The organism is Mycoplana sp. 10N416 (assembly GCF_056394765.1).
Window position 1 is genome coordinate 339660 of record NZ_JBFTIM010000001.1, and the last position, 56196, is coordinate 395855.

Here is a 56196-nt window from a genome sequence, read left to right on the forward strand (position 1 = left end):
TTGGATGCTTGCCCCTCACCCTGGCCCTCTCCCAGCGAGCGGGGAGAGGGGATCAACCCGCGGCGAACCGCAAAACCCTGAGAAAACTAAGACCTCGCGGCACGCTTCCTTCTCCCCGCCTGCGGGGAGAAGGTGCCGGCAGGCGGATGAGGGGCAACCACGATCTCAGAAACAGCCAAGGGGCGACGACCCGACTGGCTGCCACCGGCCGTCCCGCCGACCACTGATTTGCCTACTGCCGCATCCTTTCCGCCGCGCGCATCAGCACGCCGAGCCCCCACCAGGCCGTCAGGCTGGCGGCGGCGGAGCCGGCAAGCGTCACCTCATGGCGAGAGAGGAAGGCGGCGATGTCGAGCTTGGCGGCGATCCACACCCCCGTCGGCCCGCCGAAGATCATTCCGCACGCGACCCCGGTGAAGAAGCGCGAGGCCGCCTCGCGGCGCCCCTTAGGCAGCATGTAGACGAGCGACACGGCCGCCCCTGCAGCCGAGCCGACCCATCGCGCCGCCCAGAGCGGCGCGTCGTTTCCGAAGTCAGCCATTCGTTAAGCCTTTCAGATTATTCTGAAATTCGACTGAAAGCGGTAGTGGGTACCCGCCCTCGTGGCGGCGGCCAGGTCTCAGTCTGCGTCAATCTGAGAAATGCGGAGTCTTTTGAATCGCTTGCCTGCGTCTCTTCAGAGGTCGATTCAGCAATTGCACAGGACGATTCAACTGTCGCCCAATTCGATTCAGGGACCACCTTCAACTCGTTGTTTCCGCTATGTAAATTTTCCGATCAGCGGCGAAGAGCACCGCGTGTGAAGCAGGCTGACCGCTCGTGACGAAAGCCCGTGGCAGCCGTGATCAATACCCCACCGCCTGCCGCTTCTCTTCGTCGCTCAGAAAGCTCGCCGCCTCCACCCGCGCCCACAACTCGCCACGCTCGGCAGAAAGTCCCGACACCTGGTCGAGGTCGGGCGCAAGCCGCACCGCCGTCCCCCGCCCTTCCGACAGCCAGGCCGACAGCGCCGAAGCGGTGCGAAAAATCAGCGGCAGCACGGTCAGCCGCCAGAAGGCGCGGTTAGCCTCCTGGTAGTTGGCATAGGTCGCATCGCCCGGAATGCCGATCAGCATCGGCGGCACGCCGAAGGCGAGCGCGATATCGCGCGCTGCCCCGTTCTTCGCCTCGATGAAATCCATCTCGCGCGGGCTCATCCCCATCGCCTTCCAGTCGAGCCCGCCTTCCAGCAGCATCGGCCGGCCGGCCCGCGCCGGTCCGGAATAGCCGTCCTCCAGTTCCGCCTTCAGCCGATCATACTGGTCGGATGAAAGGTTGCCGCCGTCCTTCGGCTGGTAGACGAGCGCGCCGGAGGGCCGTGCCGAATTGTCGAGCAACGCCTTGTTCCAATGCGCCGCGGCATTGGAGAGGTCGAGCGCCACCGAAGCCGCCTCCAGCGGGGCGAAGCCGAGATGGTCGTCGAGCGGGTGGAACAGCCGCAGGTGCAGAACGCTGTCGCCCTCGCCCCCCGCCGCATCGCCGGCCGGATAGCGCCGCACCTGGGCGCCGACGCGATATTCGTAGCCCTCGGGCCAGCCATCGCGCCCCTCGATCACCCGCATCCGGTCAGGACGCAGCAGGTGCAGTTCGCGCAAGCCCGTCCCGATGCGGACGCCCTCGACGAAGGCATTGCCGGAAAGCACGAGGTGTCCGTAGAGCGCCTCGAAGAACTCGTTGCCGCCCATCCGGCCGTTCGGCCGCGCCAGCAGCGCTCCGAGCGGATCGTCCGCCAGTTCCTCATCACCCTGGTAGGTCAGCCAGGGCACGGAGGCCGCGGCTTCCGCGATCATCCGCACCGCCCGGTGCGCCACCGGATTTTTCATGAACCCTTCGCGGGCCAGCGAGGCGTAGCTGCGGCTGGACCACCGTGCCCGCCCCTCGGCGGTCAGGGTCACGAACCCGGTCGCCTTGGTCTCGGGAACGCCAACGCGGTTCGCCCCGGCGCGCCGCCAGGGCAGAAAGAACGGAAGTTTCATCGGAATGTCCTCGTTGATGGGCATATGCCGGCTCGCGGTCGCGACTACGAGCGTCGCGCGTACAGCCGCGGCAAGTGGGTATGCCGTCAGACCTGACCCGTCGGCGCAAGCCTCGCCCACAAGGCCCACGTCAGGACCGCGCCAAGGGCTGCGGAAGAGAGCATTTCACGCTTCAGGCGCGGCCAGCCGGCTCGATCAAGAGCCCGTCGTGTAGCAGATCGCCGAATAGTAGTGGCGGGCGTAGTCGGCAATCTCCTGCGCCCGATCGAACCCGTTGATGATCTGTCGCGCCTCGACCCATTCTTCCTTGCGTCCCTCGAAGAAATCTTTCAGCGCGTACCCGGTGTAGACGCCCTTGATCATGCCCTCGAACAGCATCGCCAGGGCCTCATCGAGTTTGAGCGCGTCATCCGGGGAACCGGCGATCTTGAACTTGGCGTAGTTCACCTTGCCGGTGATCTGCACCAGCCCGCGGCCGCGATAGCGCCAGCCGTCGCCACTCTTCTCGTCCCCGTTGCCGAGCCTGTTAGCGTAGACACGGTTGGCGATCTTGTCCGGCTTGCCGGCATAGCTCGCGGCTTCCTCGGCAGTTCGGAAATACTTCGGAAAGACCTCGAGCAGACGCTTGGCGGAGTAATTCAGGTCCTCCTCCACCGGCTGCATTCTCCGCCCGGTTTCATGGTAGACGGTCGCCAGCATGTAGGCGAGCCAGCGGTCGTCTTCCTTGGGAAGGCTCTTCTCCCAACGATCGAGGATTGCCGTGTGGCCGTCGACGGCCTCCTGGTCGAGGCCATGCTTGTAAAGGTGCATCCGCACCCGGTTGAAGAAGAACTTCCTGTTGATCGGCATTCTTCCCTCCATCCCCATCAATCCAAGGCGTAAAGGCGCGTGCAGCACGGTCGAGAATTGCTCCACCGCTCCGGTTGCGATCAATCGATGTCCAGTTGGCGAAGATTAAATCACGATCCGCGCAAATTTGCACGCATTAACTGTATTAATATAACAAAACATCTTATGATTGCATTACACGCCGCGGATCTTCGGCTCGCCCCGTCGGTCGAGCACCAGCGCCGTCAACACCCAGACAAGCGCGTCCAGCCGGTCGGGTGACCGACCGGAGGATAAGCCGTCCGGCCCGAAGTCGCACATCTGGTCCTCCAGCTCGGGAAAACTGCCCGCATGCACGACCCGGCCCTGCTCGTAGAGGGCTGCGACCGGCTCAGCCCGCAGGAACTTGCCGCGCGTCGCGCGCACCATCGTCACCGGCAGAACCGCATCGATGCTCCGCAACATGGCCGGCACCATGTCGCCGCCCTGGTTCACTTCGGCGACGACCCGGTCAGCGTCGAAGTGCCGGAAGGCGCGCACCACCGCGTTCGCCCAGCCAGCCGGGCTCGCCCCGGTCACCGAGGCATCCGCCAGCACGACCGCCCTGCCCGTTCCGTCCAGTCCGGCGACGACGATGCCGCAGCAGGATTGGTTCGATGCCGTCGCCGGCGGGTCGACCGCCACGACGATCCGGGAGAGCGGTCCCGGCAGACGCTGGCGCACCGCTTCGATCTGCGCCCGGCTCCACAGCGCGTCCTGGCGATCAGCGATCATCTCGCCGTCGAGTTCCTGGCGGCCCAGCCGCGTTCCGCCATAGCGCTCCGCCATCGCTTCGAGGAAGCCCGTGGCAAGGTTCCTGGCATTGTCGCCCGTTCGGATCCGCCGCAGCACGGTTCCCCGATCGGCCATCATCGCCCTCAGCAACGGGATCGGCCTGGGGGTCGTCGTCACCAGCGCCTGCGGCCGTTCGCCGACCCGGAGGGCAAATTGCAGCATGTCCCAGGTCTCCTGCGCGTGGCGCCACTTTCCCAGTTCGTCGCACCAGGCAAGATGGAATTGCGGCCCGCGCAGGCTTTCGGGATCCTCGGACGAGAAAATTTGCGCGATCGAACCGTTCGGCCAGACCAGCCGCCGGCGCGAGGCTTCGAACTCCGGGCGCTGTCCGCGCGCGATCCGGCAAATGCCCGATACGCCGTCGACCATCACCTCGCGCGCGTCACCCAGCGTTTCCGCCACCAGCGCGATCCTCAGTTTCGGCTCTCGCAGCGCGCTCTCGTGCACCCACTCGGCGCCGGCGCGCGTCTTGCCCGATCCGCGGCCGCCCATCAACAGCCACACCCGCCAGTCCCCCTCGGGCTCCTCCTGCGCCGGATGCCGCTCCATCGGCCAAAGCCGCATCGCCCGGCTGAGGACCTGTGCGGTGGAGGACGGGTCTCCAAAATCGAGTGGGCGGTTCTCCGGCGGGGCGTGCCCATCAGCGTCGAGCGGTCCCGGGCGAATGGAGGCAGCAGCGTCCGCATCGTACCCGTCAGCCACGGGGGCCGTTACAGCGCCGCCTTCGTGGCTGCCCCGCTCCAGGCGGTCGACCTGTTCGAGGACGCCCATTCGGAGCATCTCATGCCGTTCGCCGATCCGCTCCACCTCTGTTGCCATGCGGCCCGCCATGTCCTGGAGTGCGTTGCGAATGTTCCTTGCGAGCCGGCGCCGCTCACGGGCCGTTCGCTCCGTCTTCGCCAGCCCCCTTTGCCGGCCCCCTTTGCCGGCCCCATTCCCGGATCGGCGGCCGACCCCGTTCCGCATCGCTCATGATCGGCCTTCCATTGCTCGATGTAGGCTTGCACCTTCGCATTGACCCGGCGGTCGAACTCGGCGACCACCGCATCGTAGTCGGCAACCTCGCCGCGACGCTCGTCGGCATCGCGCCGCTCGCTTAGGATTGCGCGCTGCAGGCTGTCGATCTTTTCCAGCGTTCGCACGATCAGCGAAACGGCCTCGATCGCCGCCTTCGCGTCCGCCTGGGCAAGCTTGCGGTCTGCTTCGCCTTCGGCCGCATCCGCAACGTGCTCCGCCGTGCGGCGCTGGCTCTGGAACCGCTGGAAGCGCTCGCGCAGCTCCTTCGTCATTTCGGAGAGCATCGTCTGCATCTCATCGAGCGGGTCGCCACCGCTGTCCGCTTTCATGTCGAGGAGTACGGTCGCCGTTTCGACGCGGCCTTCTTCCCAGCGGTCCGGCCGTGTGCCGCCATCATAAGCAAGGTCTGTTGCGGGCACGCCGAAAAGGTCGGCATCGATGTCATCGAAGGTGTGCATGACCATTGCTCCGGAAATGAAAAAAGCGCCGCATTCCGGTGAGAATGGGCGCTTCTGCCTCAGCTCTGTGCCAGCCAGCCGGCGGGCGGATATCACCTTGGTGGAAACCGGTCGCTGTTGGGCTCCGGACTGGCCGAAAGCCTCCCGGCAAATCTGGCCGATACCAACGTTTGCGTCGTCGACGCGTTTCCCCGGTAGCGATCTCTTCTTCTTCCGGGACCTCGCCGCGACTTCCGGTCGTCGGGCGATCTCTCCGCCCGCACTTTTCCGACTGTAACCGAACACTAGCAAACCGCCGTCACGCTGTCAAGGATTTTTTTCCTATTTTGCGAGAAGCCCTTCTCGCGGCCGCACCTTGCTCCCTAAGCTGTTGCCTTCCGGGCGGACCAGATCCGTGCTACTTTTTTGCATGACGTCCGAGGATCTTGTTCAGATGGCGCTGGCCCTGCCCGGCACCGAGGAGAATGCCCATTTCGGCAAGCGCGACTTCCGGGTGGCAGGCCGCATCTTCCTGACCCTGCCGGAGGCCGGTCGCGCCGTTTGCAAGCTGACGCGCCACCAGCAGGCCATGCTGGTTGAAACGCAACCCGGCCTGTGCGCCGCCGTTCCCGGCGGCTGGGGCCACAGGGGCTGGACCTCTCTCTACTTCGACAGCGCCGAGGTCGACACCGTCCACCACATCGTCCAGACGGCCTGGCGCAATGTTGCACCCGTGGCCACCGCCGGCGAAAATGACGGTGCCACTAGGCACTGAGACGTCCGTTTGAAGCCACTTTCCACACCGAGGACAACGCGGCTGAAATTTGTGATTTCCTTTCTTTACCCGGGTGAATAAGAGTCGCGCTGGATCGCCGGGCCCTCGGCGATCCTCCATATTGAGACGAAAAGAGTCCTTTCACACGACTCAACCCAGGCAATCGAAAGCGAGCCTATGAAAATTGCGATGATTGGCGCCGGCTATGTCGGTCTTGTTTCCGGCGTCTGCTTTGCCGATTTCGGCCATGAGGTCGTCTGCGTGGACAATGTCGCCGAGAAAATCGAGGCGCTGCGCAAGGGCGAGATTCCTATCTACGAACCGGGCTTGCAGGAACTGGCCGCATCGAACAGTGAATCCGGCCGCCTGAATTTCGCCACGGACCTGGACGCGGCTGTAGCCTGGGCCGACGTCGTGTTCATCGCCGTTGGAACGCCCTCGCGCCGCGGCGACGGTCATGCGGACCTCACCTATGTCTACGCGGCAGCGCGCCAGATCGCCAAGGCCGTCGACGGCTACACCGTGGTCGTTACCAAGTCGACCGTCCCGGTCGGCACCGGCGACGAGGTCGAGCGCATCATCCGGGAGACCAATCCCGAGGCCGACGTGTCGGTCGTGTCGAACCCGGAGTTCCTGCGCGAGGGTGCCGCAATCGGCGACTTCAAGCGCCCTGACCGCATCGTCGTCGGCACCGAGGACCCGCGCGCCATCGCGGTGATGACCGAAGTCTACCGGCCGCTTCATCTCAATCAAGGCCCGCTGTTCTTCTGCGAACGCCGCACGTCGGAGCTGATCAAGTACGCCGCCAATGCGTTCCTCGCCATGAAGATCACCTTCATCAACGAGATCGCCGACCTCTGCGAAAGCCTCGGCGCGGACGTGCAGAAGGTCGCCAGAGGCATCGGCTACGACAAGCGCATCGGCGACAAGTTTCTCCATGCCGGCCCGGGCTATGGCGGCTCCTGCTTCCCCAAGGACACGCTCGCGCTCGTCAAGACGGCGTGCGACGCCGAAAGCCCCGTGCGCCTGATCGAGACGACGGTCGCCATCAACGACAACCGCAAGCGCGCCATGGCCCGCAAGGTGATCGCCGCCTGCGGCGGCTCGGTGCGCGACAAGCGGATCGCCGTGCTCGGGCTGACCTTCAAGCCCAACACCGACGACCTGCGCGAGGCACCGTCCCTCACCATCATCCAGGCCCTGCAGGATCACGGCGCCCGCGTCGCCGCCTTCGATCCGGAAGGCATGAAGGGGGCGGAGCAACTGTTGTCGGGGGTCGAGTTCGGCAGCGACCCCTACGCCATCGCCGCCGGGGCGGAGGCGCTGGTGCTTGTCACCGAATGGGACGCGTTTCGCGCGCTTGACTTCCGCCGGCTGCACGCAACGATGGCCTCGCCGATTTTCGTCGACCTGCGCAACGTCTACCCCCAGCAGGAAGTGCGACGGCACGGGTTCGAGTATGTCGGCGTCGGCCGCGGCAGCGACAGGGACTGATCATGCGTTATTTCATCACCGGCACGGCCGGCTTCATCGGCTTTCATCTCGCCCGGCGGCTCTTGGAGGAAGGACACGAAGTCGTCGGCCTGGACGGGATGACGCAGTATTACGACGTCAGCCTCAAGGAAGCGCGCAACGCCGCGCTCGCCCAGTTCCCGACCTACCGCTTCCATCGGCTCATGCTGGAGGAGGCCGGGCCTCTCAAGGAGGTTGTGGAGGCGGCCCAGCCCGACGTCATCGTTCACCTGGCCGCCCAGGCGGGGGTCCGCTACAGCCTGGAAGAGCCGAAGTCCTACGTGGACACCAATATCCTCGGCACATGGAACCTGCTGGAGGCTGCCAGGCTGGTCAGTGTCCGCCATCTGATGCTCGCCTCCACCTCCTCGGTCTACGGCGCCAACGAAACCGTCCCGTTCCGTGAGAGCGACCGGGCGGACGAGCCGCTGACGATCTACGGCGCCAGCAAGAAGGCGATGGAGGTGATGGCGCACAGCTACGCCCACCTCTACCGGCTGCCGACCACCGCGTTCCGCTTCTTCACCGTCTACGGCTCCTGGGGCCGGCCGGACATGGCGCTATTCAAGTTCACCAACGCCATCCTCGCCGGGCGCGAGATCGAACTCTATGGCGAAGGCCGGATGAGCCGCGACTTCACCTATGTCGGCGATCTGGTCGAGGGCATGCTGCGCCTGTCCGCCGTCATCCCGTCGGAGGAGAACCGCGTCCACGCTCCGGCAACGCTCGACACCCTGTCGCGCCAGGCGCCGTTCCGTATCGTCAATATCGGCGGCGGCCGGCCGGTCGGGCTGATGGATTTCGTCGCGACGCTCGAGGAAGCGCTCGGCCGGCCGGCGCGTCGCAAGTTCCTGCCGATGCAGCTAGGCGATCCGCCGCGCACCTTTGCGAGCCCCGACCTTTTGTTCGCGCTCACCGGCTACAAGCCGGCGACCACGCTCGCCGAAGGCGTGAAGGACTTCGTCGATTGGTATCGGGACCATTACGCCAGCCAGCCGGCGGCCCGCAGCTGACCACCAGCCTGAAGCCCACGTCGCCGCCGTACCGGCCGCGCCGCAGGGATGCTCGATCCGCGGCAATCGCTGGATGGTCGACGCTGCGTCAACGAACCGGCACCTTTTACCGAGGCTGACGTCGGACTATCTCGTTGTTATCCTAGCTTTGATCCAAGGCTCGGCCGGACTCGGCCGGCTGGCCAGCATTGAAACCGTCCAGGACCGATCATGACAAAGGCCATCGTGGCGCTGATTTCCTCCGAACGGTTCATGCAGAAACTGCGCCTCGGTTCCGGCCTCGTCATGCTCAGCTTCGTGGCGATGCACTTTGCCAACCACGCGACCCTGCTCATATCGCTCAACACCGCCGACCGGGTGCTGAAGGCGTTCTCCGCGATCTGGCGCAACCCGGTCGGCACGACCCTGCTCTACGGCGCCGTCGTCACGCACGTTCTCCTCGTGTTGCGATCGGTCTATCTGCGCCGCACGCTTCGCATGCCGCCGCGCGAGGCCGCCCAGATCGTGCTTGGCCTGCTGATCCCATTCCTGATCATCGAGCACGCCGTCCCCGCCCGTCTGTCGCAGCCGCTGTACGGAATCGTTGTCGACTATCGAACGGTCGTCCGCAGCCTGTGGGTGGTCAATCCGCTGCAGGGTGCCCGCCAGGTCATTGCCCTCCTGGTGATCTGGGCGCATGCCTGCATCGGCGTCTATTTCTGGCTGCGCTTTCGCAGTTGGTACCGGACCGCTTCGCCCTACCTTCTGACCGCCGCGATCCTCGTTCCCGCGCTGGCGCTTCTCGGCTTTGCCGAGGCCGGCCGCACGCTCGCCCACCTGGCGCGAAGCGCCCCGCAGCTTCTCGACCCCACCTATCCGCGCAGCCTTACGGCGCACGCTCCGCTGGTCGACCCGGCCATCGTCGCCGAGGGGCTCGGCCGCATCAAGGCCGGGCTCTACCTTGTCTTCCTCGGCGCGATCGCCCTGGTCCTCTTCCTCAGAAGACTGCGGATGCTGGCCGAGCGCGCCTCGCAGATCACAATCCGCTACTCGAACGGCGCGCTCGTGCGTGCGCCGCGCGGCCTGAGCCTGCTCGAGGGCAGCCGCTATGGTGATGTGCCGCATTACTCGGTCTGCGGCGGCAAGGGCCGTTGCTCGACCTGCCGCGTCCGTGTCCTCGAAAGTGATGCCCCGTTGCCGCCGCCGGGGCCGATCGAGGTCGCGACCCTCGCCCGCATCCATGCTGATCCCGGTGTCCGGCTCGGCTGCCAGCTTCACCCCACCGCCGATCTCAGCGTCGCCTTGCTGATGGCTCCCAACGCCGACGACGGCCTTCCCGCACCCATTGAACCGGTCCGCCCGGGCCGCGAGGAAGACATCGTCGTGCTGTTCTGCGACCTCAGGGACTTCACCGACCTGTCGGAAGCGCGCCTTCCCTATGACGTCGTCTTCCTGCTGAACCGCTATTTCGCCGTCGTCGGCCAGGCCGTCGAACAGGCCGGCGGCCGGCTGGACAAGTTCATCGGTGACGGCGCCATGGCCCTGTTCGGCCTTGGCGGCAAACGGGAGAACGCCAGCCGCCAGGCGCTGTCGGCGGCGGCTGCGATCGTGCGTGATCTCGGCCAGCTGAACGAAGAATTGTCACGCGACTTTGCCGTGCAACTGCGGATCGCGATCGGCATCCACACCGGCCCCGGCGTCGTCGGCGTCATGGGCTACGGGGCGACAAAAAGCCTGACGGCGATCGGCGACACCGTCAATGTTGCAAGCCGTCTCGAGACGACGGCCAAGGAGAACGACATCGCGATCGTCGTCTCCGAGCCCGCCCTGCTGCAGTCCGGCATGGCGGTCGACGGGCTGGAAAGCAGCGAGGTTGCCATTCGCGGCCGCAGCGCCTCGATGCGGGTCTACCTGATTTCCGAGGAACAGAGCCGGCGCTTCGCGACCTGACACGCTACGGGTCAGGAGATCTTGCGGTAGAGGAAATACCGGTTTGCCGGAACGCTTTCGGGCACCGTCAGAGATTGCAACGCCGGGTGCTCGAGCGGCAGGCCGCTCGCGGCAATCCCGCCGGTCGCCAGCATGCCGGCCACCATCTGCGGCAGCCAGGTCAGCGTCATGGCGTCCCTGTCGGCATAGCCCGTGCCGATGTCGGCATGGACGAGTGCTGCCGTTCCCGTCTCGAATACTTTGCCGGTCTCGTTGATCTCGCCCAGCACGAGGTTCTCTGCTTCCGGAACGGAGGACGCATGCGCCCGGCAGTCGCGATCGAAGGCGACGATCCGGCGGTCGGCAAAGCATTCGCGCAGGTGGTCGAATGTCCGCCCGTTGCCGAGGCCGATTTCCATGACCGCGCCGACGGGCGGCAGATCCAGATCGCAGCGGATATGATTGAGGATATCGCGCTGTGCCGTCAGGCGGCGGATGAAACTGTCGAGACGGCTCATTGCCCGTAAACTCTCCTATGCCTCATGCCTTGACGATGTTGTCGCCGTCGATCCCGCGCCGGGCGAAGGCGTTGCGGGTGTCGATGACCAGCGGTGACCAGCGCGCCAGCGCGGCGTAATCGATCGCGTCGTGATCCGTCGCGATCAGCACGGCGTCGTAGCCCGCGACCGTCGCCTCGTCCAGCGCCACCGATTGCCGTCCCTTCAGCGCCATGTATTCACGGGTTTTCGGGATCTCCGCCACGAACGGATCGTGATAGTCGGCCTCGCCCTTGCGCTCCTCGATCAGTTCGATCAGCTTCAACGAGGGACTTTCGCGAATGTCGGGAACGTTCTTCTTGTAGGCGAGCCCGATGACGAGGACGCGCGAGCGGCTGAGCGCCATGCCGCGCCGGATGTCCAGCGCCTCTGCAAGGCGGCCGACGACATGGCGCGGCATGCCCGAATTGATCTCGCCGGCGAGCTCGATGAAACGGGTGGGCAGCTCGAACTCGCGCGACTTCCACGTCAGGTAGAACGGGTCGATCGGGATGCAATGACCGCCCAGGCCCGGTCCCGGATAGAACGGCATGTAGCCGAACGGCTTCGTCTTCGCCGCGTCGACCACCTCCCAGATGTCGATGCCCATCGCCTCGTAGAGCACCTTCATCTCGTTGACGAGGGCGATGTTGACGGCGCGGAAGATGTTCTCGGTCAGCTTCACCGCCTCGGCGGTGGCGTTGGAGGACACCGGCACGATCGCCTTCACCACGGCGCCGTAGAAAGCCTGCATCAGCGCAGAGGCCGCCGGGCCGTCGCCGGCGACGATCTTCGGGATCGTCGCGGTGTCGAAGTCGCGGTTTCCAGGATCCTCGCGCTCCGGCGAAAACCCGAGGAAGAAGTCTGTCCCCGAACGAAGCCCGCCGGCCTCCAGGATCGGCCGCACCAGCTCGTCCGTCGTGCCCGGATAGGTGGTCGATTCCAGAACGACCAACTGGCCGGGGCGCAATGTCTGCGCCACCGCCTCGGCGGTTTTGATGACATAGGACATGTCCGGCTCGCGATGCTTCGTCAGCGGCGTCGGCACGCAGATGACGATCACGTCGCAGGCCGAGAGCTGCGAAAAATCGGTCGTCGAGCGGAACCGGCCCGCTTCGCTTTCAGCGTTCAAGGCTGCGTCCGGCACTGCTTCGATGTAGGATCGGCCGGCGTCAAGCGCGACGATCTTTGCCGGGTCGATGTCGAATCCGGTGAGGGAAAAGCCGTTTCGCGCAATCGTCATCGCAAGCGGCAGGCCCACGTAGCCAAGCCCGATGACGCCGGCGCGCGCGCTTTTCCGCGCAATGGCCTGCAGGAGATGTTCGGCGGAAGAAGGCAGCGAGGTCAAGCGTGCACCCGTTCAATCGTGAGCTATCCATTGCGGACAAATCCATTCGGCGTCAAGCACGCCGCGAATGACGGAAAATTGAAGCGAGAAACGGGAAACAGTTTTCTTTCTCCTCCTTCTGGTTTTGGGATGGCCCCTCACTTATATCATTCGGACGCGTCGCCCCGTCGGGCAATGATCGGGCGACGTGTTTTCGAGCGAAGCGGGCGGGCTCCACACCGACACAGGGACAAGCGATGAACACGCGCGTGGCCGACGTCTCAAGCATCCTCCTGGACCGCGTTTCGGCGTGGCTGAAAACCACCGCCCTGAGCGGCGAAAGCCTGGAATATCTGATCACAGGCTTCTGCGAACGGCTTGCCGCGGCGGGCCTGCCTCTGTTGCGTGTCCACCTGAGCTTTTCGATGCTGCATCCGCTCTACGACGCGCTGGGCTTCACCTGGATGCGCGGCCAGGGCGTCACCGTCGAAGGTTTCCGGGCGTCCGGTGCGGATACCGAGCCGTCCCGGTTCCTGCTCAGCCCCTATTACTACCTGCTCAACAACAACCTCGACCACCTGCGCCGCCGCATCGATCCGACGGCTCCGTCCGAGTTTCCGGTCTTCGATGACCTCAAGAAGGTCGGCGTGACCGACTACATGGCGTTCGTCCAGTCCTTCGGCGAATCGCCCGGCCAGGGCATGGTCGGCTCCTGGTCGACCGACGCCCCCGAAGGCTTCAACGACAACGTCATCGAGGCGCTTCTGAAAGTCCAGAACAGTCTCGCCGTTGCCGCCAAGATGGCCGTGCTCGGCAAGCTCGCCGACAACATGCTGATGACCTATCTCGGCGGCAATGCCGGCAGGCGCGTGCTCTCCGGCCAGATCCGCCGCGGCGACGGCGAGACCATCCGCGCCGCCCTGGTGATGGCGGACATGCGCCAGTCGACGGTTCTCGCCGAGAAGGAAGGCCGGCAGGCCTATATCGACACCCTCAACCAGTTCTTCGACGCCATCGCGATGCCGTTCAACCGCAACGGCGGCGAGATCCTCAGCTTCATCGGCGACGGGTTCCTGGCGGTCTATCCTTGCGGCCGCCACCGTGAACCCTCGCAGGTCGCGGCGCGGGCGGCGATGTCGGCCGTCCGCCTTGCGACGATGCGCATGAACGAACTCAACGCCAGGCGCCGCAAGGATGGGCTGGCGGACATTCGCTACGGGGTCGGCCTGCATGTCGGCAACGTCATGTTCGGCAATGTCGGGCTGAAGGACCGCCTCACCTTCTCCGCCTTTGGCTCGGCCGTGAACGAGGTGCAGCGGCTCCAGGGGCTGACGAAAAAGTATTCGCAGTCGATCGTCGCAAGCCAGACCTTCGCCACCTACTGCGGCGGAGAATGGGTCACGCTCGGCCAGGAGAAGCTGCGCGGCGTGCGCCAGAAGCTCACCGTGCTGTTGCCCGGCCAGACCAACCTCAAGCTCGACCGCGCCGAGGCGATGGAAGCCGTGGACCGCGACGGGCGTTCGGAAGCCGAGCAGGTCATGCTGCTCTATCGTGATGCCCGCTCGACGCCCAACGGTGAACAGAAATCGAAAGTGCCGATGATCGCACGCGGGCTCAATTAACGTCAGGCCCGGCACGGAACCCGTTTGCACGGCTCGATGGGGCTGGCGATCAGCCGAACCGGAGGTGGATAAGCGGGGCGAGGCGTCACTCGCGTCAGGCCGCCCGGATTTGAAAAAACGTCCGGGACTGATGCATGTTTGCCTCCCTCAGACAGATATCTCGTCACGAACAGGGATGATCCTGATGGGGCCTGACTCGAATGCGACGGGTGGCGAATCCAACGGGTCCGCCTGGGAGGCGAGACTGATCGATGGCTTCGAGGGCGACGGCTTCTCGCCCGCGGGCGGGCTCTACTATCGCGAAAATGCCGAGCAGAGCGCCGGCACCGTCGAGTTCCAGCGCGAGGTCACCCATGGCAGCGCGGGCGCGCTCAAGCTCAGCGTACGGCCGATCTGGAACGGCAAGCGCCATCGCAGCGAACGGGCGGAGGTGTGGGAACGCACGGCGCTGCGCGTGCCCTATGACAAGGCCGTCTGGTACGGCTTCTCGGTCCGCTTCGCCGACCCCATCCCGCAGGACGACCACCGGCATCTGATTGCCCAGTGGAAGCGCGAAATCGGGCCGGGGGCGAAAGGTGACTTCAGCCCCTTCCTGGCGCTGCGCCTCGTCCGGGGCCGGCTGTTTGCGACCGTCGAAACAACCTATCCGGTCGGTCAGAGCAGCCTTCCCGTTCCCGCCGGCACACCGGCCCTCACGCCGGTCTGGTTGCGGCCGGAAAAGCGGCAGATGCGTGCGCTCGTCGCCACAGACCCGCATTGGGAGCCGCACGACGGACGCCTTTTCAAGGCCCACACCGATCGGATTGCCATGGTCGACCGCGGCAACGGCCTGCCGGCGCCGCAGAGCGGCTGGATCGATTTTGCGGTGATGACCCGACCGGGGCCGGACGGCAGCGGGCACATCGAACTCTTCGCCAACGACCGCTGGGTCGTGACCGTCCGCGGCCATGTCGGCCACGCCGAACAGGGGCTTGGCGCCCGGCAATATTTCAAGTTCGGCCCATACCGCTCAGCCGCGCACGGCGGATGGTCGCTCTACTACGACAATTTTCGCCGCTCCACCCGCAGCGAAGACGTGCTGGGACCTTCCGGCTTGGCGGCGCTACGGGCCGCGACGGCGGCAGAATGAACTTCAAGCCATTGATTTTACGTCGATATAAAACGTCAATGTCAGCACGTGAGACTGTAGGCAAATACGATGGACAGGCCGCAAAGCCTCCGTTACTGTCTTGAATATAGGGCACAAAACGTAACCGAAGGATTTTCCGGGCATGATCTTAGGGGCGGATCTGTTGCGGATCGAAGATCTCAGCATCTCCTTTGCCATGCTCGGTGGGCAGGTCGATGCCGTGAAAAACGCGAGCCTGCGGGTTCTCCCCGGCAAGGTGACCGCGCTTGTCGGCGAGTCGGGTTCGGGCAAGTCCGTCATCAGCCAGTCGGTCATGCGCATCCTGCCACGCATCGCCACGGCCAGCGGCCGTATCCTTTTCAACGATCCGCTCACCGGCGAGCAGACCGATATCCTGCAATTGTCGCAGGATGGACCGGACATCCGCGCTATCCGCGGCCGGCGCATCGGCAAGATCTTCCAGGAACCGATGACCTCGCTGTCGCCGCTGCACACCATCGGCGACCAGGTGAGCGAGGTGCTCACCATCCACGAGGACATGAGCAAGGACGAGCGCTACGAGCGCACGATCGAAATGCTGCGGCTGGTCGGCTTCGCCAAGCCGGAGCGCGCCTTCAACATGTATCCGTTCGAGCTTTCCGGGGGCATGCGCCAGCGCGCCATGATCGCGCTCGCACTGATCTGCCGGCCGGCGCTGCTGATCGCCGACGAGCCGACCACCGCACTCGACGTGACGATCCAGGCGCAGATCCTCAGGCTTCTGAAGGACCTGCAGCAGGAGCTCAACATGGCGATGCTGCTAATCACCCATGATCTCGGTGTCGTCGCCAACGTCGCCGACGAGGTGGTGGTGATCTTCCACGGCGAGGTCATGGAGGCGGGTCCGGTCGAAGCCATCTTCCGCCGCCCCACCCACCCCTACCTCAAGGGCCTGATGGCTGCGGTGCCGCATTTCGACATGAAGCCCGGCGAACGGCTGAAGGCGTTGCGCGAGGTGCCGGTCAACGCCTCGCACCTGCTTGGCACCGCGGGTCCAAGGGAGCCGGCTGGCTCGGAGGTCCTGCTCTCGGTGCGCGACGTCAGCAAGTCGTTCCAGATCCGCAAGGGTGGCTTCTTCCGAAGGTCGGAAGAGGCGCCGGTGCGCGCGGTCGACGGCGTCAGCTTCGACATCCGCCGCGGCGAATGCCTCGGCCTCGTCGGCGAAAGCGGCTGCGGCAAGACGACCGTCAGCAAGATGCTGATGCGTGCCGTGACACCCGATTCCGGCTCGATCACCTTCAACGATCGCGACGGGCCGGTCGACGTGCTCAAGGCCGAGGGCGGCGACCTGCAGAAGCTGCGCGCCAAGATCCAGATGGTGTTCCAGGATCCGGTTTCGTCGCTGTCGCCGCGCATGACCGTGCAGAACATCCTCGCCGAACCGCTGGAGATCCACGACCGTGGCACGGCGAAATCCCGCCTGGAGACGGTCGGCGCGCTGATGGAGGTGATCGGTCTCAACCGGCGCTACCTGAACCGCTATCCGCATTCGTTTTCCGGCGGCCAGCGCCAGAGGATCGGCATCGCACGGGCGCTTGCGCTCGGGCCGGAACTGCTCATCTGCGACGAGCCGGTCTCGGCGCTTGACGTATCGGTGCAGGCACAGATCCTCAACCTCTTGAAGGATCTGCAAAAAGACCTCGGCTTGACCTATCTCTTCATTTCCCACAATCTGGCCGTCGTCGACTACATGGCCGACCGGATTGCGGTGATGTGCGCAGGGCGGATCGTCGAGCTTGCGCCGCGTGAAACGCTCATGCGTGCGCCCGTTCATCCCTATACGAAGTCGCTCCTTGCGGCTGTCCCCTTCCCCGACCTCGACCGGCCGCTGGATTTCTCGGCACTGAAGGCCGCGAATGCCAGCGACATGCGCAACTGGTCCGTCCAGTTCCAGCGGGATTCCGGTGGCGACGGGCTGACAACGGTGGATCTCGGCGACGGCCATCTCGTGCTGGCCCGCCGGACTGCGGATGTGAAGGAGCTGCGCCCGTGATCACGCGTCGAACCCTTCTCGGCCTGCTTGCCTCCACCTGCCTCCCCATATCGCTGGCGCGGGCGGCATCGCCGTCGCGCGAACCCGAATCCTTCAAGGACAAGCTCGCCGACGGCTCCCTGCCGCCGATGGCCGAGCGCATTCCGAAGGCGCCGCGCGTCATCAACCTGGCGGCCATGGGGCGGACCCCCGGCCAATACGGCGGCTCGGCACGCATGATCATCGGCGGCCAGAAGGATATCCGCCTGATGACGATCAACGGCTATGCCCGCCTGATCGGCATCGACGAGCACCTCGTGCTGCAACCGGATATCCTGGAGAGCTTCGAGCAGGTCGAAAACCGCGTCTACACCCTCCGCCTGCGCGACGGACATCGCTGGTCGGACGGCCACCCCTTCACCACCGACGACTTCGTCTACTATTGGGAAGACGTGCTCAACAACAAGGAGATGCGCCCGCGCGGGCTGCCGCTCGACCTGCTTTCGGACGGCCAACCGCCACACTTCGAGGTGGTCGACCGGCTGACCGTCCGCTATTCCTGGGACGTTCCGAACCCCGACTTCCTGCAGCGCCTCGCCTCGCCGCAACCGCTGACGCTGGCGCTGCCGGCCCATTACATGAAGCAGTTCCATCCGAAATATGCCGACCCCGAGACGCTGAAAAAGCTGGTCGAGGAGGAAGGCACCGACGACTGGACCGGGCTGCACATCAACCGCTCGCGCACCTATCGCCCGGAAAACCCCGACCTGCCGACCCTCGACCCGTGGCGCAACCTGACCGCGCCGCCGGCCGAACAGTTCATCTTCGAGCGCAATCCCTATTTCCACCGCGTCGACGAGACCGGCCAGCAACTGCCCTATATCGACCGGGTGCTGCTGAATGTCTCCGCCTCCGGCATCATTCCCGCCAAGGCCGGCGCCGGCGAGACCGACATCCAGGCATACGGCCTCGATTTCGCCGACTACACATTCCTGAAGGACGCGGAGGAACGCTATCCGGTCCGGGTCCGCCTGTGGGAACACACGCAGGGCTCGCGCATCGCGCTGCTGCCGAACCTCAACTGCGGCGACAGGGTCTGGCGCGACCTCTTCCGCGACGTCCGGTTCCGCCGGGCGCTGTCGGTGGCGATCGACAGGGAGGAGGTCAACAAGGCGAGCTTCTTCGGGTTGGCGCGCGAAAGCGCCGACACGATCCTCCCGCAAAGCCCCCTGTTCAAACCCGAGTACCAGCACGCCTGGGCGCAGCACGATCGCGACCTTGCCAACAAGCTGCTCGATGAGATCGGCCTCACCTGGAATGAGAACGAAGACTTGCGTGTGCTGCCGGACGGCCGGGAAGCGAGCCTCATCGTCGAATCGGCCGGCGAGAGCACGCTCGAGACCGACGTGCTGGAACTCGTCACCGACCACTGGCGGCAGATCGGGCTGAAGCTGCACGTGCGCACCTCACAGCGCGACGTGTTCCGCAGTCGTGCGCTTGGCGGCGAAATCATGATCTCGGTGCAGCAGGGCATCGACAACGGCATTCCGACCGCGGACATGTCGCCGTCGGCGCTGGCGCCGACCGGCGACGAGCAACTGCAATGGCCGGTCTGGGGCCTGCATTATCTCTCCAACGAGCAGAAGGGCGAGGCGCCGGACCTTCCCGAGGCAAAGCGGCTGGTGGAACTGATGAAGCAGTGGAAGCGCTCAACCTCGACGGCCGAGCGCGAGACGATCTGGACGGAGATGCTGTCGATCTACACCGACCAGGTCTTCTCGATCGGCATCGTCAATGCCACGCTGCAGCCGGTCCTCACCTCCAGGAAGATGAGGAACGTGCCGGAAAAAGGCCTCTACGGCTTCGACCCGACCGCCTTCATGGGCGTCTACATGCCCGACACGTTCTGGTTCGACGGGAGCGCCTAAGCGATGCTGAGATATATCCTTTGGCGCATCGCCGTGATGGTACCGACGCTCTTTTTGATCTCGGTCCTCGTGTTCACGATCATCGAACTGCCGCCGGGCGACTACTTCGAAAGCTATGTCTCGGAACTCCGGGCCATGGGCGAGGCCGCCGATATGGAGGAGATCGACGCGCTGCGCGAGCGCTACGGCTTCGACCAGCCGGCACCGATCCGCTACTTCCACTGGGTCGGCGGCATGCTCAAGGGTGATTTCGGCTATTCCTTCGAGTACCAGTTGCCGGTTTCCGAGGTGGTCGGCGACCGGCTCTGGCTGACGGTGCTGGTCTCCTTCGTCACCATCCTGTTCACCTGGCTGATCGCCTTTCCGATCGGCATCTACTCCGCCACCCACCAGTACAGCTGGGGCGACTACGGCCTGACCTTCATCGGACTGCTCGGCCTCGCCATTCCCAATTTCATGCTGGCGCTGATCCTGATGTACTTCGCCAACATCTGGTTCGGCACCTCGATCGGGCACCTGATGGACCAGCGGTTCCTGAACGAGCCGATGAGCTGGGATAAGGCGAAGTCGATCCTCGAGCATCTGTGGATCCCGGTCATCATCATCGGCACCGCCGGCACCGCCGGCATGGTACGGCGCCTGCGCGCCAACCTGCTCGACGAACTGCAGAAGCAATACGTGGTGACGGCGCGCGCCAAGGGCATGAACCCGTTCCGCGCGCTGGTCAAATATCCGCTGCGCATGTCGTTGAATTTCTTCATCTCCGACATCGGCTCGATCCTGCCGCAGATCATTTCCGGCGCTGAAATCACCGCCATCGTGCTGTCGCTGGAAACCACCGGACCGATGCTGATCAAGGCGCTGCAGAGCCAGGACATGTACCTCGCCGGCTCGTTCCTGATGTTCCTTGCCTTCCTCACCGTCGTCGGCGTGCTGATCTCCGATATCGCGCTCGCCATTCTCGATCCGCGCATCCGACTCCAAGGCGGGAGCACCAAATGAACTCTCCGCTGCCGCCGTCCGGCTCCCCCCTGCAGCACTACGTTTCCACCGCGCCCTTCGACCCCTACTCGGTCGAGGCGATGACTGCCGGGCAGGCGAAGGTCTTCCAGGCCTCGCAGACGCGGCTGATGTGGTGGAAGTTCAAGAAGCACCGGCTGGCGCTCGCCTCCGGCATCTTCCTGCTGGCGCTGTACCTGATGATCGTCATCGCCGAATTCCTGGCGCCCTACAACCTCCACACGCGCAACATGGATTTCATTCATGCCCCGCCGCAGCGGGTACGCCTCTTCCACGAGGGCCAGCTCGTCGGTCCGTTCGTCTACGGACGCGAGATGAAGCTCGACATGGACACGCTGAGACGTGTCTACAGCGATAATCGGAATGACGTTCAGCCGCTGCGCTTCTTCTGCTCCGGCGATCCCTACCGCTTCTGGGGTCTGTTCGACGCGAGCCTGCATCTGGTCTGCCCGGCCAAGGACGGCGAGATGTTCCTGCTCGGAACCGACCGCCTCGGCCGCGACGTGCTTTCGCGCATCATCTACGGCGCCCGCATCTCGCTGACGATCGGCCTGATCGGCATTGCCATCAGCTTCACGCTCGGCATCGTCATCGGCGGCCTCGCCGGCTACCACGGCGGCTACCTTGACCTTTTCGTGCAGCGTATCATCGAGGTCCTGCAATCGATCCCGAGCATTCCCCTGTGGATGGCGCTGGCGGCGATCATGCCCGTCAGCTGGAGTCCGATCCTGGTCTATCTCGGCATCACCGTCATTCTCGGCCTGCTCGACTGGACCGGGCTGGCGCGGGCGGTGCGGTCAAAACTGCTCGCGCTGCGCGAGGAGGATTATGTCCTGGCGGCCCAACTGATGGGCGCGAAAAGCAGCCGCATCATCGGTCGCCATCTCGTGCCCGGCTTCATGTCGCATCTGATCGCCTCGGCAACCATCACGATTCCCAGCATGATCCTCGGCGAAACCGCCCTCAGCTTCCTCGGCCTCGGCCTGCGCCCGCCGATCACCAGTTGGGGCATCCTGCTCACCGAGGCACGCAGCGTCAGCGTTATCGCCTTCTACCCATGGCTGCTGTTCCCCATGATCCCCGTCATCCTGGTGATTCTCGCTTTCAACTTCCTGGGCGACGGGTTGCGGGATGCAGCCGACCCCTACAAGTAACAAAATTGTGCGGTGCATTATTAGCGAATCCTAGTACGGCCTCTTAGATCTGTCGTTCGACCTGTGTGGGAGTATCCGATGACACGACGCCTGGAAGACGCCCGGATATTGATGTACAGCCACGACACCTTCGGTCTTGGCCATCTCCGGCGCTGTCGCACCATCGCCCATTCGCTGGTGGAGGATTTCCGCGGCCTCAACGTCCTGATCATTTCCGGCTCGCCGATCGCCGGCGCCTTCGACTATCGTGCCCGCGTCGATTTCGTGAAGATCCCGAGCGTCATCAAGCTGCGCAACGGCGAATACACCTCGATGGAGCAGCACATCGACCTGCACGAGACGCTGAAGATGCGGCAATCGATCATCCGGCACACCGCCGAGAGCTTCCAGCCGGACATCTTCATCGTCGACAAGGAACCGATGGGCCTGCGCGGCGAAGTCGAGGACACGCTTGCCTACCTGAAAGCCCGCGGCACGACGCTGGTGCTGGGCCTGCGCGACGTCATGGACGCGCCGCACCTGCTCGACGCCGAATGGAAGCGCCACGATGTCCTGGGCAAGATCGCCAGGTATTACGACAAGGTCTGGGTCTATGGGCCGCCGGATTTCTACGATCCGCTGATCGGTCTCGACGTGCCGCCCGTCGTTCGCGCCCGCATGAACTTCGTCGGCTTCCTGCAGCGCAGCGTCTCGCAGGAGCACGAATCGGGACATCGTCCGAAGGGGGACTACATCCTGGTCACCACCGGCGGCGGCGGCGACGGGGCCTCCCTCATCCATGACGTCGTTCACGCCTACAAGGAAGACCCCGAACTGACGCACAAGGCGCTGATCGTTCTCGGCCCCTACATGCCGGCGGCGCAGCGCCAGAAGCTCGTGCGCAAGGCTTCGAAGATCCCCCACGTCGAGGTGATCGAGTTCGACAACCGCATGGAGGAACTGATCGCCGGCTCGACCGCGGTCGTCGCCATGGGCGGCTACAACACCTACTGCGAGATCCTGTCGTTCGACAAGCCGGCGCTGGTCGTTCCCCGCGTCAACCCGCGCGAGGAGCAGTTGATCCGGGCGCGCCGCGCCTCGGAACTCGGGCTGGTGCAGATGTTGTCGCCGGAGGAATCGCGCCAGCCGAAGGTGCTGGCCGAGGTGCTGAAGGCCCTGCCCGACCGTGCGCCGCCGTCCCAGACCTCACAGGCACTGAGGCTTGAAGGGCTGCCGCACATCTCCCAGATCGTCGGCGACCTGCTCGAGACCCGGGACAACATGCGGCTTGCCGTCGTATAAGGCTGAACAAAGTGACATCACGGAAGAAAATCGCCGTCATCCTGAAGGGCTATCCGCGGCTGTCGGAAACCTTCATCGCCCAGGAACTCCTGGGGCTGGAAAGGGCCGGCTTCGACCTGACGCTCATTTCCATGCGTCATCCGACCGACACCAAGCGCCATCCCGTCCATGACGAGATCCGTGCGCCCGTGCACTATCTGCCGGAGTACCTGTATCAGGAGCCGTTGCGCGTCATTCGCGGGCTCGTCAAAAGCGCCCGCCTGCCCGGCTTCAAGGCCGCCTTCCGCGCCTTCCTCAAGGACCTCCGCCGTGACCTGACGCCGAACCGCTTCCGGCGCTTCGGCCAGGCCGCGGTGCTTTGCGCCGAATGGCCGGCAGGGGTGGACTGGCTGCACGCGCACTTCATCCACACGCCCGCCTCCGTGGCACGCTACACGAGCCTGATAAACGGCATCCCCTGGACCTGCTCGGCGCACGCCAAGGATATCTGGACCTCGCCCGACTGGGAACTCGAAGGCAAGCTTTCCCATACTCGCTGGACGGTGACCTGCAACCAGACCGGTTTCGACCGCCTGCGCGGGCTGGCGAACGGCAAGAACCACGTCCACCTCAGCTATCATGGTCTCGATCTCGACCGCTTCGGCCGCTTCGACGGCGCGCATTCGATGCGCGACGGATCGGATCCCGATGCCCCGGTGACGGTCGTCAGCGTCGGCCGCGCGGTCGACAAGAAGGGCTACGACGTGCTGCTCAAGGCGCTGTCGCTGCTGCCCGCCGATCTCTCCTGGCGCTTCGTCCATATCGGCGGCGGACCGAATCTTGCGGCGATGAAGCAGCTCGCCGAGACGCTCGGCATCGCCGGCCGGATCACCTGGAACGGCGCGCTCGACCAGCAGGAGGTGCTCGACCACTACCGCCGCTCCGACCTGTTCGCGCTCGCCTGCCGCATCACGCCGGACGGCGACCGCGACGGCCTGCCGAACGTGCTGGTGGAGGCATCGAGCCAGCGGCTCGTCTGCGTTTCAACCAACATTTCCGGCATTCCGGAGCTTCTGCAGGACGGCGAGAACGGCTTGGTCGTGCCGCCGGAGGACCCGAAGGCGCTGGCGGCCGCGCTCGAAAGGCTGATCCGCGATCCGGTGTTGCGCAAGCGCCTGGGCGAAGCGGCGGAACAGCGCGTTCGCGCCGAGTTCGACCACCACACCAGCATCCGGCAGCTGAAGACGCTGTTCGAAACCGAATGGCAGGCAGCCTGATGAGCGACTTCGAAAAGTCTGGACCGCGCGTCTTCTTCTACGTCCAGCATCTGCTCGGGATCGGCCACCTCGCCCGCGCCAGCCGCATTGCCCGGGCCCTCGCCGAGGACGGCTTCGACGTGACCATGGTCACGGGCGGAACGCCGGTGCAGAGTTTTCCGGGCCCCGGAATACGGCATGTCGAACTGCCGCCGGTGGCGGCGGGCGATGCCGGGTTCTCGGGCCTCGTCGATCTCGCCGGCCATCCCGTCGACGACGCCTTCCGGGACCATCGCCGCCGCCGCCTGCTGGCCGCTTTCCGCGAAACCAGGCCGGACGTCGTCATCATCGAGGCTTTTCCGTTCGGCCGCCGCCAGGTGCGCTTCGAACTGCTGCCGCTGCTCGACGAGATTGCGGGAATGCAGGAGCGGCCGATCGTGCTCTCGTCGCTGCGTGACATCCTGCAGGAGCGAAGCAAGCCCGGTCGGGACGAGGAAAGCGTCGCGCTTGCGACCAGCCGGTTCGACGGCATCCTCGTACATGGCGATCCCTCCTTCGCAAGGCTGGAGGACAGCTTTTCGCTGGCGGGCGCGATTGCCGATCGGGTCATCTATACCGGCCTCGTCGCCGCTCCGCCGCCCGCCCCGGCGTCGGAGCGCTTCGACATCCTTGTTTCGGCGGGCGGCGGAGCTGTCGGCGCGACGCTGAACGAGGCGGCCATCGCCGCCGCCCGCGCCCTGCCGCAGGCCTTCCGCTGGTGTCTGATCGCCGGGCCCAACCTGCCGCAGGCCGCCTTTGACACCACCGTCGCAACGGCGCCGGACAATGTCCACGTCACGCGCTTCCGTCCCGATTTTCCGAGCCTTCTTGCAGCCGCGCGGCTCTCGGTGTCGCAGTCCGGATACAACACCGTGTGCGACATTCTCCGCGCCGGCTGCCGGGCCGTCTTCGTGCCGTTCACGGCCGGGGGCGAAACCGAGCAGACCGCCCGGGCCTTGCGCCTGGAAAGGCTCGGGCTGGCCACGGTGGTCTCGGAAAGCGCGCTTTCGCCGGAGAGCCTGACGCGGGCGATCGCGACGACGATGGAGCGGCCGATGCCATCCGTGCCGCCGCTCGACCTCGATGGCGCGGCGAAGACATCGACGATTCTGCACCGCCTGCTGGCCGGCTCCCGCGTATCGGACCTCGCGCGCGAGAGCGCCGCGCGCTAGCCACTTCCGGGAGAAAACCGGTTCGGGAACACAGAGGTGCGAGTGAACGAAAGGGAACGTGCGGCAGCTCGATCTGAAGGACCCACGACACATCCTTTACTTGCAAACCGACATTCGCTGCCGTCTGCGGATGGTCAGCACCTTGCAATCAATGCGAAAACGCTTTTCACTGCACGAAGGGAGGCTCATGGCTGCGTTACGTGACGCGCCTTTTCCGGAGCGTTTGAGATGCCTGTATCGCGGTTTGAAATCGTGATGGAGCACCCATCACACCGCGCGGATATCGATGAGGCCAGTTCGCCTTCGTCACGCGCGCAGTACCTCGCTTTCTCCACGGTCTGAACGGTTCATGGAAAAAGGTCTCGCAAGCTACATCTGGTCTCACACGCGCAAGCAGCAACTCTGGATCCTGCTGGTCGTCGCGTTGTCGATGATTCCCTATTTCATGTCGTTTGACCTGCCCAAGCGGATCGTCAACGGGCCGATCCAGGGACAAGGCTTCGAGGGCGAGGCAGCGCGGCAACTCTTCATGCGGATCGAGTACGACCTGCCGCTGTTCGGCAACGTCGTGTTCTTTCCCGGTGTCGAACTGAACCGGCTGCAGATGCTGATGGCGCTCAGCCTGGTCTTCCTCGGCCTGGTCGTCGTCAACGGGGTGTTCAAGCTCTACATCAACACCTACAAGGGCCGCCTCGGCGAGCGGCTGCTGCGCCGCATCCGCTTCGAGTTGATCGATCGCGTGCTGCGCTTTCCCCCCGGCCAGTTCAAGCGGATGAAGGGGGCTGAAATCGCCAGCATGATCAAGGACGAGGTGGAGCCGCTCGGCGGCTTCACCGGCGACGCCTTCGTCGCCCCGGCCCTGCTCGGCGGCCAGGCTGCGACCGCGCTGTTCTTCATCTATGTCCAGAACGTCTGGCTTGGCATGATCGCCGGCATCATCGTCGCCGTGCAGGCCGTGCTGATTCCGCGCATGCGGCGGCGGCTGCTGGTGCTGGGCCGGGAACGGCAACTGACCGCGCGCGAACTGGCCGGCAGGGTCAGCGAAATCGTCGACGGCATCGGCACGATCCGCGCCTTCGACACCTCGAACCTGGAGCGCGCTGACATCGCCGCCCGGCTCGGGCGGATCTTCAAGATCCGCTACGACCTCTACCAGTGGAAGTTCCTGGTCAAGTTCATCAACAATTTCCTCGCCTCCGTCACGCCCTTCCTGTTCTACAGCATCGGCGGCTACCTGGCGCTGCAGGGTCGGCTCGACATCGGCCAGCTGGTGGCTGTTATTGCGGCCTACAAGGATCTGCCCGGTCCGCTGAAGGAACTGATCGACTGGGATCAGGCGCGCCAGGATGTTCAAATCAAGTACACTCAGGTCGTCGAGCAGTTCAAGGTCAACAACCTCATCGATCCCGCCCTGCAAACAGTTGCGATCGACGAGCCGAAACGTCTCGATGGCCCGCTCGCGACCTTCAACCTGACGCTTGCCGACGACAGCGGCGCCCGCACGCTCGAGCACGTGTCGATCCAGTTCGATCCGGGCCAGTTCACAGCGATCATCGGCGGGGCCGCCGCCGGCGGCGAGGCGCTGGCCGAGGCAATCGGCAGGACCGTATGGCCGGAATCGGGGCGTATCACCGTGGGATCGAAAGATCTGCTCGACCTGCCGGAATCGGTCACCGGGCGGCGCATTACCTACGTCACCTCCGACGCCTATTTCTTCTTTGGCTCGCTGCGCGACAACCTGCTCTACGGACTGAAGCACGCGCCGCTCAAGGCTGCCGAATACGACGATGCCCACATCGGCCAGCGCAAATGGGAGATCGCCGAGGCCAGGTTGGCCGGAAACCCCGATCTCGACATCCACAGCGACTGGATCGATTACGAGGCGGCAGGGGCGACCGGGCCGGAAGACCTGTTCGACTCGGTGACCGCGGCGCTCGATTGCGTGTACCTGACCAAAGATATTCTGGAGCTGGCGCTGCGCTCGACCATCAATCCGGCGTTCCACCCGGACCTGACGGCACATATCGTTGAGCTGCGCCAAACCTTCCGCGAGGAACTGGAAAGGGCTGGGTTGGGCAACCTCGTCGTTCCATTCGAGCCGGATCGCTACAATGTCGAGGCCACAGTCGGCGAGAACCTGCTGTTCGGCACCGCCATCGGCGAAGAACTGATGGGCCGCGCCATCGGCCGAAACCGGTATTTCGTCGACGTGGTCACCCGCAACGGCCTCGACCGCATTCTCTACCAGATGGGCTACGAGATCGCCGAGAACGCGGTCGAGCTCTTCGCCGGGCTGCCGCCGGATCATCCGTTCTTCCAGCAGCTCACCTTCATGACGGCGGACGACATCCCGCACTACCAGCAGCTGCTGCAGCGGCTGAAGGGCAAGGACTTCGCCGAGACGACGGACGACGAGAAGCACGACATCATCCGCCTCAGCTTCGCCTATATCGAGCCGCGGCACCGCTTCGGCCTCCTCAGCGACGAGCTGATGGCCAAGATCGTCGACGTGCGCCGCCAGTTCCACGACGGAATGCCGGACGACATGAAGGACGCGATCGATCGCTACGATCCCGACACCTTCACGGCCTCGGCCAGCATCTTGGACAACGTGCTTTTCGGCCGCGTCAGTCACCGCCAGGCGGACGGTCCGGAGCGGGTGCGTGCCATGGTGATCTCGCTGCTCAGCGAGCCGGGATTGTACGACCAGGTGCTGTCGATCGGGCTGGAATTCAATCTCGGTCCGGGCGGCCGCCGCATCACCCAGGTCCAGCGCCAGAAGCTCAATCTCGCCCGCGCACTCCTGCGCCAGTCCGATTTCTATGTCTTCAACCGCCCGCTGCCGGCGCTCGATTCACGCCTGCAGGAGCAGATCTGCAGAAACGCGCTGGCGCTGGTGCGAAACCACAGCCGGGGTTCGGCGGTTGTCTGGGTGCTGTCGAACACGTCGCTGACGGACCTTTTCGATCGGGTATTGATCTTCGACAAAGGCCGGCTGGTGGGAGATGGTAATCATACCGAACTTGCAGACAATGCGACATTCAAGGAATTGGTGTCATAATGGCGCGATAGAAGGCCTTAGGCCACCAGCACCGGGGAACGGACGAGACCATGCTTTTGAAGGATGAGGTACAGATGCTGCGGCGGGTGCCGCTGTTTGCCGGAGTGGAGCCGACGAAGCTGAAGCTTCTGGCCTTCACCTCCGACCGGGTGAGCTATGCGGCCGGCGAAATCCTGTTCAGGCAGGGCGACCGCGGCGACGCCGCCTACGTCATCCTGACCGGCAAGGCCGACATCCTGGTGGAGGCGCCGGGCGGCCAGATCAAGGTGGCCGAGGTCGAGGATAACTCGATCGTCGGCGAGATCGCGATCCTCTGCGATGTCTCGCGCACCGCGACCGTGAAGGCGGCGACCAGCCTCGAGGCACTGCGGATCAGCAAGGAACACTTCCTCAAGCTGCTGACCGACTTCCCTGAGATGACGATCGAAATCATGCGCGAGCTCGCCAGCCGTCTCAGCCGCACCACGGCGGAGCTGACCGAGGCGCGCGCTCGGGCACGCAAGCAGGATTAGCCTGCACACAGGAAAGGAACCAGTTGCGGCATTGAAACGTTGAGACAGGATGGTTTTCGGAGTTCCGGACTTTTGGAGGCTGGCGTTTCCCTCCCAACTTCCTTCTCGCAAAACAGTTTCACATTCGCTACGCTTAAAATACCAATTGTGTCTGGGGCACCGAAAGGAACTGTGGAAGGCTAGAGCCTTCGCCGCCTTCGGCGATCCGGAAGAGGTCAGGCAGAGATGAACATGTTGGGAAGGCCGCCGCATTCGAGGCACGAAACGCAAGGCCCCCGCCGGCTGAAGGAAAGCAACGGCGCGAACGATGTCATGTCCGTGCGCTTCTGGGGTACGCGCGGTAGCATCCCGGTTTCCGGTCCGCAGTTCATCCGCTACGGCGGCAATACCGTTTCCGTCGAGATCCGCTGCGGCGACCAGGTCCTGTTCTTCGATGCCGGTTCCGGTATCCCCCCTGCCGGCCTGGCGCTGAAAGCTGAGGGCGTCGACAAGGTCGATCTCTTCTTCAGCCACTGCCACTACGACCACATCATCGGCCTTCCCTATTTCAAACCGCTGTACAACCCCGATTGCGCCGTGAACATCTGGTCGGGACACCTGGCGGGCATCATGACGACCCGGGAGATCGTCTGCGAGTTCATGCAGCCGCCGTGGTTCCCGGTCGATCCGAAGATCTGCCGCGCCCATCTCGGTTATCATGATTTCCGCGCCGGTGACGTGCTGGAGCCGCGGCCGGACGTGACGGTGCGCACCGGCAACCTCAACCATCCCGGTGGCGCGATCGGCTACCGCGTCGAATGGAATGGGCGATCGGTGGCGATGATCACCGACACCGAACACGTGCCGGGCACGCTCGATCCGGAGGTCCTGAGGCTGATCGAGAACGTCGACCTGTTCATCTACGACTGCTGCTATACCGACGAGGAAATGGAGATCTTCAAGGGCTTCGGCCATTCCACCTGGCAGCAGGCGATCCGCCTGGCCCGGGCAGCCAATGCCAGGGAGATCGCCTTCATCCACCATGCGCCGTGGCGAACCGACGCGGAACTGGAACAGATCGACCGCCTCGCGGCTGCCGAATTCCCCAATTCCTTCTCCGCCCGCGACGGCCAAGTGCTGGAATACGCCACCGTCGGCTGAAGCGTGCTGCCATCTTTCGGATTTACTTGCCCGCTCGCTTCGGCTCGCTGTCTCTCACACGGTGTAGAGACATTTCCCTGCCAGACGTCCAATCTGCACCGGCCACCTACATTCGCTCTCCCGGCAATCGGCTGGCCTGCTCGACCCAGGCAGCGAACTGCGCTTCGTCGAGCATGTCGTCCTCGTGGATGTCGAGATAGCGGACTTCCTTCTGCTTGGAGCCGCCCGGCGGGACGGGACGCAGCGACATCCCGCGAAAGAAGGCCACCTTGATGTACTTCGTGAAGCAATGGTAGCTGAGGAACCAGCCTTGGCCCTCGATGCCGTAGAATGGCGAGTTCCATTTGACGGCTTTGTGTACGCCGGGGATCGTCCGGGCGATGAGCGCGTCGAGGCGGCGCCCGACATCGCTTTTCCAGCCCGGCATGGCCGCGATATAGGCCTGCACCGGAGCATCTCCGTCACCCTTTGCGATCTGCGGATTGCCGCCCGAAAGCAGGCGCGGCTCGCCACCAGCCGAGGGCATCGCGCGCTCGGTTGCAGCCAATCGGCTGCTCGTCTTATCTTTCGCGCGCTTGGCGTCGCTATTGGCCGGCACTGCCGCTGCCGGTGTCTTGCTCGTCCGTCCCGACATTGCATTCACCACAGTTGATGGACTGGAATGTAAACACAGCACAGAACGTCCATTCCGGCGAGTCGGTTTCAGACAAGCTGAACGGGCGGCATGCGAATGAAGATCCGCGTCTTCTCGGACGTGCCGGCTATGTTGCGGTTCAGGCAAGTCGATGGACCAAATTCCGGCGCCGTCCCGACTATTGCCTCAGATCATCAACCAACGTCGATAGCCCGGTCCAGGTGCAGCCGGGGTGGCGGACCGTCCGCTCGAACAGCGTTTCCAGGAAAGTCCATACCGCATCGTCGTGGACGAGATGGTGGGTGAGCAGACCGAGCGTCCCGCCGTCCGCTTCCATCGCCCGCAACCGCACCGCCATCTCCTTGATCAGCACGCCGGCATCGCGTCCGCCACGCGTTCCGCGCCAGTCCATCACGTCGACATGGCTGTTGATCGCCCGCAGCCCCAAGTCCTTTTCCGGGCCGAAGACCGAGAGCGCGCGGTAGCCGATCCCGCTGAGCTCCGGGATCAGCTTCGCATCGATCCGGTTCCAGGGCGGCACGAGCACCGGCACGAAACGGGACCGATGGAGGCGTGTAAGCTGCGCCAGCCCCTTTTCCAGCGATGCGAGGACGACAACGGCCGGCCGATGGCCACCGAGCTCCTGCTTCTTCTCGCCGGCAGGCGCGAAATTGTCGTGCGACCAGCCATGCACCGTGACCTCGACATGCGCCGCCGTCGCCAGCCGATGCGCCAGCGCCTCACCAGTGAAGGCCGGGATGACGGCGAGCGTCGTCGGAACGGCGTAATGGCCCGACAGCGTCAGCAGCCGCTCGAGGGGAACCGTCGGCTCGACCGCGTCGTCGTCGCGCAGCCACAATGTCGCGACCCGCCCCCGCTGCTGCCAGCGATCGAGTTCGTCGAGAAGCGGCTGCCAGACGGCGTCATCGCTCATGCGCGGGCTCCCAGGTGTTGATGCAGGATGTCGTTGAGGCGCTGCGCCGCGCCTTCGATCGAACAGTCCTCGGTCACGAAGCGGCGCGCAGCATCTGCCATGCGATCACGCTCGCCGCTCTCGGTCAAAAGCCGCTCCAGCGCCGCGGCATAGGCGCCGACATCGCCGGCCGGCGTCAGCAGGCCCGTCACGCCGTGCCGCACGACCTCCGGCACGCCGGCGACCGCTTGCGCCGCAACCGGCAGCCCGACCGCCTGCGCCTCGAGATAGGCGAGCCCATAGGCCTCGCCCGTCCCCGGCCAGGCATAGGCCCAGGACTGCCGCAGGATCTCGGCAACCTCCTTCGTGCTGCGCTGCCCATGCCAGGTGATGCGTTCGGACGGAAGCGCCGCGAACAGCGACGTCACCTCTTCGCGCAGCGGCCCGTCACCGACGACCGACAGCGTCCAGGGGACGTGCGGCAGATGAGCCAGGGCGGCCGCCAGCATGCGGTAGCTTTCCATCTTGTCGCCGGCGCGCATCATCGCGACCGTGGCGAACCGGCCCGGCTGTGGACGCGGTTCTTTAGCGAGGAATGGCGCCGGATCGATGAAGGGGCGCAGCAGCACGTATCGCCCGTCCGGAACACCTTCGAGGAGACCGTCGCGGTCGCGGCGGGTGAAGCAGATGTTGACGGCGGCCGCACGCACCGCTTCGATCAGGTGGTCCTGGTTCCGGGCCCATATCCCCTGGTTGCGCCGCCGGGAATAGGACGCCTCGGCGGTGAGGTAGGCGAGCCTGAACCGGCGGGCGAGTTGCGGGCCGATCAGGTCGGGCGCCTTGTAGTAGGGGTGATAGCAGAACCAGGCATCGGGGGTGCCTTCGAGACTCCAGAGCTGCGACAGCCGTTCGACTTCCGCGTCCGCCTCGCGGTCGGTGCGCTCTCTTTCCTTCCCGGCCGGATCGGACGAGAAGCTGCGCAGCTCGGACGCGACCGTCACCGTGTGGCCGCCGCGCTCGAGCGCCTCGATGAGGAGGCGCGCCATCAGGCGATCACCGGAGGGTACCGTGTGGTTCGGCGATTTCAGCGGAGCGTAGAAGGCGATCTTCATCAGGAGAGCGTTCTAGCGCATCAGCGTGCGGTTTGGAAATGGACCCGTCGTTCATGCGTCGCGTAACGCATTGAAAATCGCCACGGATCCTCCGTCAAAATTGATGTACGAAAAGAACAATTCCGCGCTAGTCTCGCGGCGTTATCAAGAGGAGCCTTTCGGATGCCCGCAATGTTGCCATTCGCTCGCACTGCGCTTGCCGCTCTCGTCCTCATGGCTGCTCCAATGCCCGCCTCCGCCGAGGATTCAGCGCAGCGGAAGCTCTATGATGGTTTCAACGCTGCGGATTTCGTCGAGACCGGCGGGCTCTACTACCGTGACAACGCCGAGCAGCAGGCGGGAACAGCAACGTTCCAGCGAGAGGTGAAGCGCGAGGGCGCCGGTGCCTTGAAGCTCAGTGTCCGCCCCCTTTGTGAGTCCGAAAGCGAAGGTTGCAGCGAGCGGGCGGAAATCTGGGAGAAGACGGCACTGCGCGTGCCCTACGACGAGGGTGTATGGTTCGGCTTTTCCGTCCTGTTTGTCGATCCGATCCCGCAGGACGACCACCGCTACCTGATCGCCCAGTGGAAGCGCGAGATCGGGACGGACGCGGAGGGCGACTTCAGCCCCTTCCTCGCCCTGCGGCTCGACAACGGAAAACTCTTCGCCACGATCGAGAGTAATTACCAGGATGGCACGACCGCCGAGATGAAGGACGGCGTGGCGGCATGCCCGACCGGAAGCACGCCGGTGTGGCTGCGGCCCGAGACCAACCAGATGCGCTCGCTCGTCGCCCATGACGCCAACTGGACGGCAGAGGACGCCAAGGTCTTTCCCAGCTGCACCGACAAGCTGGTCGTGACCGGGCGCGGAAATCCGCTGCCGGCCCCCGCCTCCGGCTGGATCGACTTCGCCATCTATACGCGGCCTGGTCCGGACGGCACCGGCCATATCGAGATCTTCGCCAACGGACTATGGATCATGACGGCCAAGGGCTACATCGGCCACAACGACCGCGGGCTCGGCGAGAACCAGTACTTCAAGTTCGGCCCCTACCGCGCCGCCGGCCAAGGCGAGTGGACGCTCTATTACGACGATTTCCGCCGGTCGCCGGACTGCATCGACGTGTTGCGCGACGAGAAGGCCTGCGCTTTGGTGCGTTGACGAGACGTCGCAGCAGAATGGCTGCCAGCTGCGGCAGGGCCTTCCGCGCGGGTCTCAGACAGGATCCATGCTGACGATCTTGCCCGACCCGGTGACCGTGCATTTCGAGATGTAGGCGCCCGTTCCCATGGTCAAGACCCAGTTCGGGCCGGAGCGCTCGGCACCATTCGCCACCGAGGTTCCCGGCGTCGCGTTCTGAAATTCATCGGCACCCCGCATGCAGGCGTCGAGCGCCGCCTGCGGAACCTCGCCAGCAGCCACCCCGGCGGACGTCGATCCGCCACCCTGCTTCCCGCATTGACCAGCCTTCAGGGTGTCGATCCGACTGTAGCGGCCGTTTGAAACATGGACCTTGGCGCAGGTTTTGGTCGCGGCGTTCCACCAGGTGTTGTTGCCGCCCACGTCTTCGTAGCCGCGCGCCTGCATCTCCGATTCTGCACCCGCGGCGCGCGCCCCCACCAGATCGGAAATGTCGGAAGGCGGTTCGGCATACGCCGGGATGACGGACAGCAACAGTCCGGCTGCTATAGTGGGCAAAAATCTCATGTGTGTCCTTCCTCTATCGCAGGCTGGAAACTGCACGTCGAACCTCTGCACTTGCGTGAACCGCCGCTCCAGTCTGCAGCAACGCCGCGGAGCAACCGGGGGCCGCCGTAACGCGAACCGGGCGCAGTGTTTCAGCCTACCACGGCTTCCAGGCGACCAGCAGCCCGCCATCCTCCCGCTCGGCGCGCTCGCACAGGGCAGTCACCTCCTCGATCGGCGCACGGCGGGCAACCTCGCCCGCAACCAGCGCAGCGTCGGTGACGGTCACCGCGCCACCGCGGCAGACCACGGTGAACAGCAGCGGCCCGGTCGACCACCAGGCGGGTGCGTCGGGCAAGGCGGCCGCCGCATCGGGGAGCGCGTCGAGGATGCGCCGGAAGACGGGATGCGCCGCCGGCGCCGCAATGAGGGAGTTGGTCAGGAGCAGGCTGCCCGTCCCCGTATCGCGCGGCGTTTTTTCCGCCAGCGCCGTCAGTCCGACCAGCGGCATGACGTCGTGCAAGGCGACGTCGCGCCGCGCCGGATACCAGTCGCAGTCGAGGTAAATGCCGCCGAAGCGTTCGAGAATGAGGTAACGGGCGACGTCGACCGCCCCCGGCAGATCGCCGGCGTCCCGCATGGCCGCAAGGATCGGATGCCGGTCGAAGCCCGCCGCCTGCAGATCCGCCTCGCGCCACAGCCGATACTCGTAGCCGTGACGGGCAGCATGGTCGGCCCAGGCCTGTGTGGACACCGGCACGTCCGCCGTGCCGATCCAGACCTGATGAATGATGCGCGGCACCGGCTCCCGGCCCGCTTCGGCCAGCGCAGCACGCTCGGCGGAGGAAAACTGCCCGTAGCGCGCCAGAAGCTCCGGCGGCGGGACCAGCGTGTACTGGTAGCCGACGCGACGGATCGGCTCGCCCTGCCGCTTGGCGATCTTCAGATAGGCCGAATGCAGCTTGCGCGGCAGACCGAGCACCGTCAGGGGACCCAGGAGATGGTTGTCGGGGTCGGTCGCGACAGCATCGAGGACCTGAAGGGCATCCTCAAACCGTCCCTCCTCCCGAAGAGCCTCTGCCTGCTTCAGCCGTGCCTTTAAGTCTTCCCTGCTCGCCATCCGCAATCCCGCCGGCAACCCATTCGTCGTTTCTTGGGCTAACGCGGAAGACGGCGCCACGTCAACGGGCGACCGTGCGGTCGGTCGGCTGAAAGGTAGCGCGCCGGAAGGCCCAGCCCACGGGTCAACCTCCGTGAACCGGGCAATGGCGTTGCGTCCCGATCAGTCACGCCCGCCAGAACGGCGCGGTGGCAACAGGAAGCGTTCGAGCACTTCCTTTTGTCCCGGTTCCAGGACTGCCTCCAGCGCGGACTTGGCCGCCTTCAGCTTTTCCGCCTTTTCCGCGCGGGTTTCGGCCCGGGCAATCATCCGGTCAAGGAAGTCGAGGCCGGAAGGCCCGGCGCGACCGGATGCCGTGCCTTCGGCAGGGGGCGTCTGCGCTGCCTGCTGCTCGTCAGTCGGCGCCATGGTCTCGCCCTCCATTGCGCCCTCGTCCCCGGCCTGGTCGCGTGACGCCATGGACGGGCGCTGGGGCGCGGCGAAATCGACGAGAGCCGCGGTGAAGGTCCGCCAGGCGTCCAGCTGCGCCGTCTTGATGCCGGCCGCCGTTTCCGCCGCGGCCAGCCGCGTCGCCAGCCGCTCGGCGAAGTTGGCGCCGTGCCCGCGCCGGGGGCCACGGTCGCGATCACGGCCATGCGCTTCATGCCGGTAGCCGCGCTCCATGCGGTCGCGATCCCCCTGCGATTGTGTTTCTGCGCGCGCCGGCTGGCCGGCATCCTGCGCATGCGCCGGCAGCGCCGGCGCAACCATAAGCGGCAGCGCGGCAGCTAGAGCCAAGGCATTGCGCCGTCGTCTGGTGCGGTTCGGGATATTGCTGGTCATCGTTTTGTTTCTCCTCGGGAAATGTCCCTTGCGAAAACAAAACTAGGCGCCGCTCTTGTCCAGTCTATGGCCCAACTGCGGCGAAGCGTTCAACCACAATGACGTTTGCGTGATTACAACCTGGCGCGGAGCGGTCGCATTGTTACCGGTTGCCGGCCTTGCCCACCTCAAGCGGCCAAGTGACGAGATAGTCCTCGTAGTCCTCGACATCGATCCCCACTTCGCTGACCGTGCGGCCGCGAGCGGAGATGCCGGCCTGGTGGACAGTTTCGGGATCGCCGGAGATAAGGTAATGCCACCAGTAGAGATCCTCGCCATCGCGGACCAGGCGGTAGGCGCAGGTGGGCGGCAGCCAGCTGATCTCGCCGACCGATTTCACCGTCAGGCGAATACAATCCGGCACCGTCGCCTGTCGGTTGTCGTAATCCTTGCAGCGACAGCTATGTTCGTCGAGCAACTGACAGCGGATCGACGTCCAGACGACTTCGCCTGTATCCCAGTCCTCGAGCTTGTTGAGACAGCAAAGCCCGCATCCGTCGCAAAGGCTCTCCCATTCGCTGTCTGTCATTTCAGCCAGCGACTTGGTCTGCCAGAATGGCCGCTCGTTGCCGGCGCTTTCGTCGGCCAGCGGAACCTTCTTCATCTCGTTCGTCGCACCCATGCCTGTCCAGTGGACCCAACCGCCTGAAAGGTCAAGCAAAAGCATCGGTTCGGGCCGCAAACCCGCTTTGCGGCAAGGAAGGATTGCACGCGGCGACGTCGCTTCAGCCAGAACGCGCTCGGGACGATCGGGAAACGAAACGGAAACCATGTTGTTTTATCCGTGACGTTTGCCTGATATCGTAGGCAGGAGCCGGTGGGTTGCGCCGCGCGCATGAGGGATGAAGCCTTGCAGGACCAGGATCCGTCGCCAGACGAAACGCCGGGGGAAAAGCCGCGCCGCCGTAAACGGCATATTCTGCTGCGGATCGATTCCTGGATCGATTCGACCATCTGGAACGCCGGCTTCCGCCTCGCCGAGTGGTGGGAAGAGATCACCATCTTTTTCCGCCGCTTCATCGTGAAGGGCTGGAAACGGGTGCTGTTCGAGCTTGCCGGCGAAGGCATGAATCTCGGCACGGCCGGCTTCATCCTGCTTCTCGCGCTGGCGCTTCCGGCCTTCGAGGAGACCAAGGGCGACTGGCGCAACAAGGGCGATTTCGCCGTCACCTTCCTCGACCGCTACGGCAACGAGATCGGCCATCGCGGCATCATCCACGAGGATTCCGTGCCGATCGACGAATTGCCCGATCATTTGATCAAGGCGGTGCTGGCGACCGAGGATCGGCGGTTCTTTGACCATTTCGGCATCGACTTCCTCGGCCTGGCCCGCGCCATGACAGAAAATGCGCGCGCCGGCGGCGTCGTGCAGGGCGGCTCGACGCTGACCCAGCAGCTCGCCAAGAACCTGTTCCTCACCAATGAGCGGACGATCGAGCGCAAGATCAAGGAAGCCTTCCTGTCGCTGTGGCTGGAGGCGAATCTCTCCAAGAAGGAGATCCTGCGCCTCTACCTCGACCGCGCCTACATGGGCGGCGGCACGTTTGGCGTGGCTGCCGCCTCGCAGTTCTATTTCGGCAAGGACATCACCGACGTGGACCTCGCCGAAGCCGCGATGCTGGCCGGCCTGTTCAAGGCCCCGGCGCGCTACGCCCCCCACGTCAACCTGCCGGCCGCCCGCGCCCGCGCCAACGAGGTGCTGACCAACCTCGTCCAGGGCGGGCTGATGTCGGAGGGTCAGGTGATCGCCGCCCGCCGCAACCCGGCGAGCGTCATCGACCGACAGGAGAAGACGGCGCCGGACTTCTTCCTCGACTGGGCCTTCGACGAGGTGCAGCGGATCGCCCGCCCCTTCGCCCAGCACTCGCTGATCGTGCGCACCACCATCGACATGGGCCTGCAGGCCGCGGCCGAAGAGGCGGTGGAGACGGGGCTGCGCCAGTACGGCGAGAGCTTCCGCGTCAAGCAGGGGGCGCTGGTGATGGTCGAGAACGGCGGCGCCGTGCGCGCCATGGTGGGTGGGCGCGACTACGGCGAGAGCCAGTTCAACCGCGCCACCAAGGCGCTCCGCCAGCCGGGCTCGTCCTTCAAGGTCTATACCTATGCGGCCGCGATGGAGAAGGGCAAGACGCCGGAAGACACGATCATCGATGCGCCGATCACCTGGCGCGGCTGGTCGCCGCAGAACTACGGCCGCAGCTATGCCGGCCGGGTGACGCTGATGACGGCGATCGCGAAATCGATCAACACCGTGCCGGTGCGGCTCGCCAAGGACTTCCTCGGCACCGAGCTGATCGCCCAGACCGCCAAGGCGATGGGCGTGGAGACGCCGCTGCGGACCGACAAGACCATGCCGCTCGGCACCTCGGAGTTGACGGTGCTCGACCAGGCCACCGCCTATGCAGTCTTTCCGGCCGGCGGGGTGCAATCGCGCCGGCACGGCATCACCCAGATCCTGAACTACAAGGGGGACATCCTCTACGACTTCGGTCGCGACGAACAGCCGGCTAACCGGGTGCTTTCCGAGACGGCGAATGCCAACATGAACCGGATGCTCGTCAACATCCCGGTGAACGGCACGGCCCGCAAGGCCGCGCTCGACGGCGGCATCGTCACGGGCGGCAAGACGGGCACGACGCAGGGCTATCGCGATGGCTGGTTCGTCGGCTTTACCGGCAACTACACGACCGCTGTCTGGTTCGGCAACGACGACTACACGTCGACCAACAACATGACCGGCGGCTCGCTGCCGGCCATGACGTTCAAGCGGCTGATGGACTACGCCCATCAGGGCATCGAACTGCGGCCGATCCCAGGCATCGAGAATCCGTTGCCGGGCGCAGCACCGAAAACAGCGACGGCAGCGACGGCAGGCACGGCCGAGGATGCACTTCCGCCGCTTGTCCGGCCGCGTTCATTGTCCGTCGGGACAACGCGGCTGCTGCGCTCGATCGCCAGGGATCTTCTCGACGCCAAGCCGGTTTCCGCCGATGGCCACGTGGCGGCGCTGTGAGCCGGTGGTCATGCCCCCGATCGCTTCCGGTCGATGGGCCGTCGCTGCAATTCAGATGGGAATCGATTTCGGCGCGGAATCATGCAAGGTTCTGGCTGTCCCCGCCCAATGTCAGGTTTGCTGGGCGCAAGACGACCGTCGCATGTCCAATCGGTAGGCCCATTTGTTCCGTATTCCCCTGCTTGTCGCCCTCGCCCTTGCGATCACCTTCGGTCTCGGCACGCTCTCGGCGGTCTGGGCGCTGAAGGCGACGATCGGCTTCGGATCGATTGCGCTTGGCCCCTGGAACGCCTTTCCGAACGCACAGACGGGCAGCGCCGACCCGTATGCCAGAGCCCACCGGGCACGGGACGGGGCGCTGCTCCTCGGCAGCGCAGAGGGGCTGGTGTTTCGTGCCTCCCACGACAGCGGCGGACTCACGCTCACGGGACGATGCAGCTACGACGTGGCCGGACTGACACCCGCTGCCCGCTTCTGGACGCTGCATGCCACGACACCGGACGGCAAGCCGTTGTCGCTCGATCGCAATATGCCGGGCGGGTTGAATTCCTGGACGGTCCTGCGGGGCGCCGACAGCAATTTCACCATCCGGGTGGCCGCCGGCGCCCAGCCGGGCAACTGGCTGGCCGTCCCGGCGGGTCAGCCGTTCCGACTCGTTCTGACGCTGCTCGACACGCCGGCGGCTGGCAGTTCCGGGGTGGTGGACCTGTCCATGCCGGTAATCACCCGGGCCGGATGCGCCAATGCGTAGCGTCGTTTTCGCCGTCCTCGTTGGCATTTTGGGCGCCGCCGCGCTGCACATCCTGATCATCCTGGCCGTGCCCGGCTTCACCGGCAACGACGCCTATACGCGGATCACCGAACTGGGCGAGCCGCAGCATTTCTATCCGCTGGACAACGATCCGGTCGCCGACGGCGGGCTCGTCAACGACGATCCGGGCATGCGGATCGCCGTCTGCGCACTCTCGGTCGCCGAGCGTCCTGTGCGGCTGTACGCCCCGGCCGGTGTCCCGTTCTGGTCGATCGGCCTCTTTGACAGCACCGCAAACGAGGTGTTCAGCATGAACGATCGCACGTCGGTGGGCGGCGTGCTCGACGTCGTTGTCGCCACGCCGATCCAGCTGAACGCGATCCGCAAAACTTTGCCGGCAGACCTGTCGCGATCGATCCTCGTCGAGATGGTGGGCGAGGACGGCTATGCGGTGCTGCGCACCTTCGTGCCCACCGCCACGATGGGCGAGGCTGCCTATTCCTTCCTCAGCAATGCCGGCTGCGAGGCGATCGAGGACGAGACGGAATGAGTGGCCGAACCAACCGCTGACACCGCGCGGTTGCACGTGATGGCCTAGGGCGACGACGCCGCGCAGATCTTTTCAGTTTTCAAGGAAGGATGAAGCGAACAGCTTCCAATGGGCATTTCGACAGATGCCCGGATGCACGCGATCGTCACGCCGCCGAGAACCCCAGCAAGCGCGAATTATTCTAGCGACGAGCGTCGTTGCCGGCTTCGCTCGCTTTCCTGGCGCGCGCCTTCGCAGCGATCATGGCCGGGGTCAGCCGCTCGTAACGCACACCGGTAAACAGCAGCACGGCTGCCGGCGCCTCGTGCCAGACCTTATCGCGTCTGGGCGTGCGCGACAGTCGTTCCTGTAATCGTACCACGTCTGACATTCTCGCCTCCTTAACAAGAATTGAGACGGATGAAGGACCGCACATAACTCACCCTGTCCGGGTCGGTGCTACCGTATCCGCTGCCGATGGTGGTTTTCGAACGCTGAACAGTGCCACCACAGCCAACCTTGAACGGACGAGGGCGCTGAATGGTTTCCCGAAGCGGGAAAGAAAATGCCTGCCGCCGCCGTCCAAGGCATCCGGTACATCGCACCCTGCCTTGGTGCGCCGCTGCTGGCATCCGCGCGAAGCAGCTGCGCATGTCGGGAAGCATAGCATGTGATTGTCGTTTGCCCATGCCCCTTCCCACCATCGAATCGTAGTGCCATTACGGTTAACATCTTGCTAATTCTTTTCGTCTACTTGTTGGCAATCATGGGTTTCAAGCGGCTGGGGTTCCATGCGAACCGTTGACTGCTCGCACTCCTGCCGCATCCGAAAGCCGTAGGATCGACAGGAAAGCGTCGGTCAATCGCTGCAATCGTGTCAGAGTGGTACGTCGTGGGGGACAGATTTCGCGAACTGGAACGACCGCAGTCGGGACGGCCGAAGGATATTGTCCTGATGGCGACGGTCTCCGGCTTCGAAAGCCTCTCCCGGCCGACGCGCTCCGACCTCAAGCAATTCCACGAGCTGTTTCTGGCCACCTACCTCGCCTCCAGCGACGAGGCCCGCCGGCAGGCGGTCGCCGCGCTGTCGCAATGCCCGGTCGTGCCGCAGGAGACGGCACTGTTCATCGCTCGCCAGCCGATTGCGATCGCCGCCATCTTCCTCACCCGATCGAGCGCCATCAGCGAGACCACCCTGCTTGCCATCCTGCCCGGCGCCTCTCCGGCGCACGCTCGCGCGATCGAACGCCGCGACAGTCTCTCGCCCCGGCTGATCGAAAACCTGGTGGGGCTGCATCAGGCTCACCGCGGCCGTGGCGCCGTCGAACACGAGGTTGACCGCGAAGCGGCCCTGGCCGAGACGCGTCGCCAGGCGCGGGAAGAGGAACTGCGCGAGGAGATCAAGGCGCTGGCGCGCGCGCAGACGCCGGCAGAGACGGGCCTTGCACCGCTCGCCGCGATCGCCGAGATACATCTCGCCTTGATCGTCCGTTTTGCGCGCTCCGGCGAAACGGGAATGCTATCGGTGACCCTTGCCGATGCGCTCGGCTCCAGCCAGTGGCTCACCGGGCGCATCCTGCTCGACATTTCCGGCCAGCAGCTTGCAACGGTGCTGGTTGCCCTCGCCGCACCGAACATCGATTGCACCTTTGTCCTCACCCGCCTCTACCCGCACCTTGCACAGACCGGGCGGGTGGGAAGTCGCGCAGACACGCTGCTTGCCGAGCTCGAACGGGCCGCCTGCGTCGCGCGGGTCGAAAGCTGGCGCCGGGCGGACGCCTACACCCATCGCGACCAGCCTCTTGCGGCTGCCAACGCGGCTGGAACCGACACTCCTTCTACAGGTACGTCGCGGCGCGCCGCAGGCTGAAGCCACCGGCGCGCGATGTCCATTCCCGGAGGTCGTGATCGCGCTCTGCGTGCGGTGCAGCAGCCGGTGTCAGTGGCCGGTCGCCTGCTCGCGCAGGTCGGCCCGAACCGCGGCCAGCATGGTGGCGACGAACATGCCGGCGACAAGCAGGACGAAAGCGGGAAGGACGATCAACATCGCGGGGTTCCGGTTCAGCAATTCCTGAACCGTGTTGTCCCACGGCCACGCCGCCGACGCTGTTACCGCCGGAACAGGGGATCGTCCCGTTCGGCCGCTTGCTGCTCGACAAGGCTGCCGATCTCCTCGGCCTCCAACGCCACGATCCACAGGTCCGGATCGAAACGGATTTCGCGATCGAGCGCCTCGGAAACAGCTTCGCGCGGCTGGCGATTGAGCCGAAGCTCGAACAGGCGCTTGCCGGTGGTGTCCTCGTCGAAAAAGCTCTGTGGGGCGGGCGCGTAGAGCGTTTCCGTGCCGTCGCGGAAGGACTGGCGGACGAAGACAGCACCGCCTTCCGCAGCCCCCTTGCGCTCGATTGCGGCGAAATCACCGCGCGCGAAGGCGTTGCGGACCAGGGCGGCGGCGAAGATCTCGGATTTCAGGCGCATCAGGCTCCATACCGGCAGGCTGCCCGCGACGCAACCTTCCGCCCAGCAGTCTCGCGCTCAGACGCGGATTGCCAGACGCAATCCGCCCCAATGCCTGCCATTGACCATGATGGGCGCGGATACGTCCTTCATCAGCACGAACTGGCCGCCACCCATGTCACGACGGTAGGTCTGCACGAGAAATGGCTCCGTGCTGCGGCCGGCGCCCAGGCCGACCCGGTCGTCGAATATCCGCCGGTTGCGGCAGTTAGCGGTATTCCAGGCGACATCTCCCTGCCGCTGCGGTGCGGAGAATTTGTTATTGTGTGCCGGGAGATAGCCCCCCTCGTCGACGGCGGCGCAGAAGGCGATACGGTCATCCATCTCCAGGACCGGCTCCTGAAGCTCGGGCAGGACGCGTTCCGCAAATTCGGTATAGCTCGTCAAGTACTGGACCGGATCCGTTCCCGGAATTGGCCGGTAACGCCGGTCGAAAAGCGCGTCCATGCCAATCGCCCCGGAACGAACTGCCGCCTCGAAGCGCTCGGACATATCGGCGGCCACTGCCATTACCTTGCGGATAAAGGGACTGTCCGGCGTTTCGATGCCGGCGCTGGCGGTCGCCTGAATGATGCGCTCGGAGATCGCGACGACGTCGTTGACCCGCCCCGAGGTCGCCTGCAACGTGTCATCGGACTTGAGGATTTCGGAGGAAACGGTCGACAGCGTCTGCGCCAGATCCGCGCATTGCTGGTCGACGTTCCCCGTGGTCACGGCAAGGGCCGAGGCCCCGTCGAGGATCTGCGCCATGACGCCGCCGACCTCGGCAAAAGACCCTTTGACGACGGCCGCCGTGGTTCGCACCCCTTCCGCCGACAGACGTGCGCCCTCGCCGGCAGCGACGAGGCGGTCGATACGGTGAGCAAGTTCCCGAAGGGTCGACTGGATCGATGCGGTCGTCTGCGAGGTCTGCAGGGACAGCGCCCGAACCTCGGCAGCAACGACGGCAAAACCCTTTCCGGCATCGCCTGCCCTGGCCGCCTCGATGGCCGCGTTCAGAGCCAGAAGATTGGTCTGGCGCGCGATCGTGCCGATCGCGTCGGCAAGCATGCCGACATCGGACAGCGCACCCGAGACGGCGGATATTTCGGTTCCAATCTCGTTCGAGGCGGTCACCATCTGGTCGATGGCCTGGATGGATCCATCGAGTTGCGACGCCTGCTCGCCGAGCAGGGTTCGGGCATTGGCGGCCAACTTGTCGGTTTCACTGAGGGAACGCGCAACTTCGCCATTGGCGGCGGCCACGGTTTCGGCCGCACGGGTCAGTCGGGCAAAATGGGCCGCGTGCGCGGCGGACTGATTGGCCGTATCCTGGATCGCTCCCGCAATGTCGACGAGATGGACACCCAGCCGGGACGCCTCGCCCGCGAGCGTCGCGATTACACCGCGCAACATCTGTGCGCTTTCCTCGCCCACTGGGAGCGAATCTTCGGCAGCTTCTGCCGCCATGATTGCAGATCTCACACCTTCCTCCCGTAATTCGGGAAAAGAGTGCGGCAACATGGTTAACGCATCCTTTCCCCGCGGAGGCGACAAGTTGCAACTTTGGTCGAATACGCGGGTGGGACAGTTTGGGTTACAAGAAACCGCGACAGGCGGCGCCTGTTCGCCTCAGAGAGCGCCGATTTCCTTCAGCTTGCTGAGCACGAGTTCGTTCGGCTCGCCGGTGGTCGGCAGCCTGTAGTGCTTTTCGAAGGCGCGGATGGCCTCGCGGGTTTTTGAACCGGCGACGCCGTCGACGGCGATGTCGGCATAGGCGATGTTGCTCAATCCCTTCTGGATCTTCATCACCAGCGCGCTCGATTCCGCCGGCCTCGAGGTCGGTGCCATTGCCGGTTCGGCCTCGGCGGCACGGATAGCAGCGGCGACAGGATCGATCTCGGCTCCCATGTCGGAGGCGCTGCCGTCCGGCAGCGGTCGCTGTGCCGGCAGGACGGCCACCTGCGCCGGCAGGTCGCCATGAAGTGCCGAAAGCAGCTCCTCGTTCGGCGCGCCTGTCACCGCAAGCCCGCGCTCCTGCTGGAAGCGCCGGATCGCCGCCATCGTCCCTTCGTCCATGCGCCCGTCCGGATCGGCCGCATGGAACCCCTGCCGCGCCAGTTCCGTCTGGATCTCCAAAACAAGCTTCGAAGGTTGCGCATCCGCTGCCGCATCGGCGGCCTGCTCGCCCTCCCGCTCGATCAGGAAGGTGGTGACGTCCGTCGGCGGTTTGCGCAACGCCGAGAAACCGAGCGAATTTTGCGCCGATCGCGTCTTCATGATCGGCGATGGATGGCCACTCGGCTGATACCAGAGCGCGTTGGCGGCGACGAAGGAAAAGACCACGGCAAAGGCTGCGCCTCCGCCGACCACGGACGGATGCCGGGCCGCGAAGGCGCCGAGCGTCAGAACGACGCGCTGGACTATGCCGGGGCCCGCGGTCTTCCGCTTGCCCGCGCTGCGGCTGCGGCCGCCCCGTTCAAGCTGTTTTCGCGCGCGTGCCGTCATGGCCCCTTTCCTTGTCGCCGTCCGGGATGCCTCCCTCCGTCATGCGCATCGCTATCGCATGGTTCCGCTCACGGGAATACAGGCGGGGTGGGAATTCCTCAGCATTGTCTTGGGCACCGTAGCCCACGGCGGTGCCAGCCGCGCTCACCCCATCCGCCGGGATCGTCACGATGACCTGCGTTCCCTCGCCTGCCTTGCTGCGGATGGTAACGCTGCCGCCATGCAACCTCACCAGACCCTTGACCAGAGACAGTCCAAGGCCCGTCCCCTCGTACTTGCGCGTGTACTGGTTCTGGACCTGCACGAACGGCTGGCCGATCACGTCGAGCTGCTCGACGGGGATGCCGATGCCGGTATCGCTGACGCAAAGCACGAGATCGCGCTCCGCACGGGTCGCATCGATGGTGACAAGGCCGCCCTTGTCGGTGAACTTCACCGCGTTGCCGACGAGATTGATGAGGATCTGTTGCAGGGCGCGCTGGTCGGCGACCGCCTCGCCGATGTCGTGCGATACGCGACTGGTGAGTTGCACGCCCTTCTGACGCGCCTGCAGTGCCAGCATCTGCTCGCAGGTGCGCACGCTATCGGCAACGGGGAAAGGCTCCAGCACCAGCTCGTAGCGGCCGGCCTCGATCTTGCTGACATCGAGCATCGTGTTGACGACGGAGAGCAGGTGATCGCCCGATTGATGGATCAGCGCGACGTATTCGCGCTGGCGATCGTTTTCCAGCTTGCCGAAATATTCGCCGGCCAGGATGTCGGAGAAGCCGAGGATCGCGTTGAGCGGCGTGCGCAACTCATGGCTGACGGCCGCGAGGAACCGCGTCTTGGCGTCGTTGGCCGATTCCGCTTCGGCCGCCTTGCGCGCGCTGTCGCTGCGCAGCTCGGCCTCGGCGGAAATATCACGCGACTGGGCAACGATCGAGGCGAGCAGGCCAGCCGCGTCGCGGATCGCCGTCATATCGGTGCGCACGTTGAGGAACTGCTCGCCGTCCATCGCCTTGCGGCGTTGCTCAAGTCGAAGGTCGACGCTGACATGATCTTCGCCCTGGCGCAGGCGATCGATCGCCTGCAGGAAACCGAGCCGGTCGGAAACATGGATCTGGTCGATGAACCCGCGCGCGAGCGGATCGCGCATCGCAGCCAGCATCGCTTTGCGATCGCGACCATGCACGGCCGTGACGTAGCCGCGGGGATCGTGCAGCGTGACGAGGCCGGCAAAGAGGTCGTAGCACGCGGTCTCCGGGGCGGCGGACAGCGAATTGACGGGCGCGACCGTACGAGCGCCGGCGCCGTGGCGGCCGAGGGCCGACGACGTGGCCGTCGCAAGCAGCCCGCCGGCGGCGGCAAGCGCTGCGCCTGCCGGCAGAGCGGAGGAAAGCGGCATGACCGTTGAGAGCGCCAGCGGCAGGACCGGAACGGCGACCAGTGCCGTCAGGAAGATCGCACGCAGGCCGACCGGCGCGCTGCCGTCTGCGCCGGAGGTACGCATGTCACCCGTAACAGCGGCCGCGGTGGCTGCCATTCTGTCAGCGATGTCACTCAGGAAACGCACGCAATACCCTGCCGTCAGTCGTTCTTTTATCTGCGCCCAGAATCGCACCGGCGGCTTAGAAAAGATTAAACACACGCCGCCGGAAAGAGGCCGAAAGGGCCGAAAAAGCCTGTTTCAAAGCAACACAGCCGGCATTCGTCTGGTGTGGTTAATGGGGGGTAAGCGTTTCAAAATGCGGCATTTTTTCGTTCGCGTTAACTTCTCGGGCGTGCCCGCGCGAGCAGGAACGCCGGTCTTCAAGGCGGTGTGGCGGGCCTGCCCTGCCATCATGCTTAACGCCAGCCCCTAAAATTTGAGAGAAATGCCGATCAAACTCCGATCGTTCAAATTTTATGCAATTTTGAGGAAAACACGAGCGATTCCGGCAAAGGGCCATTTTCCTGCCATCGCTATGCTCGCATCAATGGCTTGAACCCGGTAGACAGGACCGGGACGGCGACGAGGCAGCGGTCGGCAAGAGCCGCGCCGGAACGAGGATGGGCAAGGCAATGTGGTTTCTGATCAAGGGAGCGTTCTGGTTCTCGTTGGTGCTGGTGCTGCTGCCGCTGTTCGACAACGACGCGGCGACGAAGCTGCAACAGGGTCCCTCCGTCGAAATCGGCGACACCGTCAGCGCCGCCAGCGAAGCCATCACCTATCTTTCCGCCCTGTGCCTGCAGAAACCCGACGTCTGCGAGAAGGGAGCGGAAACCTTCGTGGCGCTCGGACACCGGGCACGCGAGGGCGCCCGCGTCGCCTACAAGCTGCTCGACGCGCAATTTGCCGATCCCGCCGATGACACCGCCGACGCCAGGGCCGCCTTGGCACAGCCGCTGCCGGCGCTCGCCACCGCCGAGGCGGAGGCAGCCGAGGCCGACACCGTCATTACCGGCACGATCGCCGTTCCCTCGCGCCGGCCCGACCCGGCCAGGTAACGACTCCTCTTAAATTTGCCCGCCTTGTTGCTGCTGCAACCGCCGCGAGGAGCGTCCCTGCCTCGCGGCGCTTCTTTTTCTTGAAGAACGACGCGGCGGGCGTCGGGTTCAAATCGGCGTCCTTGTGCATTATATGTCAGGCAGATGTAGAATTGGATCCGCCATGACAGACCTTGCCCAGATCATCGATGACTTCGCCTTTCTCGACGAGTGGGAGGACCGCTACCGCTATGTCATCGAACTCGGCAAGGCGTTGCCGGAGCTGAGCGAAGACAAAAAGAGCGCGCAGAACAAGGTGCACGGCTGCGCCAGCCAGGTCTGGCTGGTGACGCATTCTGATGGCGGCGGCGATCCGGTGCTGAGGTTCGAAGGCGATTCGGACGCGCATATCGTGCGGGGCTTGGTGGCGATCGTGCTCGCCGTCTATTCCGGCAAGCGCGCCTCCGAAATCTCCAGCACCGATGCGCTCGACGTGTTCAACAAGATCGGTCTGGTCGAACACCTCTCCTCCCAGCGCGCCAACGGGTTGCGCTCGATGGTGCGGCGCATTCGCGACGAAGCATCCATCCGCGTCGCCGCGTAACGGCGCAAAGCGCGTCGCGCGCTCCTTTTCTCCCAGACCCTTGTCCCGAAGCTGGGTTCCCGCGTTTGGAAGATGGACGCGGCGAGCCGGCACGCCTGTTGAGTCATGCTCCTCAACCGGGGCGGGACGCGAGATCCGGCCGGTAACCGTCCGCGCCCCAGCGAAGGGGCCTCGGCAAAGACGGCTGCGGCGCATAGTGGCGTGACAACGCCATCAGCGCGGTGCGCAGCATCAGCTTGGCCGAACGCACCGGCCACTGCCGCTCACGCTCCACCGTTTCCAGCCCCTTCAGGAAGCAGCAGACGTCAAGCGCCACGCCGCAAAGTTCCGGGCCCATCGCATCGATCGCCCGCTGCAAGCGCTGGCGGGCGGCGAGCGCCGTGTCCGAGATGTCGCGTGCCTGTCCCATCTCGCCGGCGGTGCGGCCGGCCAGGCGCGGCTGCCAGGCCATCGTCATTCGGGGCGTGAGGCCGGCACGATGGAAGTCACGGGCGAACTGCTCGGCCGCCGCGATCGCCTCGCCGGAAAGAAACGGGGTTCCGGCCTTGTCCTTCAGGCGCGACAGCGCCGAGAGCGGCGACTCGAGCAGATTGACGCTGACCGCCTGGCGGGTGGCCGATACCTGCACCGACCGCTGTTCGAGCGCACGGTGCTGGTCCTGAAAACCATCGGCACCGGAAAGCAAGCGCTTGATGTACCCGCGAGTTTCAGGCGAGGCAGCCAAGATCGCGCCTTGCCGCACCGCCAACCCCGCCCGCAGCGCGTGTTCGAGCACGGCGCGCGTCACGGTCCCCTCCTTGCCACAGGGCTTTTGCAACCGAACCGGATCGGAGTCCGACATCGTCACGCCGCCGCCGGCGTCGACGAGGAAGCGCAGAAGGGCCGCGAGCGGACGTCCGGTGGCTGATACGGGTTCGCCCTTGCGTTCACTCATGGTCGAACGCCCCCATCGTGCCGAAGACCGACAGGGTTATCCGCTCGACGGTGGCGACGAAGTCATCGAACGCGCGGTCGTCGCGGCGGTCCTCAACCACATTGCACGCGTGGCCGACGGTCGTCCGGTCGCGCCCGAACGCCGCACCGATGTCGGCGAGCGATATCTGCAGCGCGACGTGGCAGACATACATGGCGATCTGGCGGATATGGGCCGCGGCACGGCGACTGTGGCGCCGACGCAAGATCCTTTCGTGCGACAGTGACAGGAGTTCGGCGACAAGCTGGCGCACGACGCGGCAAACCGAACGCACGGGAGGTTCGCAGCGCTCGAACACCCCCGCTCCACCGAAGGCAACGGCCAGCAACCGGGCACGCCTGAGCCGCAGGCGATGCTTTCCATCGCCGCGCGCCGCTTGAGAACCGGCGGAAATGGCAGGGATGTCGGGCAAAGGCAGGGTGTTGGGCATTGCACTCACTCCGTTGATAGGAATTTATTCATATCACCCTACACAGGAAGCGTGGATGAACGGAGCGTGTCAATGCTTATTCAAGTTGAAATCACAGGATAATTACCAGAACCCATCCCGCAATAGGCATATTTTCCTTTTTCAGAATACAAAAAAGCCGGGCCACCAACGCGACCCGGCGTGATCGATCCGCTTTTTCCGCATTGCTCGCTGTGGACGAACAGCTTCGGTGCGGTCGCTGACCTGAAGCGCCTCGCGATCTTTCAGATTCGCTTGTGGCGCTTCAAGTCCTTGTTCTTTCGCCTCTGTCCCGAAACCGGTTCCCGCCTTCGGGAGACATGCTTTAGCGCTTCGCCTTGCGGCGCTGGCCGAGGCCCATTTCCTTTGCAAGCCGCGAACGCGCTTCGGCATAGGACGGCGCAACCATCGGATAGTCCGGCGGCAGGTCCCACTTCTCGCGGTACTGCTCCGGTGTCATGCCGTAGTGGGTCATCAGGTGCCGCTTCAGCGACTTGAACTTCTGCCCGTCTTCCAGGCAAATGATATAGTCGTTCTGGACCGACTTGCGGATCGGCACCGGCGGCTTCGGCTTTTCGGCCTGCACCGGCTCCTCGACAACCGCGGCGGGACGTGACGTGTTGTTGAGGGCGGCGTGCACGTCGGCAATCAGGGTCGACAGCTCGGAAACCGGCACGACGTGGTTGCTGACATAGGCGGCAACGATATCTGCTGTCAGTTCAACGAGCAGATTTGAGCCGTTACCGTCGGAAGTCTCAGTCATTTTCTTCTCCTGTCGGACGATCCGGCTGTCACGCCTGGGCAACAGCGGAATCAAACTGCGTAATGCGCAAAGCGTACCTTGTGTTTTCTGGGTAAACCTGCCCGCATCCGTGAATGGATGCCCCTGCGGCAACAGATTCACACTGCGCTAATATTACTTCCGACACCGGAGCGCCCCTTACCTCTCCAAATCTTGGCCAGATCCACGTTAGAAAAGGAGCACTTTAGAAAGGCCGCAACTTAGACTGGAGTTCATCGCGCAAGCAAAATCAACATACAAGCTTTACTTGAAGTGGAATAACATCGTTTTCATGAAAGTCCAATAATATTTTGGAGATCAGAATGTGTGTCTTGTACATCCCCCATTTGGGGGAGATGCGGACAAAAAAGGGTGTATCGGCCGGTTTCGTTACGGACGGAGCCGCGCCTCACTTCTTGGCATGAACGCGCATTTCGTCGCAGACCGCCCGGCGCGACAGGCGGTATCCGGCCTGGTGAGCAGCCTTGGCAACGAGATGTGCCGCGACGGGCGCCGTGAGGATGAAGAAGACGAAGCCGGTGAACGCCCGGGCAAGGGTCGCAAAATCGCCCGCCTGCAGGCCGGCGGCGATCAGCATGAGACCGGAACCGATCGTGCCGGCCTTGGAGGCCGCATGCATGCGGGTATAGACGTCCGGCAGCCGCACGACGCCGACGGCCGCCAGGAAGGTGAAGATGCCGCCGGAGACCAGCATGGCGGACACGACGAGCGCCAAAAGAACCTGCATCACCGCCCCCTTCCCCTCTTTTTCCGCTTTGGCGTTTTCGATCCTGCCTGGGCCCTCCTTGACGGGCCCTCGGCCCGTCCCGCCATCGGGTCCGCTTCGTCGACGGGCATGCCCTGCGTCAGCACGAAACGCGCCAGGGCGACGGTGGCGAGGAAACCGACGAGACCGAGCGCGATGGCGATATCGACATAGAGGTTGAAACCGGTCTTGATCGCCACGACGGCAAGGAATCCGATCGCAATCGCGACGAGCATGTCGAGCGCGACGATCCGGTCCGGCAGCGTCGGCCCACGGATCACCCGATAAGCCGTGAGAAAGAAGGCGATGCACATCAGAAACAGCGCGATGTTTGCGGCGGCAAGGACGATCGATTGCGCGGCCATCAGCGGAGCGCCTCCAGGATCTTTCGCTCGAAGCCGTTGGCAATGTCGCGTTTGACGGCGACAGGATCGGAGCAGTCGAGCGCGTGGACGTAGAGGACGCGCCGGTCCTCGGACACATCCACCGACAGCGTGCCCGGCGTCAGCGTGATGAGGTTCGCCAGCAGCGTGATCTCGATGTTGCGATCCACCGTCAGCGGGAAGGCGAAGATGCCGGGCTTCAGGTCCATTTTCGGACTGGCGACGAGCACGGCGACGCGCCAGGCCGACAGCGCCAGTTCCTTGATGAAAAGCACGGCGAGAGAGAGGAGCTTCAGCGGCCGGAAGATGGTCCGGCCGCCGACGAAATCACGCCGGACGATCCAAAGCACGAGAAGGCCGAGCAGGAAGCCGAGGACGAGGTTCGGCGGCGACAGACTGCCGGTCACCGCCGCCCAGACCATGGCAAAGACAACCGCGATCAGAAACAGCTTCATCAGCGCGCTCCTTGCGGGAAGACGGAGTTGACGTAGGCCGACGGCTCCGCCAGCAGCGCTGCGGCCGACTGGATGTGCGACAGGAGCAGATCCGGGAAGAGCCCGACCAGCACCGACACCAGCGCGAGCATGGATAGCGGCACGAGCCCGTCGTTTCGCGGTGCCGGATCCGCGCCGACCGAGGGCGCGACCGCCGGACGCCAGTAGGCAAGCGACCAGACGCGAGCGACGGCGATCATCGTGAGGAAGCCGGTCAGGAGCACCGCCCCCGCCAGCCACCACGCGCCGATGTCGAGCGCGGCCTTCGCCACCATCACCTTCGGCCAGAAACCTGAGAATGGCGGCATGCCGGAAACGGAGAAAAACAGCACGAGCGACACGGCTGAGAAGTAGGCGGCGCGGGCGTAAATGCCACCGCTCGCATGCAGGTCGAAGCCGCCGGCGATGCGGCCGGCGATGCCCGCCGTCATGTAGAGCGCCGTCATCACCACCATGGAATGCAGCGCATAGAAGAGCGCGCCGCCGACCCCGCCGGGACCGCCGACGGCGACTCCTGCGAGCATCACGCCGATCCCCGAGATCACCAGGTAACCGAGCAGGCGACGGATGTCGCTCTGACCGATGGCGCCCAGTGCGCCGAGGATCATCGTGGCGGCGGCTGCGACGGCGACCACGAAGCTCAGTTCCTCCCTCTCCACCGGGAACAGCATCACCATGACGCGGATCAGCGCATAGACGCCCACCTTGGTCAGCAATCCCGCAAACAGTGCGGACACGACGATGCGCGGCGTGTGGTAGGAGGCGGGCAGCCAGAAATTGACCGGGAAGGCCGCGGCCTTCATGCCGAAGGCGAGCACGAAGAGGCTGGCGAGCGTCATCAACGGCAGATCGCCACGCCGCGCGGCCGCCTTGGTCGCGATATCGGCCATGTTGAGCGTGCCGAACAGGCCGTAGAGATAGCCGACGGCGATGAGAAACAGGGTCGTGGCGACGAGGTTGAGGAAAGCGTACTTCACAGCGCCATCGATCTGCCGGGGCTCGGAGCCGAGCACGAGCAGGCCGAAGGAGGAGATCAGAAGCACCTCGAACCAGACATAGAGATTGAAGATGTCACCGGTCAGAAACGCGCCCGAGACGCCAGCCATCAGCAGCATCAGGAACGGGTAGAAGCCATAGCGGCGGCCGGAGGCATCGATGCTGCCCATCGCATAGACGCCGCCGGCAAGGGCGACAAGGGCCGAGAAGAAGGCAAAAAGCGCACCCAGCAAATCCACCGTGAACGCGATGCCGAACGGCGGCAGCCAGCGCCCCATGACCATCGTAATAGGCCCGCCCGCCGCCACCTGCCAGAGCAGCAGCGCGTCCAGCACGAGGAGAACGAGGAGTGCCGGGATGGCAAGCAAGGGCTGTATACGCACGTTCTTGCGCAGCATGAGCAGGACGGCGCCGCTTGCCAGGCACCAGACGACGGGAAGCACGACGAGCCAGTCGCGCGGCGCCGCGGGCGACATGACGAGCGCCTGGGAAAGATCGAGCGCAGAACCTGAGGGGGCGGCCATCGGCAGTCCTAATATCCGGTCGGGGGCGCGCTGTCGGCCTCAGGCTCGGCCACGCGCATTTCATTGGCATTGTCCGTCGAAAGATCCTGGAAGGCGCGATACGAAAGCACCAGCAGGAAGGCGAAGAACGAAAACGAGATGACGATCGCCGTCAGGATCAGTGCCTGCGGCAGCGGGTTGGCGGTCACGGCGAACTGCCGGTCGAGGCCGGCGGGAATGATCGGCGGCACCTCGCGGACGATGCGTCCGGTGGTGAAGAGCAGCAAGTTGACGGCATTGCCGAGGATCGCGACGCCGAGAAGGATGCGCACCAGGAATTTTGACAGCATCAGATAGACCGCCGCGGCGAAGAAGATGCCGATCAGGACGGAGAACAGCGCTTCCATCAGATGTCCTCCCTTTCGAGCGCGAGCGCGATCGAGGTGATCGCGCCGACGACGACGAGGTAGACGCCGAAATCGAACAGCATGACAGTCGACAGCGGGATCTCTACGGCGAACAGCGACGGCGTGATCCACAGGCCCGTCATGAACGGCACGGCGGCGAACATCGAGATCAGGCCGGCGATGCAGGCGAGGAAGAGCCCGATCGCGGCGATCGTCATCGGATGAAACCACAGCGCCTGGCGCACCGGCTGGATGCCGCGGGCGATGCCGTAGATCGCAAGCCCGGAGGCGGCAATCAGTCCGCCGATGAAGCCGCCGCCCGGTTCGTTGTGGCCGCGCAGCAGCACGAACACCGAAAAGAGCAGCATCAGCGCCGTCAGGAACGGAGCAAGGGTCCGGAAGATGACGGTGTTCATCGGCGCATCTCCTCCTTCCGGTTTTCTGCCGCCGGCTTGCGGATGCGGATCAGCGACAGGATCGCAAGTCCCGTCGTCATGACGACGGCGATTTCGCCGAGCGTGTCGGTGCCACGGAAATCAACGATGATCACGTTGACGACGTTGGCGCCGTGGGCGATCGCCTTGGAGTAGAGATTGAAGAAATCGGTGAGCAGCGGATCGAACCGCCCCTGGGTGACGCGCAGCAGATAGAGGCAGAAGCCGAGGCCGCAGGCGATCGCGACCGCCGCATCGGGGATTCTCTGCGACAGCGGCCGGGCATCGCGCGGCTGCAGGTGCAGACGAGTCATGACCAGCGTCAGGATCACCACCGAGAGCGTCTCGACCATGAACTGGGTGAACGACAGGTCGGGCGCGCCGAAGAGCAGGAACAGCAGCGCCACCGAGAAGCCCTGGATGCCCAGCGCGAGGATCGCGTTCAGCCGGTTGCGCGCCGTCAGCACCCCGCCGACCCCGAGCAGCGCCAGCGCCATCACGGCAAGCTCGTGGAACTGTGCGTCCGCCGGCCAGATCGGCAGGCGCGGCCATTCGCCGAACCAGGCCAGCGGCAGCAGAAGCGCCAACGCCACCATGACGAAGGTGACCGTCAGATAGGTTTCCATCAGCCCCGGCTGCAGCAGGCGCGACAGGCGGTGGGCGAAGCGAACGAGCCCGGTCATGAACTGATCGAAGCCGCGATCGGGTCCCCAGCCGATGTCGTTGACCAGTCTGTCGGCGGCCGCGCGCGCCCGGTCGAACCCAGCAAGCAGGCCGATGCCGACCGCGACCGTCACCGCCGACAGCAAGAGGGCGACGCTGGCATGCGGCATTGCCGGGATCGTCACGGTCTCGGGCCGGCCGGCAATCGCAGAGGCGAGCGGCGAGGAGATGAGCGGATGGAGGAAGGAGGAGAAAAGACCGGCGGCGAGCCCGCAGACGGACAGAACGACCGGGCCGAGCCAGAGCAGCAACGGCCCCTCATGCGGCGTCTTCGGCGTGGAGACCTGCGCCCCGAGGAACGGTTTGATGGCGATGGCGAAGGCGACGGCGACCATCAGCGCATTGCCGATGACGGCAGCGGCGGTAAACGCAATCGCGCGAAGGTCGCCACCGCCAAGGGCCGTATAGACCTCCTCCTTGCCGAGAAAGCCGAAGAACGGCGGCAGGCCGCCCATCGACAGGGCTGCGAACACCGCCGCGGCGAAGGTGATCGGCATGGCGCGGCCGAGACCCCCGAGACGGGTGATGTGCCGCGTGCCGGTCTCGTGGTCGAGGAGGCCGGCCACCATGAAGAGCGCCCCTTTGAAGAGCGAGTGCGCCACCAGGTAGAGCGCGGCGGCCGCCGCCGCATGCTCCGAACCGAATCCCGTCAGCAGCACGAGCAGGCCGAGCGAGGCGACGGTGGTGTAGGCGAGCATCAGCTTCAGGTCGGTCTGCCGGATCGCCAGCACGGCGCCGACGAGCAGCGTCAGGCCGCCAAAGGCCGGCAGGATCGTCTCCCAGGGCGCGGTCCCGCCGAGGACGGGATTGAGCCGCATCAGCAGATAGACGCCCGCCTTCACCATCGTCGCCGAGTGCAGGTAGGCGGAAACCGGCGTCGGCGCTTCCATCGCGTTCGGCAGCCAGAAATGGAAGGGGAACTGCGCGGACTTGGTGAAGGCGCCACCGAGCACCAGCAGAAGAATCGCCAGGTAGAACGGGCTCGCACGGATCTCCTCGCCAAACGACAACAGCAGCGAAAGCTGCGTGACGCCGGTGACGTTCCAGATGACGAGCAGGCCGGCGAGCAGCAACAGGCCGCCGCCGCCCGTCACCACCAGCGCCTGCAGCGCGGCGCGGCGCGAG

53 protein-coding genes (1 of these 53 cut by a window edge) are annotated in these 56196 nt (G+C 64.9%); 24 read left to right on the forward strand and 29 right to left on the reverse strand.

The window, feature by feature from the left end:
- Positions 1–232: 232 nt before the first annotated feature.
- From AC1DDS_RS01595 to AC1DDS_RS01615, 5 genes are all read right to left on the reverse strand, one after another.
- Positions 233–541 carry a DUF6107 family protein gene (locus AC1DDS_RS01595; protein ID WP_477477292.1) on the reverse strand — a complete coding sequence of 103 codons (309 nt, stop codon included), beginning with the start codon at positions 539–541 and terminating at the stop codon, positions 233–235.
- 304 nt (positions 542–845) lie between these two features.
- Complete coding sequence (locus AC1DDS_RS01600; RefSeq protein ID WP_477477293.1) at positions 846–2015, reverse strand: phage portal protein; 1170 nt, start codon at positions 2013–2015, stop codon at positions 846–848.
- Between the two features lie 195 nt (positions 2016–2210).
- Entirely contained in the window at positions 2211–2864 is a 654-nt protein-coding gene (locus AC1DDS_RS01605; RefSeq protein WP_477477294.1) for a hypothetical protein, read from the reverse strand.
- Between the two features lie 174 nt (positions 2865–3038).
- Complete coding sequence (locus AC1DDS_RS01610) at positions 3039–4241, reverse strand: DNA-packaging protein (RefSeq protein ID WP_477477741.1); 1203 nt, start codon at positions 4239–4241, stop codon at positions 3039–3041.
- Between the two features lie 146 nt (positions 4242–4387).
- Positions 4388–5152, reverse strand: a complete 765-nt coding sequence (locus tag AC1DDS_RS01615) for a hypothetical protein (protein ID WP_477477295.1) — start codon at positions 5150–5152, stop codon at positions 4388–4390.
- 409 nt (positions 5153–5561) lie between these two features.
- Here AC1DDS_RS01615 and AC1DDS_RS01620 point away from each other — a divergent pair, with 409 nt between their 5' ends.
- The 4 genes from AC1DDS_RS01620 (at position 5562) to AC1DDS_RS01635 (ending at position 10360) form a co-directional block, all read left to right on the forward strand.
- Positions 5562–5906 (forward strand): MmcQ/YjbR family DNA-binding protein, encoded by a 345-nt coding sequence (locus tag AC1DDS_RS01620; protein WP_310418839.1) that lies wholly within the window; start codon positions 5562–5564, stop codon positions 5904–5906.
- 177 nt (positions 5907–6083) lie between these two features.
- A complete protein-coding gene (locus tag AC1DDS_RS01625) occupies positions 6084–7400 on the forward strand; it encodes a UDP-glucose dehydrogenase family protein (protein WP_477477296.1) in 1317 nt (438 codons plus the stop codon).
- A 2-nt stretch (positions 7401–7402) separates the two neighbouring features.
- Positions 7403–8431: an NAD-dependent epimerase gene (locus AC1DDS_RS01630; protein ID WP_477477297.1), complete on the forward strand. Its 1029-nt coding sequence runs from the start codon at positions 7403–7405 to the stop codon at positions 8429–8431.
- A gap of 210 nt (positions 8432–8641) precedes the next feature.
- Positions 8642–10360 carry an adenylate/guanylate cyclase domain-containing protein gene (locus AC1DDS_RS01635; RefSeq protein WP_477477298.1) on the forward strand — a complete coding sequence of 573 codons (1719 nt, stop codon included), beginning with the start codon at positions 8642–8644 and terminating at the stop codon, positions 10358–10360.
- 11 nt (positions 10361–10371) lie between these two features.
- On the opposite strand, the gene AC1DDS_RS01640 is transcribed toward AC1DDS_RS01635, so the two are convergent.
- Positions 10372–10857 (reverse strand): class I SAM-dependent methyltransferase, encoded by a 486-nt coding sequence (locus AC1DDS_RS01640; protein ID WP_477477299.1) that lies wholly within the window; start codon positions 10855–10857, stop codon positions 10372–10374.
- A gap of 22 nt (positions 10858–10879) precedes the next feature.
- Positions 10880–12223, reverse strand: coding sequence for a nucleotide sugar dehydrogenase (locus AC1DDS_RS01645; protein WP_477477300.1), 1344 nt, complete (start codon positions 12221–12223; stop codon positions 10880–10882).
- Positions 12224–12459: 236 nt separating this feature from the next.
- Here AC1DDS_RS01645 and AC1DDS_RS01650 point away from each other — a divergent pair, with 236 nt between their 5' ends.
- From AC1DDS_RS01650 to AC1DDS_RS01705, 12 genes are all read left to right on the forward strand, one after another.
- Positions 12460–13824, forward strand: coding sequence for an adenylate/guanylate cyclase domain-containing protein (locus tag AC1DDS_RS01650; RefSeq protein WP_477477301.1), 1365 nt, complete (start codon positions 12460–12462; stop codon positions 13822–13824).
- Positions 13825–14008: 184 nt separating this feature from the next.
- Entirely contained in the window at positions 14009–14953 is a 945-nt protein-coding gene (locus tag AC1DDS_RS01655) for a polysaccharide lyase family 20 protein (protein WP_477477302.1), read from the forward strand.
- A gap of 142 nt (positions 14954–15095) precedes the next feature.
- Positions 15096–16985 carry an ABC transporter ATP-binding protein gene (locus AC1DDS_RS01660; protein ID WP_477477303.1) on the forward strand — a complete coding sequence of 630 codons (1890 nt, stop codon included), beginning with the start codon at positions 15096–15098 and terminating at the stop codon, positions 16983–16985.
- Complete coding sequence (locus AC1DDS_RS01665) at positions 16982–18892, forward strand: ABC transporter substrate-binding protein (RefSeq protein WP_477477304.1); 1911 nt, start codon at positions 16982–16984, stop codon at positions 18890–18892. The genes AC1DDS_RS01660 and AC1DDS_RS01665 overlap by 4 nt, the downstream gene beginning before the upstream one ends.
- 3 nt (positions 18893–18895) lie before the next feature.
- Positions 18896–19894 (forward strand): ABC transporter permease, encoded by a 999-nt coding sequence (locus AC1DDS_RS01670; protein WP_477477305.1) that lies wholly within the window; start codon positions 18896–18898, stop codon positions 19892–19894.
- Complete coding sequence (locus tag AC1DDS_RS01675) at positions 19891–21066, forward strand: ABC transporter permease (RefSeq protein WP_310417802.1); 1176 nt, start codon at positions 19891–19893, stop codon at positions 21064–21066. The genes AC1DDS_RS01670 and AC1DDS_RS01675 overlap by 4 nt, the downstream gene beginning before the upstream one ends.
- Positions 21067–21144: 78 nt before the next feature.
- Positions 21145–22347 (forward strand): glycosyltransferase family protein, encoded by a 1203-nt coding sequence (locus AC1DDS_RS01680; protein WP_477477306.1) that lies wholly within the window; start codon positions 21145–21147, stop codon positions 22345–22347.
- Positions 22348–22358: 11 nt separating this feature from the next.
- Positions 22359–23603, forward strand: a complete 1245-nt coding sequence (locus AC1DDS_RS01685; RefSeq protein WP_477477307.1) for a glycosyltransferase — start codon at positions 22359–22361, stop codon at positions 23601–23603.
- Positions 23603–24793: a glycosyltransferase family protein gene (locus tag AC1DDS_RS01690; RefSeq protein ID WP_477477308.1), complete on the forward strand. Its 1191-nt coding sequence runs from the start codon at positions 23603–23605 to the stop codon at positions 24791–24793. The genes AC1DDS_RS01685 and AC1DDS_RS01690 overlap by 1 nt, the downstream gene beginning before the upstream one ends.
- A gap of 349 nt (positions 24794–25142) precedes the next feature.
- Positions 25143–27854, forward strand: a complete 2712-nt coding sequence (locus AC1DDS_RS01695; RefSeq protein ID WP_477477309.1) for an ABC transporter transmembrane domain-containing protein — start codon at positions 25143–25145, stop codon at positions 27852–27854.
- Positions 27855–27904: 50 nt separating this feature from the next.
- Complete coding sequence (locus AC1DDS_RS01700) at positions 27905–28366, forward strand: cyclic nucleotide-binding domain-containing protein (RefSeq protein ID WP_310414358.1); 462 nt, start codon at positions 27905–27907, stop codon at positions 28364–28366.
- Between the two features lie 312 nt (positions 28367–28678).
- Positions 28679–29506, forward strand: a complete 828-nt coding sequence (locus AC1DDS_RS01705) for an MBL fold metallo-hydrolase (protein WP_477477742.1) — start codon at positions 28679–28681, stop codon at positions 29504–29506.
- Between the two features lie 106 nt (positions 29507–29612).
- On the opposite strand, the gene AC1DDS_RS01710 is transcribed toward AC1DDS_RS01705, so the two are convergent.
- The 3 genes from AC1DDS_RS01710 to AC1DDS_RS01720 all read right to left on the reverse strand — a co-directional run bounded on the left by AC1DDS_RS01710 (position 29613) and on the right by AC1DDS_RS01720 (position 32165).
- Complete coding sequence (locus tag AC1DDS_RS01710) at positions 29613–30140, reverse strand: DUF1801 domain-containing protein (RefSeq protein ID WP_477477310.1); 528 nt, start codon at positions 30138–30140, stop codon at positions 29613–29615.
- A gap of 178 nt (positions 30141–30318) precedes the next feature.
- The gene (locus AC1DDS_RS01715; RefSeq protein ID WP_477477311.1) at positions 30319–31074 is read right to left on the reverse strand and encodes a polysaccharide deacetylase family protein; all 756 of its coding nucleotides are present in this window, start codon (positions 31072–31074) and stop codon (positions 30319–30321) included.
- Positions 31071–32165 carry a glycosyltransferase family 4 protein gene (locus tag AC1DDS_RS01720; RefSeq protein WP_477477312.1) on the reverse strand — a complete coding sequence of 365 codons (1095 nt, stop codon included), beginning with the start codon at positions 32163–32165 and terminating at the stop codon, positions 31071–31073. The genes AC1DDS_RS01715 and AC1DDS_RS01720 overlap by 4 nt, the downstream gene beginning before the upstream one ends.
- A 171-nt stretch (positions 32166–32336) precedes the next feature.
- Between AC1DDS_RS01720 and AC1DDS_RS01725 the strand changes: the two genes are divergently transcribed.
- Positions 32337–33308 (forward strand): polysaccharide lyase family 20 protein, encoded by a 972-nt coding sequence (locus AC1DDS_RS01725; protein ID WP_477477313.1) that lies wholly within the window; start codon positions 32337–32339, stop codon positions 33306–33308.
- A 54-nt stretch (positions 33309–33362) separates the two neighbouring features.
- On the opposite strand, the gene AC1DDS_RS01730 is transcribed toward AC1DDS_RS01725, so the two are convergent.
- From AC1DDS_RS01730 to AC1DDS_RS01745, 4 genes are all read right to left on the reverse strand, one after another.
- On the reverse strand, positions 33363–33854 hold the full coding sequence (locus AC1DDS_RS01730) for a hypothetical protein (RefSeq protein WP_477477314.1): 492 nt from the start codon (positions 33852–33854) through the stop codon (positions 33363–33365).
- Between the two features lie 136 nt (positions 33855–33990).
- The gene (locus AC1DDS_RS01735) at positions 33991–34953 is read right to left on the reverse strand and encodes a glycosyltransferase family 32 protein (protein ID WP_477477315.1); all 963 of its coding nucleotides are present in this window, start codon (positions 34951–34953) and stop codon (positions 33991–33993) included.
- 162 nt (positions 34954–35115) lie between these two features.
- Positions 35116–35775: a hypothetical protein gene (locus AC1DDS_RS01740; RefSeq protein WP_477477316.1), complete on the reverse strand. Its 660-nt coding sequence runs from the start codon at positions 35773–35775 to the stop codon at positions 35116–35118.
- A gap of 142 nt (positions 35776–35917) precedes the next feature.
- A complete protein-coding gene (locus AC1DDS_RS01745) occupies positions 35918–36436 on the reverse strand; it encodes a YcgN family cysteine cluster protein (protein ID WP_477477317.1) in 519 nt (172 codons plus the stop codon).
- Between the two features lie 228 nt (positions 36437–36664).
- Here AC1DDS_RS01745 and AC1DDS_RS01750 point away from each other — a divergent pair, with 228 nt between their 5' ends.
- From AC1DDS_RS01750 to AC1DDS_RS01760, 3 genes are all read left to right on the forward strand, one after another.
- On the forward strand, positions 36665–38827 hold the full coding sequence (locus tag AC1DDS_RS01750) for a transglycosylase domain-containing protein (protein ID WP_477477318.1): 2163 nt from the start codon (positions 36665–36667) through the stop codon (positions 38825–38827).
- Between the two features lie 163 nt (positions 38828–38990).
- On the forward strand, positions 38991–39578 hold the full coding sequence (locus AC1DDS_RS01755) for a DUF1214 domain-containing protein (RefSeq protein WP_477477319.1): 588 nt from the start codon (positions 38991–38993) through the stop codon (positions 39576–39578).
- Complete coding sequence (locus AC1DDS_RS01760) at positions 39571–40128, forward strand: DUF1254 domain-containing protein (RefSeq protein WP_477477320.1); 558 nt, start codon at positions 39571–39573, stop codon at positions 40126–40128. Before AC1DDS_RS01755 ends, AC1DDS_RS01760 begins: the two co-directional genes overlap by 8 nt.
- Positions 40129–40309: 181 nt before the next feature.
- On the opposite strand, the gene AC1DDS_RS01765 is transcribed toward AC1DDS_RS01760, so the two are convergent.
- A complete protein-coding gene (locus tag AC1DDS_RS01765; protein ID WP_310414386.1) occupies positions 40310–40498 on the reverse strand; it encodes a hypothetical protein in 189 nt (62 codons plus the stop codon).
- Positions 40499–41062: 564 nt separating this feature from the next.
- On the opposite strand from AC1DDS_RS01765, the gene AC1DDS_RS01770 reads away from it, so the two are divergent.
- On the forward strand, positions 41063–41977 hold the full coding sequence (locus tag AC1DDS_RS01770; protein WP_477477321.1) for a DUF2336 domain-containing protein: 915 nt from the start codon (positions 41063–41065) through the stop codon (positions 41975–41977).
- A gap of 239 nt (positions 41978–42216) precedes the next feature.
- Here AC1DDS_RS01770 and AC1DDS_RS01775 read toward each other — a convergent pair whose 3' ends face one another.
- The 4 genes from AC1DDS_RS01775 to AC1DDS_RS01790 form a co-directional block, all read right to left on the reverse strand.
- A complete protein-coding gene (locus AC1DDS_RS01775; protein ID WP_477477322.1) occupies positions 42217–42585 on the reverse strand; it encodes a DUF1491 family protein in 369 nt (122 codons plus the stop codon).
- A gap of 57 nt (positions 42586–42642) precedes the next feature.
- Positions 42643–44073: a methyl-accepting chemotaxis protein gene (locus AC1DDS_RS01780; protein ID WP_477477743.1), complete on the reverse strand. Its 1431-nt coding sequence runs from the start codon at positions 44071–44073 to the stop codon at positions 42643–42645.
- A 162-nt stretch (positions 44074–44235) separates the two neighbouring features.
- Entirely contained in the window at positions 44236–45111 is an 876-nt protein-coding gene (locus AC1DDS_RS01785) for a peptidoglycan-binding domain-containing protein (protein WP_477477323.1), read from the reverse strand.
- Positions 45083–46603: a sensor histidine kinase gene (locus AC1DDS_RS01790; protein ID WP_477477324.1), complete on the reverse strand. Its 1521-nt coding sequence runs from the start codon at positions 46601–46603 to the stop codon at positions 45083–45085. The genes AC1DDS_RS01785 and AC1DDS_RS01790 overlap by 29 nt, the downstream gene beginning before the upstream one ends.
- Here AC1DDS_RS01790 and AC1DDS_RS01795 point away from each other — a divergent pair.
- The 3 genes from AC1DDS_RS01795 (at position 46602) to AC1DDS_RS01805 (ending at position 48163) form a co-directional block, all read left to right on the forward strand.
- Entirely contained in the window at positions 46602–46955 is a 354-nt protein-coding gene (locus AC1DDS_RS01795; RefSeq protein ID WP_477477325.1) for a hypothetical protein, read from the forward strand. The two genes, AC1DDS_RS01790 and AC1DDS_RS01795, sit on opposite strands and share 2 nt — an antisense overlap.
- A 199-nt stretch (positions 46956–47154) precedes the next feature.
- Positions 47155–47580, forward strand: a complete 426-nt coding sequence (locus AC1DDS_RS01800) for a DUF5330 domain-containing protein (protein ID WP_477477326.1) — start codon at positions 47155–47157, stop codon at positions 47578–47580.
- A gap of 163 nt (positions 47581–47743) precedes the next feature.
- On the forward strand, positions 47744–48163 hold the full coding sequence (locus tag AC1DDS_RS01805) for a SufE family protein (protein ID WP_477477327.1): 420 nt from the start codon (positions 47744–47746) through the stop codon (positions 48161–48163).
- 112 nt (positions 48164–48275) lie between these two features.
- On the opposite strand, the gene AC1DDS_RS01810 is transcribed toward AC1DDS_RS01805, so the two are convergent.
- From AC1DDS_RS01810 to AC1DDS_RS01855, 10 genes are all read right to left on the reverse strand, one after another.
- Positions 48276–49097, reverse strand: coding sequence for a DUF6456 domain-containing protein (locus tag AC1DDS_RS01810; RefSeq protein WP_477477328.1), 822 nt, complete (start codon positions 49095–49097; stop codon positions 48276–48278).
- Positions 49090–49566, reverse strand: coding sequence for a helix-turn-helix domain-containing protein (locus AC1DDS_RS01815; RefSeq protein WP_477477329.1), 477 nt, complete (start codon positions 49564–49566; stop codon positions 49090–49092). The genes AC1DDS_RS01810 and AC1DDS_RS01815 overlap by 8 nt, the downstream gene beginning before the upstream one ends.
- Before the next feature lie 343 nt (positions 49567–49909).
- Positions 49910–50347 (reverse strand): Ros/MucR family transcriptional regulator, encoded by a 438-nt coding sequence (locus AC1DDS_RS01820; protein ID WP_310414408.1) that lies wholly within the window; start codon positions 50345–50347, stop codon positions 49910–49912.
- A 427-nt stretch (positions 50348–50774) separates the two neighbouring features.
- Complete coding sequence (gene mnhG, locus AC1DDS_RS01825) at positions 50775–51113, reverse strand: monovalent cation/H(+) antiporter subunit G (protein WP_477477330.1); 339 nt, start codon at positions 51111–51113, stop codon at positions 50775–50777.
- Entirely contained in the window at positions 51113–51496 is a 384-nt protein-coding gene (locus AC1DDS_RS01830; protein WP_477477331.1) for a cation:proton antiporter, read from the reverse strand. The genes mnhG and AC1DDS_RS01830 overlap by 1 nt, the downstream gene beginning before the upstream one ends.
- Positions 51496–51969 carry a Na+/H+ antiporter subunit E gene (locus AC1DDS_RS01835; protein WP_477477332.1) on the reverse strand — a complete coding sequence of 158 codons (474 nt, stop codon included), beginning with the start codon at positions 51967–51969 and terminating at the stop codon, positions 51496–51498. The genes AC1DDS_RS01830 and AC1DDS_RS01835 overlap by 1 nt, the downstream gene beginning before the upstream one ends.
- A complete protein-coding gene (locus AC1DDS_RS01840; RefSeq protein ID WP_477477333.1) occupies positions 51969–53528 on the reverse strand; it encodes a Na+/H+ antiporter subunit D in 1560 nt (519 codons plus the stop codon). Before AC1DDS_RS01840 ends, AC1DDS_RS01835 begins: the two co-directional genes overlap by 1 nt.
- A gap of 8 nt (positions 53529–53536) precedes the next feature.
- Positions 53537–53914, reverse strand: coding sequence for a Na+/H+ antiporter subunit C (locus AC1DDS_RS01845; RefSeq protein ID WP_310414425.1), 378 nt, complete (start codon positions 53912–53914; stop codon positions 53537–53539).
- Positions 53914–54330, reverse strand: a complete 417-nt coding sequence (locus tag AC1DDS_RS01850; RefSeq protein WP_477477334.1) for a Na(+)/H(+) antiporter subunit B — start codon at positions 54328–54330, stop codon at positions 53914–53916. Before AC1DDS_RS01850 ends, AC1DDS_RS01845 begins: the two co-directional genes overlap by 1 nt.
- Positions 54327–56196 carry the 3' portion of a putative monovalent cation/H+ antiporter subunit A gene (locus AC1DDS_RS01855; protein ID WP_477477335.1) on the reverse strand. The gene runs 467 nt beyond the window's last position, so only the last 1870 of its 2337 coding nucleotides appear in the window; the start codon falls outside the window, past its right edge; its stop codon occupies positions 54327–54329. Before AC1DDS_RS01855 ends, AC1DDS_RS01850 begins: the two co-directional genes overlap by 4 nt.

Bases quoted from the DNA above. Each gene is read 5' to 3' on its own strand.
- AC1DDS_RS01595 (WP_477477292.1), bottom strand. From the start codon at position 541: ATGGCTGACTTCGGAAACGACGCGCCGCTCTGGGCGGCGCGATGGGTC.
- AC1DDS_RS01600 (WP_477477293.1), bottom strand. From the start codon at position 2,015: ATGAAACTTCCGTTCTTTCTGCCCTGGCGGCGCGCCGGGGCGAACCGC.
- AC1DDS_RS01605 (WP_477477294.1), bottom strand. From the start codon at position 2,864: ATGCCGATCAACAGGAAGTTCTTCTTCAACCGGGTGCGGATGCACCTT.
- AC1DDS_RS01610 (WP_477477741.1), bottom strand. From the start codon at position 4,241: ATGCGGCTTTGGCCGATGGAGCGGCATCCGGCGCAGGAGGAGCCCGAG.
- AC1DDS_RS01615 (WP_477477295.1), bottom strand. From the start codon at position 5,152: ATGCACACCTTCGATGACATCGATGCCGACCTTTTCGGCGTGCCCGCA.
- AC1DDS_RS01620 (WP_310418839.1), top strand. From the start codon at position 5,562: ATGACGTCCGAGGATCTTGTTCAGATGGCGCTGGCCCTGCCCGGCACC.
- AC1DDS_RS01625 (WP_477477296.1), top strand. From the start codon at position 6,084: ATGAAAATTGCGATGATTGGCGCCGGCTATGTCGGTCTTGTTTCCGGC.
- AC1DDS_RS01630 (WP_477477297.1), top strand. From the start codon at position 7,403: ATGCGTTATTTCATCACCGGCACGGCCGGCTTCATCGGCTTTCATCTC.
- AC1DDS_RS01635 (WP_477477298.1), top strand. From the start codon at position 8,642: ATGACAAAGGCCATCGTGGCGCTGATTTCCTCCGAACGGTTCATGCAG.
- AC1DDS_RS01640 (WP_477477299.1), bottom strand. From the start codon at position 10,857: ATGAGCCGTCTCGACAGTTTCATCCGCCGCCTGACGGCACAGCGCGAT.
- AC1DDS_RS01650 (WP_477477301.1), top strand. From the start codon at position 12,460: ATGAACACGCGCGTGGCCGACGTCTCAAGCATCCTCCTGGACCGCGTT.
- AC1DDS_RS01655 (WP_477477302.1), top strand. From the start codon at position 14,009: ATGGGGCCTGACTCGAATGCGACGGGTGGCGAATCCAACGGGTCCGCC.
- AC1DDS_RS01660 (WP_477477303.1), top strand. From the start codon at position 15,096: ATGATCTTAGGGGCGGATCTGTTGCGGATCGAAGATCTCAGCATCTCC.
- AC1DDS_RS01670 (WP_477477305.1), top strand. From the start codon at position 18,896: ATGCTGAGATATATCCTTTGGCGCATCGCCGTGATGGTACCGACGCTC.
- AC1DDS_RS01675 (WP_310417802.1), top strand. From the start codon at position 19,891: ATGAACTCTCCGCTGCCGCCGTCCGGCTCCCCCCTGCAGCACTACGTT.
- AC1DDS_RS01680 (WP_477477306.1), top strand. From the start codon at position 21,145: ATGACACGACGCCTGGAAGACGCCCGGATATTGATGTACAGCCACGAC.
- AC1DDS_RS01690 (WP_477477308.1), top strand. From the start codon at position 23,603: ATGAGCGACTTCGAAAAGTCTGGACCGCGCGTCTTCTTCTACGTCCAG.
- AC1DDS_RS01695 (WP_477477309.1), top strand. From the start codon at position 25,143: ATGGAAAAAGGTCTCGCAAGCTACATCTGGTCTCACACGCGCAAGCAG.
- AC1DDS_RS01700 (WP_310414358.1), top strand. From the start codon at position 27,905: ATGCTTTTGAAGGATGAGGTACAGATGCTGCGGCGGGTGCCGCTGTTT.
- AC1DDS_RS01705 (WP_477477742.1), top strand. From the start codon at position 28,679: ATGTCCGTGCGCTTCTGGGGTACGCGCGGTAGCATCCCGGTTTCCGGT.
- AC1DDS_RS01710 (WP_477477310.1), bottom strand. From the start codon at position 30,140: ATGTCGGGACGGACGAGCAAGACACCGGCAGCGGCAGTGCCGGCCAAT.
- AC1DDS_RS01715 (WP_477477311.1), bottom strand. From the start codon at position 31,074: ATGAGCGATGACGCCGTCTGGCAGCCGCTTCTCGACGAACTCGATCGC.
- AC1DDS_RS01720 (WP_477477312.1), bottom strand. From the start codon at position 32,165: ATGAAGATCGCCTTCTACGCTCCGCTGAAATCGCCGAACCACACGGTA.
- AC1DDS_RS01725 (WP_477477313.1), top strand. From the start codon at position 32,337: ATGTTGCCATTCGCTCGCACTGCGCTTGCCGCTCTCGTCCTCATGGCT.
- AC1DDS_RS01730 (WP_477477314.1), bottom strand. From the start codon at position 33,854: ATGAGATTTTTGCCCACTATAGCAGCCGGACTGTTGCTGTCCGTCATC.
- AC1DDS_RS01735 (WP_477477315.1), bottom strand. From the start codon at position 34,953: ATGGCGAGCAGGGAAGACTTAAAGGCACGGCTGAAGCAGGCAGAGGCT.
- AC1DDS_RS01740 (WP_477477316.1), bottom strand. From the start codon at position 35,775: ATGACCAGCAATATCCCGAACCGCACCAGACGACGGCGCAATGCCTTG.
- AC1DDS_RS01745 (WP_477477317.1), bottom strand. From the start codon at position 36,436: ATGGGTGCGACGAACGAGATGAAGAAGGTTCCGCTGGCCGACGAAAGC.
- AC1DDS_RS01760 (WP_477477320.1), top strand. From the start codon at position 39,571: ATGCGTAGCGTCGTTTTCGCCGTCCTCGTTGGCATTTTGGGCGCCGCC.
- AC1DDS_RS01765 (WP_310414386.1), bottom strand. From the start codon at position 40,498: ATGTCAGACGTGGTACGATTACAGGAACGACTGTCGCGCACGCCCAGA.
- AC1DDS_RS01770 (WP_477477321.1), top strand. From the start codon at position 41,063: ATGGCGACGGTCTCCGGCTTCGAAAGCCTCTCCCGGCCGACGCGCTCC.
- AC1DDS_RS01775 (WP_477477322.1), bottom strand. From the start codon at position 42,585: ATGCGCCTGAAATCCGAGATCTTCGCCGCCGCCCTGGTCCGCAACGCC.
- AC1DDS_RS01780 (WP_477477743.1), bottom strand. From the start codon at position 44,073: ATGGCGGCAGAAGCTGCCGAAGATTCGCTCCCAGTGGGCGAGGAAAGC.
- AC1DDS_RS01785 (WP_477477323.1), bottom strand. From the start codon at position 45,111: ATGACGGCACGCGCGCGAAAACAGCTTGAACGGGGCGGCCGCAGCCGC.
- AC1DDS_RS01795 (WP_477477325.1), top strand. From the start codon at position 46,602: ATGTCACCCGTAACAGCGGCCGCGGTGGCTGCCATTCTGTCAGCGATG.
- AC1DDS_RS01790 (WP_477477324.1), bottom strand. From the start codon at position 46,603: ATGCGTACCTCCGGCGCAGACGGCAGCGCGCCGGTCGGCCTGCGTGCG.
- AC1DDS_RS01800 (WP_477477326.1), top strand. From the start codon at position 47,155: ATGTGGTTTCTGATCAAGGGAGCGTTCTGGTTCTCGTTGGTGCTGGTG.
- AC1DDS_RS01805 (WP_477477327.1), top strand. From the start codon at position 47,744: ATGACAGACCTTGCCCAGATCATCGATGACTTCGCCTTTCTCGACGAG.
- AC1DDS_RS01810 (WP_477477328.1), bottom strand. From the start codon at position 49,097: ATGAGTGAACGCAAGGGCGAACCCGTATCAGCCACCGGACGTCCGCTC.
- AC1DDS_RS01815 (WP_477477329.1), bottom strand. From the start codon at position 49,566: ATGCCCAACACCCTGCCTTTGCCCGACATCCCTGCCATTTCCGCCGGT.
- AC1DDS_RS01820 (WP_310414408.1), bottom strand. From the start codon at position 50,347: ATGACTGAGACTTCCGACGGTAACGGCTCAAATCTGCTCGTTGAACTG.
- mnhG (WP_477477330.1), bottom strand. From the start codon at position 51,113: ATGCAGGTTCTTTTGGCGCTCGTCGTGTCCGCCATGCTGGTCTCCGGC.
- AC1DDS_RS01830 (WP_477477331.1), bottom strand. From the start codon at position 51,496: ATGGCCGCGCAATCGATCGTCCTTGCCGCCGCAAACATCGCGCTGTTT.
- AC1DDS_RS01835 (WP_477477332.1), bottom strand. From the start codon at position 51,969: ATGAAGCTGTTTCTGATCGCGGTTGTCTTTGCCATGGTCTGGGCGGCG.
- AC1DDS_RS01840 (WP_477477333.1), bottom strand. From the start codon at position 53,528: ATGGCCGCCCCCTCAGGTTCTGCGCTCGATCTTTCCCAGGCGCTCGTC.
- AC1DDS_RS01845 (WP_310414425.1), bottom strand. From the start codon at position 53,914: ATGGAAGCGCTGTTCTCCGTCCTGATCGGCATCTTCTTCGCCGCGGCG.
- AC1DDS_RS01850 (WP_477477334.1), bottom strand. From the start codon at position 54,330: ATGAACACCGTCATCTTCCGGACCCTTGCTCCGTTCCTGACGGCGCTG.